General features: G+C 51.5%; 57 protein-coding genes and 1 tRNA gene (1 of these 58 running past the window's edge). 37 read left to right on the forward strand and 21 right to left on the reverse strand.

The features are described from left to right. Positions 1-387 precede the first annotated feature (387 nt). Entirely contained in the window at positions 388-1,047 is a 660-nt protein-coding gene (locus ACT53D_RS08090; protein ID WP_476155629.1) for a hypothetical protein, read from the forward strand. Positions 1,048-1,366: 319 nt separating this feature from the next. On the opposite strand, the gene ACT53D_RS08095 is transcribed toward ACT53D_RS08090, so the two are convergent. Together ACT53D_RS08095 and ffh are read right to left on the reverse strand one after the other, a co-directional pair. Continuing rightward, a tRNA-Lys gene (locus tag ACT53D_RS08095) sits at positions 1,367-1,442 on the reverse strand. A gap of 139 nt (positions 1,443-1,581) precedes the next feature. Then, on the reverse strand, positions 1,582-2,943 hold the full coding sequence (gene ffh / locus ACT53D_RS08100; RefSeq protein WP_194749092.1) for a signal recognition particle protein: 1,362 nt from the start codon (positions 2,941-2,943) through the stop codon (positions 1,582-1,584). 138 nt (positions 2,944-3,081) lie between these two features. Here ffh and ACT53D_RS08105 point away from each other — a divergent pair, with 138 nt between their 5' ends. After that, the gene (locus ACT53D_RS08105; protein ID WP_313985825.1) at positions 3,082-3,915 is read left to right on the forward strand and encodes a cytochrome C assembly family protein; all 834 of its coding nucleotides are present in this window, start codon (positions 3,082-3,084) and stop codon (positions 3,913-3,915) included. Positions 3,916-3,948: 33 nt separating this feature from the next. On the opposite strand, the gene ACT53D_RS08110 is transcribed toward ACT53D_RS08105, so the two are convergent. The 4 genes from ACT53D_RS08110 to pssA all read right to left on the reverse strand — a co-directional run bounded on the left by ACT53D_RS08110 (position 3,949) and on the right by pssA (position 8,069). Then, on the reverse strand, positions 3,949-4,620 hold the full coding sequence (locus ACT53D_RS08110; RefSeq protein WP_476144348.1) for a histidinol-phosphatase: 672 nt from the start codon (positions 4,618-4,620) through the stop codon (positions 3,949-3,951). A gap of 24 nt (positions 4,621-4,644) precedes the next feature. Next, complete coding sequence (gene yedA / locus ACT53D_RS08115) at positions 4,645-5,538, reverse strand: drug/metabolite exporter YedA (protein ID WP_476155631.1); 894 nt, start codon at positions 5,536-5,538, stop codon at positions 4,645-4,647. Positions 5,539-5,622: 84 nt separating this feature from the next. Further along, positions 5,623-7,155: a 2-isopropylmalate synthase gene (locus ACT53D_RS08120; RefSeq protein ID WP_379074820.1), complete on the reverse strand. Its 1,533-nt coding sequence runs from the start codon at positions 7,153-7,155 to the stop codon at positions 5,623-5,625. Positions 7,156-7,280: 125 nt separating this feature from the next. Next, entirely contained in the window at positions 7,281-8,069 is a 789-nt protein-coding gene (gene pssA, locus ACT53D_RS08125) for a CDP-diacylglycerol--serine O-phosphatidyltransferase (protein ID WP_313985745.1), read from the reverse strand. A 156-nt stretch (positions 8,070-8,225) separates the two neighbouring features. On the opposite strand from pssA, the gene ACT53D_RS08130 reads away from it, so the two are divergent. From ACT53D_RS08130 to ACT53D_RS08185, 12 genes are all read left to right on the forward strand, one after another. Further along, complete coding sequence (locus ACT53D_RS08130) at positions 8,226-9,416, forward strand: tRNA guanosine(34) transglycosylase Tgt (RefSeq protein ID WP_338655228.1); 1,191 nt, start codon at positions 8,226-8,228, stop codon at positions 9,414-9,416. A 445-nt stretch (positions 9,417-9,861) separates the two neighbouring features. After that, a complete protein-coding gene (gene yajC, locus ACT53D_RS08135) occupies positions 9,862-10,176 on the forward strand; it encodes a preprotein translocase subunit YajC (RefSeq protein WP_194748613.1) in 315 nt (104 codons plus the stop codon). A gap of 60 nt (positions 10,177-10,236) precedes the next feature. Further along, the gene (gene secD, locus ACT53D_RS08140) at positions 10,237-12,066 is read left to right on the forward strand and encodes a protein translocase subunit SecD (protein WP_476155634.1); all 1,830 of its coding nucleotides are present in this window, start codon (positions 10,237-10,239) and stop codon (positions 12,064-12,066) included. A gap of 44 nt (positions 12,067-12,110) precedes the next feature. Next, entirely contained in the window at positions 12,111-13,055 is a 945-nt protein-coding gene (gene secF / locus ACT53D_RS08145) for a protein translocase subunit SecF (RefSeq protein ID WP_194748615.1), read from the forward strand. 81 nt (positions 13,056-13,136) lie between these two features. After that, positions 13,137-14,408 carry an HlyC/CorC family transporter gene (locus ACT53D_RS08150; RefSeq protein WP_313985737.1) on the forward strand — a complete coding sequence of 424 codons (1,272 nt, stop codon included), beginning with the start codon at positions 13,137-13,139 and terminating at the stop codon, positions 14,406-14,408. 81 nt (positions 14,409-14,489) lie between these two features. Next, positions 14,490-14,801, forward strand: a complete 312-nt coding sequence (gene clpS / locus ACT53D_RS08155) for an ATP-dependent Clp protease adapter ClpS (RefSeq protein WP_194748617.1) — start codon at positions 14,490-14,492, stop codon at positions 14,799-14,801. Between the two features lie 274 nt (positions 14,802-15,075). After that, positions 15,076-17,331, forward strand: a complete 2,256-nt coding sequence (clpA, locus tag ACT53D_RS08160; protein WP_194748618.1) for an ATP-dependent Clp protease ATP-binding subunit ClpA — start codon at positions 15,076-15,078, stop codon at positions 17,329-17,331. A 220-nt stretch (positions 17,332-17,551) separates the two neighbouring features. Next, entirely contained in the window at positions 17,552-17,905 is a 354-nt protein-coding gene (locus tag ACT53D_RS08165) for a hypothetical protein (protein ID WP_194748619.1), read from the forward strand. 93 nt (positions 17,906-17,998) lie between these two features. After that, positions 17,999-19,243 (forward strand): TolC family protein, encoded by a 1,245-nt coding sequence (locus tag ACT53D_RS08170; protein ID WP_194748620.1) that lies wholly within the window; start codon positions 17,999-18,001, stop codon positions 19,241-19,243. A gap of 10 nt (positions 19,244-19,253) precedes the next feature. Further along, positions 19,254-20,405 carry an efflux RND transporter periplasmic adaptor subunit gene (locus ACT53D_RS08175; protein ID WP_194748621.1) on the forward strand — a complete coding sequence of 384 codons (1,152 nt, stop codon included), beginning with the start codon at positions 19,254-19,256 and terminating at the stop codon, positions 20,403-20,405. Positions 20,406-20,408: 3 nt separating this feature from the next. Next, entirely contained in the window at positions 20,409-23,510 is a 3,102-nt protein-coding gene (locus ACT53D_RS08180; RefSeq protein WP_313985728.1) for an efflux RND transporter permease subunit, read from the forward strand. Positions 23,511-23,555: 45 nt separating this feature from the next. Next, the gene (locus ACT53D_RS08185) at positions 23,556-23,888 is read left to right on the forward strand and encodes a P-II family nitrogen regulator (protein WP_476155637.1); all 333 of its coding nucleotides are present in this window, start codon (positions 23,556-23,558) and stop codon (positions 23,886-23,888) included. Between the two features lie 43 nt (positions 23,889-23,931). Here the strand turns inward: ACT53D_RS08185 and ACT53D_RS08190 are convergent, their stop codons facing one another. The 3 genes from ACT53D_RS08190 to dapA are packed head-to-tail and all read right to left on the reverse strand — an operon-like array spanning position 23,932 to position 26,889. Then, positions 23,932-24,699 carry an MBL fold metallo-hydrolase gene (locus tag ACT53D_RS08190; RefSeq protein WP_476144360.1) on the reverse strand — a complete coding sequence of 256 codons (768 nt, stop codon included), beginning with the start codon at positions 24,697-24,699 and terminating at the stop codon, positions 23,932-23,934. A 12-nt stretch (positions 24,700-24,711) separates the two neighbouring features. Continuing rightward, positions 24,712-25,968 (reverse strand): outer membrane protein assembly factor BamC, encoded by a 1,257-nt coding sequence (bamC, locus tag ACT53D_RS08195; protein WP_194748625.1) that lies wholly within the window; start codon positions 25,966-25,968, stop codon positions 24,712-24,714. Positions 25,969-26,007: 39 nt separating this feature from the next. Beyond that, complete coding sequence (gene dapA / locus ACT53D_RS08200) at positions 26,008-26,889, reverse strand: 4-hydroxy-tetrahydrodipicolinate synthase (protein ID WP_476155639.1); 882 nt, start codon at positions 26,887-26,889, stop codon at positions 26,008-26,010. A gap of 200 nt (positions 26,890-27,089) precedes the next feature. Here dapA and rsxB point away from each other — a divergent pair, with 200 nt between their 5' ends. The 10 genes from rsxB (at position 27,090) to ACT53D_RS08250 (ending at position 33,291) form a co-directional block, all read left to right on the forward strand. Further along, complete coding sequence (gene rsxB / locus ACT53D_RS08205) at positions 27,090-27,809, forward strand: electron transport complex subunit RsxB (protein ID WP_476144364.1); 720 nt, start codon at positions 27,090-27,092, stop codon at positions 27,807-27,809. A 27-nt stretch (positions 27,810-27,836) separates the two neighbouring features. Beyond that, positions 27,837-28,496 carry an endonuclease III gene (gene nth, locus ACT53D_RS08210; protein ID WP_476155641.1) on the forward strand — a complete coding sequence of 220 codons (660 nt, stop codon included), beginning with the start codon at positions 27,837-27,839 and terminating at the stop codon, positions 28,494-28,496. A gap of 2 nt (positions 28,497-28,498) precedes the next feature. Beyond that, on the forward strand, positions 28,499-28,948 hold the full coding sequence (locus ACT53D_RS08215) for a DUF1841 family protein (protein ID WP_275356285.1): 450 nt from the start codon (positions 28,499-28,501) through the stop codon (positions 28,946-28,948). Between the two features lie 105 nt (positions 28,949-29,053). Then, positions 29,054-29,701, forward strand: coding sequence for an MOSC domain-containing protein (locus ACT53D_RS08220; protein ID WP_476155643.1), 648 nt, complete (start codon positions 29,054-29,056; stop codon positions 29,699-29,701). A gap of 83 nt (positions 29,702-29,784) precedes the next feature. After that, a complete protein-coding gene (locus ACT53D_RS08225) occupies positions 29,785-30,327 on the forward strand; it encodes a sigma-70 family RNA polymerase sigma factor (RefSeq protein WP_476155645.1) in 543 nt (180 codons plus the stop codon). Positions 30,328-30,349: 22 nt separating this feature from the next. Further along, complete coding sequence (locus tag ACT53D_RS08230; protein ID WP_476144371.1) at positions 30,350-30,598, forward strand: zf-HC2 domain-containing protein; 249 nt, start codon at positions 30,350-30,352, stop codon at positions 30,596-30,598. A 36-nt stretch (positions 30,599-30,634) separates the two neighbouring features. Next, on the forward strand, positions 30,635-30,982 hold the full coding sequence (locus ACT53D_RS08235) for a hypothetical protein (RefSeq protein WP_379074790.1): 348 nt from the start codon (positions 30,635-30,637) through the stop codon (positions 30,980-30,982). A 14-nt stretch (positions 30,983-30,996) separates the two neighbouring features. After that, positions 30,997-31,875 (forward strand): HvfB family MNIO-type RiPP peptide maturase, encoded by an 879-nt coding sequence (locus tag ACT53D_RS08240; RefSeq protein ID WP_476155647.1) that lies wholly within the window; start codon positions 30,997-30,999, stop codon positions 31,873-31,875. Next, a complete protein-coding gene (locus tag ACT53D_RS08245) occupies positions 31,875-32,627 on the forward strand; it encodes an HvfC family RiPP maturation protein (protein ID WP_476155649.1) in 753 nt (250 codons plus the stop codon). The genes ACT53D_RS08240 and ACT53D_RS08245 overlap by 1 nt, the downstream gene beginning before the upstream one ends. A 196-nt stretch (positions 32,628-32,823) precedes the next feature. Next, a complete protein-coding gene (locus ACT53D_RS08250; RefSeq protein WP_275356290.1) occupies positions 32,824-33,291 on the forward strand; it encodes a MarR family winged helix-turn-helix transcriptional regulator in 468 nt (155 codons plus the stop codon). 162 nt (positions 33,292-33,453) lie between these two features. On the opposite strand, the gene ACT53D_RS08255 is transcribed toward ACT53D_RS08250, so the two are convergent. The 3 genes from ACT53D_RS08255 to ACT53D_RS08265 all read right to left on the reverse strand — a co-directional run bounded on the left by ACT53D_RS08255 (position 33,454) and on the right by ACT53D_RS08265 (position 37,399). Further along, on the reverse strand, positions 33,454-33,639 hold the full coding sequence (locus ACT53D_RS08255; RefSeq protein ID WP_194748637.1) for a DUF1289 domain-containing protein: 186 nt from the start codon (positions 33,637-33,639) through the stop codon (positions 33,454-33,456). Between the two features lie 23 nt (positions 33,640-33,662). Next, positions 33,663-36,395: a preprotein translocase subunit SecA gene (gene secA, locus ACT53D_RS08260; protein ID WP_476155651.1), complete on the reverse strand. Its 2,733-nt coding sequence runs from the start codon at positions 36,393-36,395 to the stop codon at positions 33,663-33,665. A gap of 101 nt (positions 36,396-36,496) precedes the next feature. Beyond that, positions 36,497-37,399 carry a M23 family metallopeptidase gene (locus tag ACT53D_RS08265; protein ID WP_476155653.1) on the reverse strand — a complete coding sequence of 301 codons (903 nt, stop codon included), beginning with the start codon at positions 37,397-37,399 and terminating at the stop codon, positions 36,497-36,499. 42 nt (positions 37,400-37,441) lie between these two features. On the opposite strand from ACT53D_RS08265, the gene ACT53D_RS08270 reads away from it, so the two are divergent. Both ACT53D_RS08270 and ACT53D_RS08275 read left to right on the forward strand, forming a co-directional pair. Beyond that, complete coding sequence (locus ACT53D_RS08270) at positions 37,442-37,942, forward strand: DciA family protein (protein WP_228518830.1); 501 nt, start codon at positions 37,442-37,444, stop codon at positions 37,940-37,942. A 196-nt stretch (positions 37,943-38,138) separates the two neighbouring features. Continuing rightward, on the forward strand, positions 38,139-40,169 hold the full coding sequence (locus ACT53D_RS08275) for a sodium-translocating pyrophosphatase (RefSeq protein WP_476155655.1): 2,031 nt from the start codon (positions 38,139-38,141) through the stop codon (positions 40,167-40,169). Between the two features lie 73 nt (positions 40,170-40,242). Here the strand turns inward: ACT53D_RS08275 and ppa are convergent, their stop codons facing one another. The 4 genes from ppa to gap (ACT53D_RS08295) form a co-directional block, all read right to left on the reverse strand. Next, positions 40,243-40,791 carry an inorganic diphosphatase gene (ppa, locus tag ACT53D_RS08280; RefSeq protein ID WP_194748641.1) on the reverse strand — a complete coding sequence of 183 codons (549 nt, stop codon included), beginning with the start codon at positions 40,789-40,791 and terminating at the stop codon, positions 40,243-40,245. Between the two features lie 72 nt (positions 40,792-40,863). Further along, positions 40,864-41,160, reverse strand: coding sequence for a YkvA family protein (locus ACT53D_RS08285; protein WP_194748642.1), 297 nt, complete (start codon positions 41,158-41,160; stop codon positions 40,864-40,866). 21 nt (positions 41,161-41,181) lie between these two features. Further along, a complete protein-coding gene (locus tag ACT53D_RS08290; RefSeq protein ID WP_476155657.1) occupies positions 41,182-42,081 on the reverse strand; it encodes a phosphoribosylaminoimidazolesuccinocarboxamide synthase in 900 nt (299 codons plus the stop codon). Positions 42,082-42,184: 103 nt separating this feature from the next. Continuing rightward, positions 42,185-43,246 (reverse strand): type I glyceraldehyde-3-phosphate dehydrogenase, encoded by a 1,062-nt coding sequence (gap, locus tag ACT53D_RS08295; RefSeq protein WP_476155659.1) that lies wholly within the window; start codon positions 43,244-43,246, stop codon positions 42,185-42,187. Positions 43,247-43,402: 156 nt separating this feature from the next. Between gap (ACT53D_RS08295) and ACT53D_RS08300 the strand changes: the two genes are divergently transcribed. Further along, positions 43,403-44,395: a sensor domain-containing diguanylate cyclase gene (locus tag ACT53D_RS08300; protein WP_379074765.1), complete on the forward strand. Its 993-nt coding sequence runs from the start codon at positions 43,403-43,405 to the stop codon at positions 44,393-44,395. A 48-nt stretch (positions 44,396-44,443) separates the two neighbouring features. On the opposite strand, the gene ACT53D_RS08305 is transcribed toward ACT53D_RS08300, so the two are convergent. Together ACT53D_RS08305 and gap (ACT53D_RS08310) are read right to left on the reverse strand one after the other, a co-directional pair. Further along, positions 44,444-45,637 (reverse strand): phosphoglycerate kinase, encoded by a 1,194-nt coding sequence (locus ACT53D_RS08305; protein WP_476155661.1) that lies wholly within the window; start codon positions 45,635-45,637, stop codon positions 44,444-44,446. A gap of 99 nt (positions 45,638-45,736) precedes the next feature. Further along, the gene (gene gap / locus ACT53D_RS08310; protein WP_313985669.1) at positions 45,737-46,738 is read right to left on the reverse strand and encodes a type I glyceraldehyde-3-phosphate dehydrogenase; all 1,002 of its coding nucleotides are present in this window, start codon (positions 46,736-46,738) and stop codon (positions 45,737-45,739) included. 163 nt (positions 46,739-46,901) lie between these two features. On the opposite strand from gap (ACT53D_RS08310), the gene msrA reads away from it, so the two are divergent. Next, a complete protein-coding gene (msrA, locus tag ACT53D_RS08315) occupies positions 46,902-47,417 on the forward strand; it encodes a peptide-methionine (S)-S-oxide reductase MsrA (protein ID WP_476155663.1) in 516 nt (171 codons plus the stop codon). A gap of 14 nt (positions 47,418-47,431) precedes the next feature. Here msrA and ACT53D_RS08320 read toward each other — a convergent pair whose 3' ends face one another. Beyond that, complete coding sequence (locus ACT53D_RS08320; protein WP_476155665.1) at positions 47,432-47,980, reverse strand: RNA pyrophosphohydrolase; 549 nt, start codon at positions 47,978-47,980, stop codon at positions 47,432-47,434. 177 nt (positions 47,981-48,157) lie between these two features. Here ACT53D_RS08320 and ACT53D_RS08325 point away from each other — a divergent pair, with 177 nt between their 5' ends. The 9 genes from ACT53D_RS08325 (at position 48,158) to folE2 (ending at position 55,833) form a co-directional block, all read left to right on the forward strand. Then, positions 48,158-49,177: a YVTN family beta-propeller repeat protein gene (locus tag ACT53D_RS08325; RefSeq protein ID WP_476155667.1), complete on the forward strand. Its 1,020-nt coding sequence runs from the start codon at positions 48,158-48,160 to the stop codon at positions 49,175-49,177. Positions 49,178-49,375: 198 nt separating this feature from the next. Continuing rightward, the gene (locus ACT53D_RS08330; protein ID WP_379074751.1) at positions 49,376-49,921 is read left to right on the forward strand and encodes an SRPBCC family protein; all 546 of its coding nucleotides are present in this window, start codon (positions 49,376-49,378) and stop codon (positions 49,919-49,921) included. A 448-nt stretch (positions 49,922-50,369) separates the two neighbouring features. Next, positions 50,370-50,717 (forward strand): pilin, encoded by a 348-nt coding sequence (locus ACT53D_RS08335; RefSeq protein WP_379076864.1) that lies wholly within the window; start codon positions 50,370-50,372, stop codon positions 50,715-50,717. Between the two features lie 67 nt (positions 50,718-50,784). Continuing rightward, positions 50,785-51,144, forward strand: a complete 360-nt coding sequence (locus ACT53D_RS08340; protein ID WP_379074748.1) for a pilin — start codon at positions 50,785-50,787, stop codon at positions 51,142-51,144. Between the two features lie 95 nt (positions 51,145-51,239). Continuing rightward, positions 51,240-51,893, forward strand: coding sequence for an alpha/beta hydrolase (locus tag ACT53D_RS08345; RefSeq protein ID WP_476155669.1), 654 nt, complete (start codon positions 51,240-51,242; stop codon positions 51,891-51,893). Positions 51,894-51,967: 74 nt separating this feature from the next. Then, positions 51,968-52,213 carry an exodeoxyribonuclease VII small subunit gene (locus tag ACT53D_RS08350; RefSeq protein ID WP_194748651.1) on the forward strand — a complete coding sequence of 82 codons (246 nt, stop codon included), beginning with the start codon at positions 51,968-51,970 and terminating at the stop codon, positions 52,211-52,213. A gap of 26 nt (positions 52,214-52,239) precedes the next feature. Beyond that, entirely contained in the window at positions 52,240-53,130 is an 891-nt protein-coding gene (locus ACT53D_RS08355) for a polyprenyl synthetase family protein (protein WP_379074742.1), read from the forward strand. A gap of 2 nt (positions 53,131-53,132) precedes the next feature. Further along, positions 53,133-54,977, forward strand: a complete 1,845-nt coding sequence (gene dxs / locus ACT53D_RS08360) for a 1-deoxy-D-xylulose-5-phosphate synthase (protein WP_476155672.1) — start codon at positions 53,133-53,135, stop codon at positions 54,975-54,977. A gap of 49 nt (positions 54,978-55,026) precedes the next feature. Next, on the forward strand, positions 55,027-55,833 hold the full coding sequence (folE2, locus tag ACT53D_RS08365; RefSeq protein WP_476155674.1) for a GTP cyclohydrolase FolE2: 807 nt from the start codon (positions 55,027-55,029) through the stop codon (positions 55,831-55,833). A 199-nt stretch (positions 55,834-56,032) separates the two neighbouring features. On the opposite strand, the gene ACT53D_RS08370 is transcribed toward folE2, so the two are convergent. Both ACT53D_RS08370 and aroC read right to left on the reverse strand, forming a co-directional pair. Continuing rightward, on the reverse strand, positions 56,033-57,205 hold the full coding sequence (locus ACT53D_RS08370; protein WP_476155676.1) for an MFS transporter: 1,173 nt from the start codon (positions 57,203-57,205) through the stop codon (positions 56,033-56,035). A gap of 55 nt (positions 57,206-57,260) precedes the next feature. Continuing rightward, on the reverse strand, positions 57,261-57,671 hold the 3' end of the coding sequence (gene aroC, locus ACT53D_RS08375; protein WP_476155678.1) for a chorismate synthase. The gene runs 681 nt beyond the window's last position; only the last 411 of its 1,092 coding nucleotides appear in the window; its start codon lies beyond the right edge, outside the window — the gene reads right to left on this strand; it ends in the stop codon at positions 57,261-57,263.

Below are 57,671 nucleotides of genomic sequence, written 5' to 3' on the forward strand. Positions count from 1 at the left end.
TTTACCACTCATACTGCACCTTTCTTTTATTGCCATTATTACGGCTTAAAGGTGTCTAGTAAATTGGTGGCGATTCACAATACACCCAAGTTCATTACTAAACTCAGTATGAAACGCAGACTAACATAATAGGAAAGAAATCAACAAAGAGTAGACATCCATAAACTGGACAAATCTCAACCATCACACCAAGCCAACATAACGGCCATCGATTGCCGCCGGGATTACCGTCGTATCAGCCAGCCCCTGATTGCTTGGCTATGGCTCAACACCAGCGATTATGGGCAGGGGTGGAAGTTGCGGGTAAGTTCTTTTTTGGACGTGGGGGAAGTCAGACTTTAATTCTGCATTCATAATTCGATAACATACCATTTTTAAATTATTGAAATGGTAAAAATATCAAAACATCAAATTCCTAAATCACTGCTTAAACTTGAAGCAATCATGGATTGGTTTGGAGAACCAAGCAAAAGAAAACATCTTGATATTGCCTGCGTTTTAACACTCATCGGCCTACTGCTGTGGGGTGTATTTATGGTACCAAGTACTATTTTGCAAGACTCTCCTGAAGCAAAGCAACTAGTCAGTAGGACAGTGAGCGCTTTCCCTTGGATTGACAATCTTCACAGCCTATTTGGCTTTCATGTTGAAAAATTCATCTATTTACAGTGCCTATACAGTTGGATACTTCCCATTCCTTGGCTGCTAATGACATTCTCATTGTTTACTTTAAGAGTAGGACAACAGGGTATCAACATAGATATGCTATATCGCGTGATATTCAAAACGGTATTGCTACCAATAGCCGGTATTTTGTTTAGCGTATTGTCGAACAATTTGGGGCCAACTCTAGGTAGGCCATCAAGATCAGATAATTTTTACTTATTGAATGAATACACATCGGCTATCGGGGCCCTTATTAATGCAAACCTTTTGGTAATTTCTTTGTTAATTCTGCTGTTTGGATTATTTTATCTTTTTGTTATTTTTCGAAATATCGATGTAATCATTAAGGAATATCTTCAAAATCTTAATCGCAAACTTTAAGCCCATTCTGTCCTGAGGACTGGTCAACATAATTGCCACCTATCTCCACTGAGATTACCGTCGTATCAGTCAGCCACTGTTTGCTTGTCTGCCTATAGCTCAAGACATACGACTATATGTAGTTTTTAGGAAAGCAATTGGATGAGCTTCGGGTAAAGCTGAACAGGACCACCGACTAAAATTACTGAAACGGCGGAATTCTGAGAACCTTGAACTCCACTACTTTTTTTGAAATTTGCGAAATGCTGAAAACTGAACCGCTGTTTAGTATCGAGAAAAGAAAAACGGCTCACATTTCTGCGAGCCGTCTTTTGTATTTTGGTAGGGTGTGCGGGGATCGAACCCACGACAAACGGATTAAAAGTCCGCTGCTCTACCAGCTGAGCTAACACCCCATCTGTTTCTTGTCTGCCGCTTTGTTTTGCGTCAAATTTGAAAGAACGCGATTATGGGGGATGAATTAAATTTGGTCAATGCTGTTTTGGCTTTTTTTGTATAAAAAGTTTATTTTTTTATTCATCCCGATTTTTTGCTTTACATTCCGGGGAATTTTCCGCCCATCATGCCGCCCATGCCCCGCATCAGCTTGGCCATGCCACCTTTGCTGAACATCTTCATCATCTTTTGCGTTTCTTCAAATTGATTGAGCAGGCGGTTGACGTCTTGCACTTGCACACCGCTCCCGGCGGCGATCCGTTTTTTGCGCGTGGCTTTAATCAGCTCGGGTTTGCGGCGCTCTTCTGCCGTCATGCTATTAATGATGCCTTCGATGCGGCGCATGGATTTATCCACGTCGTCGGTGTTGATCTTTTGCGCCATGCCGGAAATCTGGCTGGGCATTTTGTCCATGAGTGAGGCCATGCCGCCCATTTTGCGCATTTGCAGCATTTGCGCTTTAAAGTCTTCGAGGTCAAACTTGGCGCCAGACTTGATTTTGTCGGCGACTTTTTGCGCCTCGGCCATGTCGACCTTTTTATGCGCTTCTTCAATCAGGCTTAAGACGTCGCCCATGCCCAAGATACGGCCCGCCATGCGGTCTGGGTGGAATGGCTCCAGGCCATCCACTTTTTCACTCACACCGATAAACTTGATCGGCTTGCCGGTGACGTGACGCACCGAGAGCGCAGCACCGCCGCGTGCATCGCCGTCCAGCTTGGTGACGATGACGCCTGTCAGTGGCAGTGTTTCGCCAAACGCTTTGGCGGTGTTGACGGCATCCTGGCCTTGCATGGCGTCGACCACAAACAAGGTCTCAGTGGGCTTGAGGTAGGCATGCAGGTCTTTGATTTCGGCCATCATGGCTTCATCAATGGCTAAACGACCGGCCGTATCAAAAATCACCACATCGTAGTAATTCTTTTTGGCTTGATCCATGACCTGCGCAGCAATGTCCAACGGCTTTTGCTGCGGGTTGGAATCAAAGCAGTCGATCTCGAGCTGTTTGGCCAGCGTTTGCAGCTGGGTAATCGCCGCAGGACGGTAGACGTCGGCACTGGCCAGCAGGACTTTTTTCTTTTGCTCTTTGAGCAGCTTGGCCAGCTTGCCTGAGGTGGTGGTTTTACCTGCCCCCTGCAAACCTGCCATCAAAATCACCACAGGCGGCACAGCGGCCAGGTTAAGGCCGACGTTGGCTTTACCCATGAGCTCGGTGAGTTCATCATTCACCACCTCAATCACGGCCTGGCCGGGGGTGAGGCTTTGCAATACGTCGCGGCCATTAGCACGCTCTTTCACGCGTGCAATAAAGTCTTTAACTACTGGCAGAGCCACGTCGGCCTCCAGCAGGGCCATGCGGACTTCGCGCATGGCATCGGCAATATTGTCTTCAGTCAAACGGGCTTGGCCGCGCAGGTTTTTAATCACGCCCTGCAAACGGCCGGTCAGGTTTTCCAGCATGGAAGGCCTTTCTTTCATCATTCATGAAATTTGTATAAAGTGATTTTACATCATGGTGGGGCAACCCTTGCAATAAAGCGCATGCATCCGGCGTTTGCGCGGCAGTAACCCTAGGCGAATGCAATGAGTTTTGCCATAATGCCAAGCATGACTCAACACCTGCTCCCTTACCTGATTGTCGCGTTTGTCTATATGGCGGTGGCGCTCGATTACTGGCGCATTGCCAAACAGGGCAAACCGGTCGATGAAAATGCTTTTCCGTTTCAACTGCACGGCGCGATGGTGGCGCTGGGGCTGGTCATGCATGGCGGCTTACTCTATCGGGATATGTTTGCTATCGGCTCAGTCAATTTGGGGGTGTATTACGCGCTGTCGGCGATTTTATGGCTGACGGTGTTGATTTACTGGGTGGCCGATTTAAAACATTCATTACACAGCTTGCAGGCCTTCGTCTTGCCGCCTGCCGCGCTTTGCGTGCTGATGCCAGGCTTTGCGGTGACAGACTATTATGTGGATACCCACGGCTTCACCCTGTTTAACCTGCATATCCTGATCGCCATACTGGCTTACAGCCTGTTTACCTTTGCGGCGCTGCATGCGTGTCTGATGCGCATGGCCGAGCGCGCTTTGCACCAAAAAAACAGCTGGCTGGCGCTGCAAGGCTTTCCACCCTTACTGGTGCTGGATGCGCTGCTGTTTAAAGTGTTGCACGTGGGCTTTGTCTTGCTGACGATTACCTTGATCAGCGGCATGCTGTTCAGCGAAGAGATTTTTGGCAAACCCTTGCAGTTCAACCACAAAACCGTGTTCTCGATTGCCTCATGGATGATCTACGCCTGGCTGCTGTTTGGGCGCTTTAAATATGGCTGGCGGGGCAAAGTCGCCACGCGCTGGACGCTGGTGGGGTTTGTGTTACTGCTGCTGGCGTATATAGGTAGCCGTTTTGTGTTACACGTGGTGCTGGGGCGCTAACTATTAAGCGCCTGCCAGCATACACGGCTTTTATTAGTTTCGCAGACTGATGATAGGCCAGCCTTGGTCTTGCGCGTAGGCGGTCAGCGTAGGGTCCGCATCCACAGCCACCGGATTGGTCACCAGTTTCATGAGTGGCAAATCGTTGTGTGAATCACTGTAAAAATAGCTTTTCTCAAAATCGGCCAAGCGCTGACCACGTGCAGCCAGCCACTCGTTCAGACGCGTCACCTTGCCTTGCTGAAAGCTGGGCGTGCCACTGACGCCACCAGTATATTGCCCATCCACCATTTCAGGATCGGTGCCAATGAGATGCTCGATGCCGTATGCGGTGGCAATTGGCTTGGTGACAAAGCTGTTAGTCGCGGTAATGATCATGCACAAATCACCGTTGGCTTTGTGCTGGTTGACCAGGTCTTGTGCTTTTTGCGTCATCATCGGGCGGATAACGTTGGTCATATATTTTTTATGCAGCTCATCCAGAAACGCTTTGGGATGTTGCGACAAAGGCTGCAACTGGAACTTGAGAAAAGCATAAATATCCAGACAGCCGTTTTTATAGTCTTCGTAAAACTGCTCGTTGCGCGCCTTGTGTTGTGCGCCATCCAGCAGGCCTTCACTAATCAAAAACACGCTCCAGTTATAGTCGCTATCCCCTGCCAGCAGGGTGTTGTCCAAGTCAAATAAGGCCAGGTTTTGTTTCATCACGCTTCATTTCTTTAATCAACATTAAACAATCTGTTCATCGGGCACGGCTTCTTTGGTTGCCGTCAGCACTAAAAAGACGCCGACCAGAATCACGGCCAGCGAAATATATTCCATGAGGTATAACTGTTCGTCGGCAAACCAGACGCCGACGACAAAGGCGACCACCGGATTGACAAAGGTGTTGCTACTGGCGACCAGGGGACGCACATGATGCAATAACCAATGGTAGGCAGAAAAAGCAATGATAGACCCAGGCACTATCATAAAGCCCAGGGCCACCCATGCCCGGGGCGACACCTGCGCAGGCATATGCTCGCCAAAGGCGATACTGAATAAAAACGCAATGAGCCCGCCACACAACATCTGGCTAGCGGCACCCATGAGCCCGGAAGGCATAGACAAATGTTTGCCCCAGACCGATCCCAATGACCAGCATGCGGCTGCAAACATCAGCAAGCAGGCACTGACCCAGTCGCCTTGCAGGCTGCCACGGGTATTCAGCAATAAAATCCCGATCAGGCCAATCGCAATGCCCAACCATTCGCGGCGGCTGATTTTGTGCCCCCACAGGCTGGAGAAAATCGCCATCCAGATGGGCGCAGTCGCAATCGCAAGCGCAGCCACGCTGGAGGATACATGCAGTTGCACATGTGACACCGTCCCATTGCCCAGCACGGGCAACAGCAGGCCAACCAAGGCCGCTCCACGCCACTGCAAGCGTGTCGGCGGCGCATGCCCGAGCAAGCGCAAACTGACATATAACAGGCTACCGGCTATGGTAAAACGCAGCCCCACCATCACAAAAGGCGGAAAGCTCTCAATCGCATACTTAATCGCGAGATAAGTTGAGCCCCAGATAAAGTAGGTACAAGCCAGCGCAATGGTCACCAACAACCAATGATTTCTTTGCGTCATTGCGGCTTGCCTTTCCAGGGTGTCATGGTTGAAAAAAGAAAACGCTTGTTACCCGCAGGCAACAAGCGTTGGTTCAGAGCCTGCTTACACTTGCGGGTTCAATTTTTCTGCTTTTGCATACAGCTTGTTGAGGCCATTCAGATAGGCTTTAGCGGAGGCGACGACAATATCGGTATCGGCGCCCTGACCGTTCACGATGCGCCCACCCTTGGATAAACGCACGGTCACCTCCCCTTGCGCATCGGTACCACTGGTGATGTTGTTGACGGAATACAGCAGCAACTCGGAATCACTTTGCACCACGTTTTCAATCGCCTTGAAAGTCGCATCGACCGGACCACCGCCATTGGCTTCGGTACGCTGCTCGCTACCATCCACACTCAGGGTCAAAATCGCGTGCGGGATCTCGCCGGTTTGCGAGGCCACTTGCAAGTAGCTCAGCTTGAACATTTCACGGCTTTCCTGCACCACTTCATCACTGACCAATGCATGCAAATCCTCGTCAAAGATTTCCGATTTTTTGTCAGCCAGCTCTTTAAAGCGCGCAAACGCCGCATTGAGCGCGTCCTCACTTTCGAGCTCGATGCCCAACTCTTTCAACCGGGTTCTAAATGCATTGCGGCCAGACAGTTTGCCTAAGGTCAATTTATTGGCGCCCCAACCCACATCTTCGGCGCGCATGATTTCATAGGTCTCACGATGCTTGAGCACGCCATCCTGATGGATGCCAGACTCATGCGCAAACGCGTTGGCACCGACAATGGCTTTATTCGGTTGCACAGGGTAACCAGTGATGGTAGAAACCAATTTGGACGACGGCACGATTTGCGTGGTATCAATGCGCGTGTTCAGGTTAAAAATATCGCTACGGGTTTTAATTGCCATGACAACTTCTTCTAGACTGGCATTCCCGGCGCGTTCGCCCAGGCCGTTGATTGTGCACTCGACCTGACGTGCACCATTCATGACCGCTGACAGCGAGTTGGCGACCGCCATGCCGAGGTCGTTATGGCAATGGGTAGACCAGACCACTTTTTCCGCGCCCTTGACGCGCTGGATCAAGGTGGCAAAGCGCTCGCCCCACACCGCAGGCAGGCTGTAACCCACCGTATCCGGGACGTTAATGGTTTTGGCGCCCGCTTCAATCACGGCCTCAAACACGCGCACCAGAAAATCAATCTCTGAGCGTACCGCATCTTCCGCAGAAAACTCGACATCCTCAGTATACTCACGCGCCCATTTGACGGCTTGCACAGCACGCTCAACCACCTGGTCTTCCGTCATGCGCAGCTTGTTTTCCATATGGATTTTGCTGGTGGCAATAAAGGTATGGATACGGCCACGGACGGCATGCTTGATCGCCTCGCCGGCACGGCGCACATCGTTTTCACTGGCTCGTGCCAGCGAGCAAACGGTAGAGGTTTTAATCACCTTGGCGATCTCGGAAATCGCGTCAAAATCACCGGGGCTGGCGGCAGCAAACCCGGCTTCAATCACATCCACACCCAATTTCTCCAACTGGCGGGCAATGCGGATTTTTTCTTCTTTAGTCATCGCTGCGCCGGGGCTTTGTTCTCCGTCACGCAACGTGGTATCAAAAATAATAATTTGTTCCATGAATATTCCTAATCTGACAGCCGGATTTTACCCGCTTGTCCTTTAAATGACTATAACCGCGCCCACACCGCAGGCGTCAAATAAAAAACGCGCTTAGCCAAGCGCGTTTTAGAGAAGACTCTGCACTAGGCAGTATTTTTGGATTGCAGCCGCTCGCGTGCCCACATGTAATAGCCAGACAAGGCATACACAAACACCACGCTAAACAACACTTCTGGCGGGCTGTATGAAATCAGCACAAAGGCCATCACCACCGCCAAAATGGCTACGAACGGCACCGAATGTCTGAGGTTGATATCCTTGCCGCTGTAGAACTTGAGGTCAGAGACCATAGAGCCTGCGGCAAAAATAGTGATAAACCAGGCAATCCATTTCACCTGCAAGGCGCCAAAGAAAATCTCGCGGCCATCGATATTGTATTCATAAGACACCCAGACAAAGCCGGCAATCAAGGCTGCTGCGGCCGGGCTAGGCAAGCCCTGAAAGTAGCGCTTGTCCTGAAAGGGATCATCCAGCTTGGTATTGAAGCGGGCCAGGCGCAAGGCGGCACAGGCGGCATAAATAAACGCTGCAATCCAGCCCAGCTTGTTCATGGGCTGCAAGGCCCACACATACATGATGAGCGCCGGGGCGACCCCGAATGACACCATGTCCGCCAGGCTGTCATATTCAGCGCCAAACGCACTTTGGGTATTGGTCATGCGTGCCACACGGCCATCCAGGCCATCCATCACCATGGCAATAAAAATCGCAATCGCTGACTGCTCAAAGTGCTGGTTCATCGCCTGCACAATCGCGTAAAAACCGCCAAATAGCGAAGCTGAGGTAAACAGGTTGGGTAGCAGGTAAATCCCGCGCTGCCGCAGGCTGGTGTGTTGTTCGCGTCTAGACTGGCGGTTTTGTGATTCAACCATAAGGAACTTTTCAGAATTGCAGAATACCTGCATTGTTGCGGGCAATCACAAAAAATGCAAGCGTGCCCCCTGCATGCAAGCGGGTTTTCTCCGCAAGAAGCAAGTATCCCGGCTGTGCTAAAATAGCGCTTTATTTAAGCCAGTTATCGCGCGTTCATGCAGTTTTCCTTACACAATACCGACGGCCTAGCTCGCCGCGGCACCGTCAGCCTGCCCCATGGTGAAGTACAAACCCCGGCCTTTATGCCGGTGGGCACGTATGGCACGGTCAAAGCCATGTCTCCACAGGAGCTCAATGAGATTCAAGCCCACATTGTGCTCGGCAATACTTTTCATTTGTGGTTACGGCCGGGCCTGGAAGTGATTGCAGCGCATGATGGCCTGCATAAATTCATGGGCTGGGATAAGCCTATTCTGACCGACTCAGGCGGTTTTCAGGTGTGGAGCCTGGGCGACTTGCGCAAAATTACCGAAGAAGGTGTCAAGTTTCAGTCCCCCATCAACGGCGACCGCTGCTTTCTGACACCTGAAGAGTCCATGCGCATCCAGCGTGTACTCAACAGTGACATCGTCATGATTTTTGACGAGTGCACACCCTACCCGGCCAGCCATGATCAGGCGCGCAAGTCGATGGAACTCAGCCTGCGCTGGGCACAACGCAGTCGCGATGCATTTAATGTCTACCAGACACACACCATCGCGCATACCCTGACCCTGCAGGGTGGCCAGGAACAGGTCGCACAACTGCGTGCCGAGCATCTGCCCACCAACGGCAATGCACTTTTCGGCATTATTCAGGGCGGCATGTACGAAGACCTGCGCGATATTTCGCGCCAGGGCCTGGAAGCCATTGGCTTCGATGGCTATGCCATTGGCGGCCTCTCGGTCGGCGAACCCAAAGAAGACATGTTACGCATCCTGGCACATACTGCGCCACAAATGCCTAAAGACAAACCTCGCTACCTGATGGGCGTCGGCACCCCTGAAGACCTAGTGGATGCCGTCAGCTATGGCATTGATATGTTTGACTGTGTGATGCCCACCCGTAACGCCCGTAATGGCTGGCTGTTCACGCAATACGGCGATGTGAAGATCAAGAACGCTAGTTACAAAACGGATACACGCCCACTGGATGATGAGTGTGAGTGCTATACCTGTCAGCACTTTAGCCGTGCCTATTTGCATCATCTGCACCGCATCGGCGAGATTCTTGGCGCGCGTTTGAACACCATCCATAACCTGCATTATTACCAGGTGTTGATGCAAGGCATGCGGGCGGCGATCGAAGAAAACCGCTTTGAGGCGTTTAAGGCGGAATTTGCCCGGAAACGGGCAGAGAAGCGTTAAGAACAACTCCATGCTTGTAGAGGTGAATGAAACACTGAGGCATAAGCTGAATCGATGATCGATTTACTTCGCCTTTAGGCGACTGCTCTTTCTTATGCTTGTCCATCAAAAAGAAGGCAAAGAAAACGACACCCTAGCTTCCGCTTATCCCCTCCGTTGCTCGCCAAAACAAGCAGTCACGAAACTCGACCTCGCAGCTCACAAAATGCGTGAGCCGCTGCGTGACTCGAACAGTCGCTCCCTTTACTAACGCTCATGCTTCAATCATAACCAAGCTAATATTACCCTCGTCTAGATTCCGGCCTCCGCCAGAACGACAACGCTCATAAAACGCATTTCAGCAAATAACGCCCTTTCATCCTCGAATCACACCCCGCCATTTATTCTTCTCTTGCCTGTGCTAGAATCGCGAGTTACTTATTAGATTCATTCAGGAACAAGTATTATGTTTATCAGCAATGCCTATGCCGCTGGCGCGCCAGCCACCGACTTTATGAGCTTTTTGCCTATGGTGGTCATTTTTGTGTTGTTTTATTTCATGCTGATCCGCCCACAAGTCAAGCAGGCCAAGCAGCATAAATCCATGCTCGAAACACTGAAGGCAGGCGATGAAGTGGCGACCAACGGCGGGATTGTCGGCAAAGTGACTAAAGTCAGTGAAAATTTTGTCAGCATCGAAATCGCGGCCAATACCGTGGTGCATGTACAGAAACACACTGTGCAGACCTTGCTGCCTGCTGGCACTTTAAAATCGATTTAACTGTTATCCATTTAGTGCAAGCGCAAAGCGCTTGCCTTTCATTCTGAACAAGAGTTTGTTATGAACCGTTATCCGTTATGGAAATTCGTGCTGATTGGCACCGTGATTGTGATTGGGCTGCTGTACACGATCCCCAACTTTTTTGGGGAGTCGCCTGCGGTACAAATCAGTCCGGCCAAAACTTCGCTCAAGCTGGATGAGGGCTTGCTGCGCAAAGTGGAGGATACGCTCAAGCTCGCGGATATTCCGTTTGATGGCGTGTTTATGGATGCGAGCGGCGTGAAGGTACGTTTTGCCAATACCGATACGCAACTGCTGGCAAAAGACAAATTGGTCGCCAACCTGGGTAAAGACTATACCGTCGCGCTCAATCTGGTGCCACAAACACCAAACTGGCTGCAAAGCATAGGCGCCAAGCCGATGTATCTGGGTCTGGACTTGCGTGGCGGCGTGCACTTTCTGCTGCAAGTAGACATGAAAGCCGCGCTGGATAAAGCCGCAGAAAGCACCATGGGCGATTTCCGCATGGCCTTGCGTAAAGAGAAAGTCAATTATTTCGGCATTGAGCGCCAGGGCCAAGTGGTGGTGGTGAAATTTGAATCCGAAGCAGAAGCCACCAAGGCTCGCAACCTGCTGGCCAAGGACTATTCTGACCTGACTTATAAAATTACGGGCAGCGACAAGGACTTCAACCTGACAGCCAGCATGAGCTTGATGGCGCAAAAACGCATTCAGGAATTCGCCCTCAAGCAAAACCTGCAAACGCTGCACAACCGGATTAACGAGCTGGGTGTGGCTGAGCCTATCGTGCAACAGCAAGGCATGGACCGCATTGTGGTGCAATTGCCTGGTGTGCAAGATACCGCCAAGGCGAAGGAAATCCTGGGCCGGACCGCGACCCTGGAAATCCGCATGGTAGACGAAGAGAAGTCTGACATGGCGACCTTGCAAAAAGCGCAAAGCGGACAGGTGCCGTTTGGCGATGAGATGTTCACTGACCGTGAAGGTCGCCCCGTACTGGTGAAAAAGAATGTGGTGCTGACCGGTGACCGGATTACCGATGCAGGGCCTGGCGTGAATGGCCAAAATGGCGCTTCAGTCGTGAATGTTACGCTGGATGGCCGTGGTGCCGGAATCTTTAAAAATGTCACCCGTGAAAACGTTGGCAAACGCATGGCGATTTTGCTGATTGAAAAAGGTAGCACCGAAGTCATTACGGCGCCGGTGATCAATGAAGAAATTGGCGGTGGCCGCGTACAGATTTCCGGCATGGCCAACGCACAGGAAGCCACAGACATTTCATTGCTGTTACGTGCCGGGGCATTGGCCGCACCGATGGAAATCATTGAAGAGCGTACCGTGGGCCCAAGCATGGGTGAAGAAAACATCAAACGTGGCGTGCACTCTACCCTGTGGGGCTTTGCCGCAATTGCGGTCATGATGATTGTGTACTACATGGTGTTTGGCGGCGTCTCGGTCATGGCTTTGGGCGTGAACCTGCTATTGCTGGTTGCCATCCTATCCATGTTGCAAGCCACACTTACTCTGCCAGGTTTGGCCGCGATTGCACTGGCTCTGGGGATGGCAATTGACGCCAACGTACTGATCAACGAGCGTATCCGTGAAGAGTTGCGTAACGGCAATACGCCGCAAGCCAGTATCCATGCCGGTTACGATCGCGCGTTTGATACGATTCTGGACTCCAACGTGACGACCTTGATTGCAGGTCTGGCACTGTTCATGTTCGGAACCGGCCCGATCAAAGGCTTTGCTGTGGTTCACGTGCTGGGCATTATGACCTCTATGTTTAGTGCCGTGCTGGTTTCTCGTGCACTGGTGAATCTCTTGTATGGCTATCGCCGCAAGATTGAGCACCTGCGGATCGGCTAATCCGTGACCTGCCACGACTAGAAACGCATTTAAGAGAACACATTATGGAATTATTCAGAATTAAAAAAGACATCCCGTTCATGAGTTACGGGCGTCTGACCACTTCAATCTCGCTGATCACGTTTGTGCTGGCAATTTTCTTCCTGTTTCACCGCGGCCTCAATTATGGGGTGGACTTTACCGGCGGGACCGTGATGGAAGTACATTACCCGGCCGCTGCCAATATCGAGCAAATTCGCCAGGTCATGGATGCGGTTGGCTTGAAAGATGTCACGGTGCAGAACTTTGGTTCTAGCCAGGATGTGCTGATCCGCCTGCCCGTCAAAAAAGAATTATCGATTGCCCAGCTCTCTGAAAAAATCTCGACGGCCCTGAAAGGCGCGGATGCAGGTGCTGAAATCCGTCGTGTGGAGTCTGTCGGCTCACAAGTGGGTGAAGAGTTGTATGAAAATGGGGCGCTGGCCTTGCTGCTGGTCTGCGCAGGCATCATGGGTTACCTGGCCTTGCGTTTTGAATGGCGTTTTGCGGTAGCTGCCATCATCGCCAACATGCACGACGTGATTATTATCTTGGGCTTCTTTGCGTTCTTCCAGTGGGAATTCAACCTGACGGTGCTCGCCGCGATTCTTGCCGTGCTGGGTTATTCGGTGAACGAATCTGTGGTGGTCTTTGACCGTGTGCGTGAAAACTTCAAGAAAATGCGTAAAGCCAGCGCAGTGCAAGTGATTGACAATGCGATTACGCGCACCATGTCACGCACCATCATCACCCATATCATGACGCAGACCATGGTCTGTTCCATGCTGTTTTTTGGTGGCGAAACCTTGCACAACTTCTCACTGGCCTTGACCATTGGCATTCTGTTCGGCATTTACTCATCCGTATTGGTTGCCTGCCCGATTGCCATGTGGCTGGGCGTCAACCGTGCCAACCTGATTGGTGACAGCGAGAAAAAACCGAAAGAAGACGAAGCCGCCCTCGCCCCCTAAGCCGCGACCTAGTCCCGGTTTCCCTTGATTTTTAGCCACTGGTGAGTACACTAGTGGCTTCTTGTTTTTATCGTCGCCCCCTTGGACAATATCCCCTTAAGCTGGCAGATTTGCCTGCTACTGCTGTTGCTGGCTTTTACGGCCTTTTTCTCTATTGCCGAAACCAGTTTGATGTCGCTGAACCGTTACCGCATGCGACATCTGGCCAAAGAAGGTCACCGCGGGGCTAAACTGGCAAGCCGCTTGATTGCGCAAACCGACAAAACTCTGGGTGCCATCCTGCTGGGCAACACGTTTTGTATTGTGGGATCCTCGACGCTGGAAGTGATTATTTCGGAGCGTCTGTTTGGTGAGGGCGACTATGTGTTGATGTTTGGCTCGCTGGCCATCACTTTTGCCATTCTGGTGTTCAGTGAGATTTCGCCAAAAGTGATTGCCGCTGCCCATGCCGAAAAACTGGGCTTTGCCAGCAGTTACCTGCTCTACCCGCTATTATGGTTATTCACGCCCGTGGTCTGGTTTGTCAATCTGTTTGTCAAAGCCTTCCTGAAAATACTCAGGGTACGCGTTAACTTTGACGAGCAGGCCCAAGCGGTAACCTCTGAAGAACTACGCAGCATTGTCAGCGATGCCGGACAATATATCCCGTCACAAAGCCGGACCATTTTGCTCAACTTGCTTGATCTGGAAGACATTATTGTCGACGATGCAATGACGGCGCACACCATGGTGGAATTCATCGACCTCGATGATCCGATTGAGCAAATCATGGAACAACTGGTGCGTAGCCACCACTCTCGGCTGCCAGTACGCCAGGGCGATCATGAAGACATTGTTGGCATTTTACATGTGCGCAAAGTACTGCCGCTCCTGCGCGACTTCCATACCGGCCAGGCGCCCACCAAAGCGTTGCTGCAGGCAGCCATGAGTCTGCCCTACTACATCCCTTCTGGCACGCCACTGTATACCCAGTTACAGCAGTTCCAGAAGCACCATGAACGCATTGCGCTGGTGGTAGATGAATATGGCGAATTCAAAGGCCTGCTGACATTGGAGGACATTCTGGAAGAAGTGGTCGGTGAGTTCACCACTCAAACGCCAGAACATGAACGCCAGTTTCATCAACATGAAGATGGCAGCTGGCTGGTGGATGGCAGCAGTCTGTTGCGCGATCTCAACCGCAAATTGAAACTCTCGTTGCCTACCGATGGTCCACGTACATTGAATGGACTGATTCTGGAGCACTTTGAGGATATTCCCGAGCAGAATACCAGCTTCAAGATCGGTGATCACCGGCTCGAAATCCTGGAAGCGCAGGATCGTATCGTCAAGCGCGTCAAAATTTATCTTTAAAACACGGCTAACTTCCGTATCCAGCACTTGAATTTTTTAATACAAGGCGCAAAATAAGTCCTAAGACAGGTATACGAAACTATGGCAAGACCCAAGCGTGATAGTGATTTGGCGGTAGCCCCTCAAGTTGCCAAACCCAAACCTCCCGAACTGTTTAAGGTGTTGTTACTCAATGATGACTACACCCCGATGGAGTTTGTGGTGGCAGTGATTGAGCGTTTTTTTAGCAAGACCCGCGAACAAGCGACGCAAATCATGCTCAAAGTACATACCGAGGGTGTGGGCGTATGCGGTGTATACCCACAAGACATAGCCGAAACCAAAATGCACCAGGTGCTGGAGTCGGCCAGAGAAGCGCAACATCCCTTGCAATGCGTCATTGAAGCGGCGTAACACAGGGTTGAAGCAGGGAATAGGCATCGCAAGAATATCGGGCAAATACGCTGACATTCTTGCGCTTCAAAGTATCAGCAGCAGTGGTAGCATGTGAATACATGGTTTCATTCAGTTTGACTCATTTAAACTTGAGCAAATAGTACGATTGGGGCATTGAATTTTTTTGAAAAAAGCACGATAACAAGAAAACAAATCGTTTTTGCCAGTTAGCGAAGGGTTGCTGTTGTGAATCCGGCGTTTTTTGTAGTGTAGTGTATTAAGGAAAGTCATCATGATTGCTCAAGAACTTGAAGTTAGCCTGCACATGGCTTTTATGGACGCGAGACAAAAGCGTCACGAATTGATTACGGTTGAGCATCTGTTATTGGCTATGTTAGATAACCCGACAGCCGCAGAAGTCCTGCGTGCTTGCGGTGCCAAATTTGATACCCTGCGTAGCGAACTCAGCCAATATATTGAAGAACACACGCCGACAGTGGCTGGCAGCGATGAGGTTGACACGCAGCCGACGCTTGGCTTTCAACGCGTCATCCAGCGCGCCATGCTGCATGTGCAGTCCTCCGGCAAAAAAGAAGTGACGGGCGCCAATGTGCTGGTCGCAATCTATGGCGAAAAAGATTCGCATGCCGTGTTCTTCCTGCATCAGCAAGGCGTGACTCGCTTGGATGTGGTCAACTTCATTTCACATGGCGTGGCCAAAATCCAGGAAAACGAGCAAAAATCCAGCAGCAGCGAACAGGAAACTGAAGGTGAAAGTGTCAGCACCGGCGCACTCGAAAACTTCACCCTGAACCTCAATGCGCAAGTTGTTGCGGGCAAAATTGACCCGCTGATTGGGCGTGGCCTGGAACTTGAGCGCGTGATCCAGACATTGTGCCGTCGCCGCAAAAACAACCCGCTGCTGGTGGGTGAGGCAGGCGTAGGTAAAACTGCGATTGCAGAAGGCCTGGCTTCACGCATCGTCAACAAAGAAATTCCAGAAGTGCTGGAAAATGCCACCGTGTACTCGCTCGACATGGGCGCGCTGTTGGCAGGCACCAAATACCGTGGTGATTTCGAGCAACGCTTGAAAGCCGTCATGAAACAATTGTCCGAGAAACCGGATGCGATTTTGTTTATTGATGAAATCCACACGCTGATTGGCGCCGGCTCTGCCAGTGGCGGCACGCTGGATGCCAGCAACCTGCTCAAGCCAGCGCTCTCCAACGGCTCACTCAAATGCATAGGTGCGACCACTTATCAGGAATACCGTGGCATCTTCGAGAAAGACCACGCCTTGTCTCGTCGCTTCCAGAAAATCGACGTGCAAGAGCCTAGCGTGGCTGAGACCATTGAAATTCTCAAAGGCCTTAAGACCCGCTTTGAAGAGCATCACAGCGTGAAATATAGTGCCAGCGCCTTGACCGTGGCCGCTGAATTGTCTGCCAAATACATCAATGACCGTCATTTGCCAGACAAGGCGATTGACGTGATTGACGAAGCAGGAGCAGCCCAGCGCATTCTGCCCAAGAGCAAGCAGAAAAAAATTATTGGCAATAAAGAGATTGAAGAGATTATTGCCAAGATTGCGCGCATTCCGCCGAAAAATATTTCCAGTGATGACCGCAATGCGCTCAAAACGCTGGAACGCGATCTTAAAGCCGTGGTGTTTGGTCAGGACAAGGCAATCGAAGTATTGTCTTCTGCCGTCAAAATGGCTCGCAGCGGTTTGGGCAATGGCAACAAGCCGATTGGCAGCTTCCTGTTTGCGGGTCCCACCGGAGTCGGTAAAACCGAGGTGGCCAAACAATTGGCTTACATCCTGGGCATTGAGTTGCTGCGCTTTGATATGTCCGAGTATATGGAGCGTCACGCCGTCTCCCGCCTGATTGGTGCGCCTCCGGGCTATGTCGGCTTTGATCAGGGTGGTTTGTTGACTGAGGCGGTCACCAAGCAACCATACTGCGTATTGCTGCTAGATGAAATTGAAAAAGCCCATCCTGACATCTTCAACATTCTGTTGCAGGTGATGGATCATGGCACACTGACAGATAACAATGGCCGCAAGGCGGATTTCCGCAATGTCACCATTATCATGACGACTAACGCGGGTGCAGAAAGCATGTCCAAAGCCAGCATAGGCTTTACCAACAGCAAGGACAGCACCGATGAAGCTGCTGACCTCAAGCGCTTGTTCAGCCCTGAGTTCCGTAACCGTCTTGATGCGACCGTGTCGTTCAGTGCCTTGAACCAGGAAGTCATACTGCGCGTGGTAGACAAGTTCTTGATGCAGCTTGAAGATCAGTTGCATGAGAAAAAAGTGGATGTCACCTTCAGTGATGAGCTTAAGGCTTATCTGGGCAGAAAAGGCTTCGATCCACTCATGGGTGCGCGTCCGATGGCACGCCTCATCCAGGATACGATCCGCAAAGCGCTGGCCGATGAATTGCTGTTTGGTAAGCTAAATGATGGTGGTCAGGTCCATATTGATATTGATGAACATGACCAGATTCAGTTGAATTTTAAAGAGGAAACTGTTTCAGCCTGATTTGGATTGAACTTTCATCGCACAAAGGCCACTCTAAACGGTGGCTTTTGTGTTTCTTGCACTGCTTTAGTGCAAAAAAACCATGGACACGAGTCATGCGATTGCTGCCTGGCCCCCGTGTTTTGTTTCAGCCAGGCTTAAAATCAATACGTTAGGGATATGCAAATTGCTGGTATAGTTATTGCTATCAATGAATTGCCTGACAGAACTGATTTTGTACATGCAAAAGATTTTTTATTTTCTACATGTGTTGTGTTTGCTGTTTGCACTGCAAACAACGGCCGCCGAACCGGCGGCCACCACTACCCTGCTCGAGACCGGCTTGCTTGACAACGCCGTCACTACAGTCGCGAGCCTGGCTAATGCATCCGATGACGCGTTGTCTGCGGACTTTGGAGAGGTGAGCAACTCGGTAGACATGCTTGAGATTGCCGAAATCGACATTGATAAAATCCTGCTCCCCGGATTCAGTTACCCATTACATAAAACCCAGTTCCATCCTCCCGAACATCAATCCTCTTCCTATCACTTGCTCTTATCCTTCTGGCTAGACCGGCCTCCGCAATCCGTTTAAAGACGTCGTGCCTGCGCGCATCCTCAGGATGTGACGCAGGTGTCATATGTATTCACAGAGTGCTGTCAACAGCACGCTGTCATGAGGATCATTATGTTGTCTTGTATTCGTTGGCGAACCTTATACTGGCTGGGATGGCTGTGTAGCCTGCCCGCCCTCGCACTGGCCGAAGGCCAAACTTTTGACTTGCAAATGCTGCTGGACAAAGCCGTGGCTGAGAATCCCACCATTGCAGTGAGTAAAGCTCAAACGGCAGCTGCTGCCGCTGGCGTCACCGTGTCGCGTTCTTACTATAATCCAGACCTGGAAATCATGGCGGGACCTGCCAGATATCGTAATGCCCCAGGTACGACCAACCAGAACTATGGCGTGACCATTTCCCAGCCACTGGACTTTCTTAGCACACGCGCCTCCCGTCGTGAATATGCTGAGCAGCAGTTTAATTACGCCGAGAAAGGTATCCACACTACCAGCTTTGACTTGCGTAACCAGATTAAAGCGGCTTATTTGAATGTGTTACTTCGCCAGCAGATTATGGAAATGCTGGGCGCAAACCTGGCGTTACTGCAGCAAGTACAAAGCCGCGTCAAACGCAAAGTTGAAATAGGCGAAGCGGCCAGATATGAATTGATCAAGGCGGATACTGAATTACTGGCCACTGAACGTGACTATGCCAGTGCACAAACCAGAATTGACGAAGCCAAAGCCATGTTGCATGGCATGATCGGCAATATGCCTGACGCGTTTGAGATCAAGCGGCAGTTACCTACCATCTCGAACCTACCCGACATCACCGAATTGAGACGTTCGGCGGAGAACAATCCTTACCTGCAACAGCTGCAGAGTGCCAGGGACAGTGCTGAAGCCAAACTCAAACTGGAGCAGGCGCTACGTTTCCCCGGGGTGACCGTGAAGTCAGATTTCACGCAAGACCCGGACCTGAATACCTTAAGAGTAGGCGTGGTGGTGCCTTTACCGGTCTGGAACCGGCGCGAAGGCCAGATAGCACAAGCAGTGGCGGGGATTGAGGAAGCCAATGCCAACATCAAGCAGCAGCAACTATTGCTGCGTAAAGAGATAGACAGCGCCTATCAACGGACCGTGATTGCCAGCAACCAGCTAAAAGCGTTTGAAAACGGCTTGTTGCAACAATCGCAGGCAACCTTGAGTCGCGCTGAAGCGGCTTATAAATTCGGAGAACGCGGCATTCTGGAGTATCTGGATGCACAACGCGTCAATCGTGAAGTCAAACGGGACTACCTGATTGCCAAATTCGATTATTTTTTCAGTGTCTTGCAAATCGAACGTTTCATCGGTTCCGATTTGGTACAACCTTAAGGGGATGGTCATGTCTCGTGTGTTATTTTCAACTTTACTGGTCGCCGCGCTGGCTGTGATGTCTACCGCGTGCTCAGAAAAACCTGCCCCGGTTGCAGAAAAAAAAGAAGTCGTCGACCCTAGCCTGGTCACCTTGACCAAAGAATTACAAGCCAACGTCAAGGCCGGTCCGGTCACCGAAGTACAGTTCGTCGATACTTTGCGCATCCCTGGCCGTATCCAGGTGGATGAACAATATGAATCGCGTGCAGGGGCGTCGATTACCGGTCGTATCAGTACACTCGATGTCAATCTGGGCGACGAAGTTAAAGCAGGCCAGCGCCTGGCCACCATCAAAAGTACAGAGCTGGCGCAGTATCAACTAAGTTATATTAAAGCCAGCCAGCAGATGCAATTGCATAGAAAGGCCGTTGACCGCGCCAAGCAATTGCTTGAAGCCGACGTAATCAGCCCGGCCGAATTGCAGCGCCGTGAAGGTGAGCTCAATGCCGCCAATGCAGAGGTCAATGCTGCCCGCGACCAGTTACTGGTCCTTGGCATGGCGCCTAATGCCATCGCACAGCTGGGTCTGGCCAATAGCGGCATGTCTACCAGCCAGGTCAATTCAAAAATCACCGGCACGGTCATCGCGCGTAATGCCAGACTGGGGCAAGTCGTCGCCCCTGCCGAAGAACTGTTTGTGATTGCAGACTTATCGCATGTCTGGGCGGTTGCCGAGATTCCTGAACAGCAAATTGCACATATCAGCGAAGGCCAAACCATCAATATTGAGGTACCGGCTCTGGGCGATGCCGAATTGACCGGCAAGCTGGCGTTTGTGGGCGATATTGTTAATCCGGCCACACGGACCGTGATGGCGCGTGCCAATATCGATAATAGCAAAATGCTGTTAAAGCCAGACATGCTGATCACCATCCTGCTCGAGGCTAAACCGGAAAAAGTTGTGGCTGTACCCGCGACGGCTGTGGTGCGTGAAAACAATGCAGACCATGTTTTTGTGCAAACCATGAAACCAACGCAATACAAACTGATGCCTGTCACCCTCGGTAGAACCTATCAGGGTTACCGGGAAGTATTACAGGGCTTGCAAGCTGGTGACCAAATCGTGCTGGATGGCGCTTTTCACGTCAATAACGAGCGTAAGCGCAAAGAAATGGAGTAAGGCATGATTGAGTCTTTAATTCGCAGCGCGCTCAAGCAGCGCCTGATTGTGTTGGTGCTTGCCATCGCCCTGATTGGCGCCGGTTTATTTGCCGTTAAAAAACTGTCTGTCGACGCATTTCCTGATGTGACCAACGTTCAGGTCATGATTGCGACACAGGCCACCGGAAAATCTCCGGAAGAAGTTGAGCGGTTTATCACCGTACCGCTGGAAATCGCCATGACCGGCCTGCCCGGCCTCACTGAAATGCGATCGGTGAACAAAAACGCCCTGTCGCTGATTACGCTGGTTTTCACTGACAGCACCGATGTGTATTTCGCCCGACAATTGGTGATGGAACGCCTGATGGAAGTCATGGAGCGTATGCCTCAAGGCGTGACGCCTATTCTTGGGCCGGTCTCCACTGGCTTGGGGGAGGTGTATCAATTCACGCTGGACAAACCCAGTGATGGCAAAAAAGAACTGACGCGTGAAGACCTGACCGAAAGACGCGCCATCCAGGATTGGGTCGTGCGCCCATTGCTGCGCGGTATCCCCGGCGTGGCCGAGATTAACTCTCAAGGCGGTTACGTTAAACAATATCAGGTCTTGGTCAATCCTGACCGCATGACGCATTTTTCGATCAAGCTCAAAGATGTGTATGAAGCGTTAGCGCGTAATAACGCCAACAGTGGCGGCGGCATTCTGCCCCACTATGCCGAGCAATACCTGATCCGCGGTGTGGGCCTGGTGCAAAACCTGGACGATATCCGCAATATGGTGCTCAAGGAAGAAAACGGCATCCCGGTCTATATCCGCGATGTCGCAGAAGTCACCATAGGCCATGAAGTGCGCGTCGGCGTGGTGCTGAAAAATGGTGATACCGAATCCGTGGGTGGCATTGTCATCATGATGCGTGGCGGCAACGCCAAGGAAGTGGTCAGCCGCATCAAGGCGCGAGTAGAAGAAATCAACAGCAAAGGCATGCTGCCGCATGGCTTGCAGATCGTGCCTTATTATGATCGTAGCGAACTGGTGGATGCGGCACTACACACTGTTACCAAAGTGCTGATTGAAGGCATTGTTCTGGTGATTGTGATTCTGTTCCTGTTCCTGGGCGACGTGCGTTCCAGCCTGATTGTGGTCGGCACGCTGGTGCTGACGCCACTAATTACCTTTATGGTGATGAACCATTACGGGATTTCTGCCAACCTGATGTCATTGGGCGGACTGGCGATTGCCATTGGCTTGATGGTCGATGGATCAGTCGTGGTGGTTGAAAATACGTTTCACCACCTGGGGCACCGTAAAGACGAAAGCCGGATTCGCGTGGCACTGGAAGCTGCCACGGAAGTGGCGACACCCGTCTTGTTTGGCGTAGGCATTATTATCCTGGTGTTCTTGCCATTGATGACACTGGAAGGCATGGAAGGCAAAATGTTCGCGCCTCTGGCCTACACCATTGCCATTGCCCTGTTTGTGTCGCTGATCTTGTCGCTGACCCTGACGCCAGCGCTGTGCTCCTATGTGTTAAAAGGCGGGAGCGGTGAAGATACCAAGCTGATACAGACGATCAAGCAACCCTATTTGTCCGCTCTGAACTGGGTACTCAATAACGAGAAAAAAACCATTACTTTCTCGGCGCTTTTATTTATTGGCACCATTGCGCTGTTCCCGTTTTTGGGGACTTCTTTTATCCCAGAAATGAAAGAAGGCTCGATTGTGCCGGGCATTAACCGTGTCCCTAATATTTCGCTCGAAGAATCCATGAAAATGGAAAACAAGGCGATGAAGCTGATCATGGAGCAAGTGCCGGGCGTCAAGTCTGCCATCTCCGGCCTCGGCCGTGGTGAAAGTCCGGCCGACGCGCAGGCACAAAACGAGTCCACCCCCATTATCAGCCTGAAACCGCGTGATGAATGGCCGGAAGGCTGGACACAGGATGATATTGCGGAAAAAATGCGTCAAGTGCTTGAGAAGTACATCCCGGGCGTGCAAATCATCATGGCGCAGCCTATTTCTGACCGCGTGGATGAGTTGCTGACTGGGGTGCGGGCCGATGTCGCCGTCAAGATCTTCGGTGAAGATCTGGATATGCTGAAACAAAAAGCGGACGAAATTGCCAAGATTGCCGGCACGGTCAAAGGCGCGACAGAAATCAAGGTAGAAAAAGTCTCCGGGCAACAATACCTGAATATTACGATTGACCGTCAGGCGATTGCCCGTCATGGCATCAACACTGCGGATGTGCATGACATCGTTGAAACAGCCATAGGCGGCAAAATCGCCACCGAGATTTTTGAGGGACAACGCAGATTTTCAGCCGCAGTACGCTATCCAGAATCTTTCCGTAATAATGAAGAAGCCATCCGCAACATTATGTTGACCTCCCCTAACGGCTCGCGCGTGGCGCTGGACGATGTGGCCGATATTGAAGTGAAAGATGGCCCGGCGCAGATCAGCCGCGAGCTGGCCAAACGCCGCATTGTCATCGGTGTTAACGTGAAAGACCGCGACTTGGGTGGTTTTGTAGCCGAGCTGCAACAAGTGCTGGATCAGCGCCTGCAATTGCCCGATGGTTACTATCTTGAATATGGTGGCCAGTTCCAGAACATGGAGCGGGCCATGGGTCACCTGATGATTATTATCCCAGTCACCATTGCGGCGATTTTCTTCTTGCTGTTCTTGCTGTTCCAGTCGATACGCTTTGCCACCATGATTATTCTGGTGCTGCCATTTGCTTCGATTGGCGGCGTGATTGCCTTGTTTGTCACCGGCGAATATTTATCAGTCCCGGCCTCTGTCGGCTTTATTGCCCTGTGGGGGATTGCAGTGCTCAATGCCGTGGTGCTGGTGTCTTATATCCGTACCTTGCGTGATGAAGGCCTGAGTCAACTGGAGGCGATTCGCAAGGGCTGCGCGCAGCGGTTCCGACCAGTCATGATGACAGCCACGGTAGCCATGCTCGGTCTGGTGCCGTTTCTGTTTGCCACCGGCCCAGGCTCAGAGGTACAGCGGCCATTGGCGATCGTGGTGATTGGTGGCTTGATCACTTCAACCTTGTTGACACTGATTGTGGTGCCAACCTTGTACCGTAAGTTTGAAGAAAGCAAAATAGAGGCATAATCCATGCCTAAACAAGCGACGTAAAAATATTCAGGGTGACTGTTTATGAAAGAAATCAAAGCGGTTGTACAACCAGCGAGATTACCTAAAATCCGCTCGGCCTTGCGCAACATCAAAGGCTTCCCCGGCATGTCCGTCCACAAGATGGAAGGCTGCGGTCCACACCTGCAAAAACCAAGTGCAGGGGTACGTGAGGAGCTCACCGATTACAGCCCTAAAGTCTATCTGTACATGGTGGTGCCGGATGACCTGGTAGAGGGTATCTTGCAAACCATTGTCGAGGTGGCCCATACCGGCAATATGGGAGATGGCATTGTCTGGGTGACGCCCGTGGAACGCATGATCAGGCTGTCAGAGCAAATCATGGTGCTAGAATAGCGATCATGTGGCACTAAGTTAGGCGGAGGCATACTGGCGTGCCTTACAAGTCTCGCCAGTCCAGTCCCTCAGCCTGATGGGCAATGCCTATCCAGTCACTGGCACAATGCAAGACCTCACTCAACGCCTGCCTGGCCAAGGCAGGCGTATTATTTTTCTCGCTTAAATGCGCAGCAACCAGATGCTTGAGGCGGCGGTTATCCAGCTGACTCAGCAGCTGGGCACTGGATTGATTGTCCAGATGCCCCAACCAGCCGCCTACCCGCTTTTTTAGCGAGTGTGCATAAGGCCCGGTGCGCAACATCTCCAGATCATGATTGCACTCAAGCAGCAAGCCATCACACGCCTGTAGCATGGCCACGATGTGCGGGGTCACACTGCCAACATCTGTAAGCACACCCAGCTTGTGCGCGCCATCCGTAAACACAAATTGTGCGGGTTCGCGGGCATCATGTGGCACAGGATAGGGATGGACCTCTATGTCTTGCAGGGCAAATGACGTATGGGCATCAATCAGCTTTACCGTCACCGCCTGGCTAGGCAAATAGCGCTCGCACATGCGGTAGGTGCCATGCGTGAGCCAGACTGGGATCTGGTAGCGTGCAGCCAGTTTAAACGCGCCTCGCGCATGATCGTCGTGCTCATGCGTCACTAGGATGCCTGTCAGTTGCTCAGGGGCCAACTGCAAGCGCGCCAGACGCTGCACGGTATCCTTGACACTAAAGCCGCAGTCAAGCAAAAGCCGGGTTTCCCCGGCTTCTACCAGCGTGGCATTGCCTGCGCTGCCACTGCCTAATGATGCAAATCGCACACGCGGACCCGATTATTTCAATTGATCATACAACAGCGAAATAATGCGGTTTGCCGTAGTGGAGGTATTGCGTTTGTTGTCAGGCGTCAGCACATACACATCAGTGGTGTCATCGGCATTTTCCAGCACCTGGATATGGTATTGCTTGCTCGACTTGTCACCATCGGACGTGCCTTTCCAGAATTTGCTTTTATCGCCGGATTTAACCTCGGCCGGTGCATTACTCTTCTCATCATCGTCACTGCTCCAGAATTTCAAGCGCTCCAGCAAGCCTTTTTTCTGCTTGATCGGGTCCTCAGCATCCGTATCCGCATAACGCACATAGAAAATACCTTCAGAGCGGTTTTTATCCTCGGTCACAAAACCAATACGGTCCAGCGCCAGGCCCACACGGCGCCATGCACGGTCAAACGGCTCATTAAGTTTGAGCGTCACGCTCTGGTCCGGCTCTTTTACCACATCGGCGCGCTTGTCCGAAACCGCCTGCGTCATGACCTGATCGGCTTTCTGCTCATCCAGACCAAGCTTGACCATCATCCGGCGCAACAACTCCGCATCCAGATCAGCATCAAACTCTTTCCCTGCATTATTTTTGTTATCCGCCGCATTCGGACGATAGCCGGTATCAATCACCCCTAACTGAGTGGTGACGTAGTTTTTGCCATCATCTGGCGCACCGGCAACGGTACGGTGCGTCATATAAATTTCAGTGGTACCCTCTTTTTCGCCGCGCTCCAAACGGGTACGGAACTTACGTCTGTCAGCAAAGCCGGAGAGCTTATCCAGCCAGGCATCAAACTTTTCGCCATACCCACGGTTGTCTTCTTTGGGCTTGATGGCATCCGACTGCAACCACTCTGTCTCGATCACCCCAAGCTCAGGATTCTCGACACGGACGGCAAAGCCTTGATCCAGCCAGAAATCACGCACCAGCGGCCAGATTTTTTCCGGTGGCGCATTCACCACCAGCCAGCGCTGGGAACCCGCTTTGACCATACGCACATTTTTCATGTCAGCCAGCACGGGCTGCGGACCATTCTGCTCTTGCGCTTCCTGGTTTTGGCTATAAGCCGAATAGCTGGTGGCGCCTGGCACATTGTAGGTACTGCTGGTGCGGACCGACGTCAGGTCAGGCGGCACTTCAAGTGGCTTGGAACGACTGGCCCCCTTGTAGTCCGAACTGTTGTTCATAAACGGGATAGAATCGCAGGCGGCCAACACAGTCACCAGACTGAACAGCACTGCGCGTTGTAACCATACATGACTCATGTGTTTCACTAGCCTTATCCTAAATTAGTCTTTGCACGCTCAAACAGCGGCGATTTCTGCCTGCTGCATGGCGTGACGCAATACTTCATGATACTGGCCCGACAAATTGACCAGCGGCAGACGGATCCCGGTACCGATCAAGCCCATTTGTTGCAATACCCATTTCACGGGGATGGGGTTGGCCTCAACAAACAGTTTCTGGTGCAGGGCAAACAGTTTGGCATTGGCCGCCTTGGCGGCAACCAGGTTGCCACTCAAGGCCTGCACGCACATTTCGTGCATCAGTTTCGGTGCCACATTCGCCGTCACGGAAATAACCCCTTTGCCACCCAGCAACATCAGCGCAAGTGCTGAGGCATCATCGCCACTGTAGACCGCAAAATCTGATGGCGCGCGCAGCAGCAAATCGGTGCCCCGCTCAATGCCTCCTGTCGCATCTTTGATGCCGACGATGTTGCGGAGCTGCGCCAGGCGCAACACCGTGTCATTGCTCAGGTCGCACCCGGTGCGGCCAGGCACATTGTATAAAATTTGCGGGATATCGACGGCTTCAGCCACTGCTTCAAAGTGCTGATACAAGCCCTCTTGTGAAGGTTTGTTGTAATAAGGCGCGACCAGCAGGCAGGCATCCGCACCCAAACTTTTGGCTTTAGCAGTTAAAGCAATGGCTTCAGCGGTAGAGTTAGCACCAGTACCGGCAATCACCGGCACCCGCTTGGCGACATAATCCACCGTGGTTTTAATCAGCAGGCAATGCTCGTCTACATCTACGGTGGGCGACTCACCGGTCGTCCCGACAATCACAATGCCGTCCGTACCGGCATCGACATGAAAGTCGATCAGCTTTTTGAGTGCGTCCAGATCCAAACGACCATCTTCAAACATCGGGGTCACAATTGCGACCAAACTGCCCGTCAACATACCTAACGCCATTCAATAATAAAGCCAATATTTTAACTGATTATACGCATGAACGCCAAAGAACCACTTGCAAGGCCTGTGTAACTCCATAATCCTGCCAGCAGCATAGATTTAAACAGTGGGGATACGGCATAAAGTCCTGAGTAACGCACCCTTTCAGTTATAATTAATCCATTCGGATTAACGCTCGTCCAAGCTCCATGCCGCCTTCCGCACAGCCCCCAGCAGACCTCACGCAGACAGGCGTAACCGCGCCAGAGAACCCTGCCAGACTAGAGCCATTGATCAGTCAAATTGACGCCCTGCTGCCACAAACCCAGTGCGGGCAATGTGGATATAACGGCTGCCGACCCTATGCTGGCGCCATTGCTCGCGGCGAGGCAAACATCAACCAGTGCCCGCCTGGCGGCGACGCTGGCATACATGCACTGGCCGCCTTGCTCAACCAACCCTACCAAGCGCTCAATCCCGCACATGGCGTGACCAAAGGCAAACTGGTGGCCGTGATTGATGAAGACGCCTGCATTGGCTGTACGCTGTGTATCAAGGCCTGCCCGGTTGATGCCATCGTCGGCGCCTCCAAGCAAATGCATACGGTGATCGCGCAGGAATGCACCGGCTGTGAATTATGCCTGCCGCCCTGCCCGGTCGATTGCATCAGCCTGCAAGCCGTGCCGGGGCGGCAGATGGCAATGTCTCCTGCAGAATCCGACCTGGCAAGACGCCGCCATCAACAGCGGCAAAAACGCTTGGCGCTTGAAAATCACGCAACAGCCCACACCTATGCCAAAGACCAGCCCCGGATGGAGACGAGACCGGCCAGCGACACCGCGCAGCCAACCCCGACCGCTACCGAGGCGCTCAAACAGGCGGCAATTGCAGCCGCGCTGGCGCGTATTAAAGCCAGGCAGGCAGGCTAAGCCACCCCAATAGATTGAAATCTTGTGATGAATGCTCAAAAAAGACAGGCCATTTTTGAAAGACTGGCGCAGGCCATTCCCAACCCCACCACAGAACTCGAGCATAGTTCTACCTTCGAGTTGCTCATTGCGGTGATTTTGTCTGCACAAGCGACAGACAAAGGCGTGAACATCGCCACGCGCAAGCTGTTCAAGGTCGCCAATACGCCGGCAGCAATCTTGGCACTTGGGGTCGAAGGCCTGGAAAGTTATATCAAAACCATAGGCTTGTATCACGCCAAAGCCCAAAACGTGCTCAAATGTTGCGAGCAATTGCTGACCTTGCATGAGGGTGAAGTTCCAGATACCCGAGAAGCGCTCGAAGCCCTGGCCGGTGTTGGCCGAAAAACCGCTAATGTGATCCTGAATACCGCCTTTGGCCAACCCACCATTGCGGTCGATACCCATTTATTCCGCGTCGGCAACCGCACCAAACTGGCCCAGGGTAAGAATGTACTCGAGGTCGAACAGCGTTTTTTGAGCACGACACCTAAAGCCTTTTTAAAAGATGCGCATCATTTGCTGATTCTGCATGGCCGCTATACCTGCACAGCCCGCAACCCTAAATGTGGTGAATGTTGCATCGCCGATTTATGTGAATTTCACGACAAACAGATACAGCCGGTTGCCCCACCGGCAGGAGTTTAGCCATGGCCTTGTTTAATCCCAGCCGCGATGAAGTGAGGCAGTTTTTCTTTGATGCCTGGGCAAAATTCAAACAGCAACAAGCCTTGACCGAGCTGGAGAAAATGGCCGTGGGCATCATGCATATGCATCCCGAATACCACGACATCCTGGACCAGCCAGCGCATTACCTGCAACAGGCTTACTACCCTGAAATGGGAGAAACCAATCCGTTTTTGCATATGAGTTTGCACCTGTCCATCCAGGAACAAATCAGCATCAACCAGCCGATCGGCATTACGCAAGCCTACGGCAAACTGTGTACACGCTTTCAGGAAGAGCACGCCGCCCAACATGCCTTGCTCGAATGCCTGGCAGAAACCATCTGGCTGGCGCAGCGCAATCAAACCGGTCTCGATGCCGCGCATTATTTGCAATTGATCGAACAACGCGCAGACATGCCCCCCAGTCAATAAGGCCTGGCATGTGCGTATGCTGGAAGATAAGTTGAATCACTTATTAAAGCACAAGGCGATTTATGCGAGCATGACAAGATCACCGACTCCCCTCTCTAGCTTGCTATGAAACTACTTTCAGTCAATGCGGCCTTGCCGCAAACCGTTCACATCAACGGCAAACCCGTCCTCACTGGCATTTATAAAACACCCCTGACAGGCCAGGTTGCCTTGCAAGCGCTGGGCCTGGAGGGCGATGGTCAGGCCGATTTGACCGTGCATGGCGGCGAACACCAGGCCTTGTATGCCTACCCGGTTGAGCATTATGCGCATTGGCAAAACCGCTGGCAAAAAAGTACACTCGCGTATGGCACTTTTGGCGAAAACCTCACCGTACAAGGATTGCTCGAAAGTGACGTCTGTATCGGCGATATCCTGCAAATCGGCGATGTGGTGCAGGTACAAGTGACCATGCCGCGCATTCCGTGCTTTAAATTCGGCCACAAAGTGGGCAAGCCCGACATGCTCGATGAGTTCTTGCGTAGCGGCTACAGCGGTTTTTACTTGCGTGTGCTGCAAGTCGGCCTCATTCAAGCCGGTGACGACATCCAGATTTTGCAGCGTGACGCGCACGGCATCAGCATACGCACCGCATTGGGACTGCAAAAACTCGGGGAAGGGGACCAGACGCTGCTGCAAAAAGCATTGCAGGTGAGCTCACTGGCGCCATTGCTACGCAAAGTCTATTCTGAACGACTGTCGCAACTGGGATAGTTTGTGTCACACCCATGGGAGCTTACGTCACTCTCCTGCAAACGCTATTCCACCGCCCTTGAATCTATGATTCAATAGCCGCCATGAAACCAAATCCGCATGACTGGCTCAATGAACATGGCGACTATCTTTACCGTTTTGCCCTCGCCCGCTTGCGCGACAGTCATCAAGCTGAAGACGTCGTGCAGGAAACCTTGCTTGCAGCCATCAAGAATCCAAACTTTGCCGAACACTCCAGCCCACGCACCTGGCTGACCGGCATCCTCAAGCATAAAATCATAGACTGTCTGCGCAAACAACTGCGTGAAGTGCCCGCCTCGGAACTCATGAGCGAAGAAGATGCCAATATGGATGAGTTTTTTGATGAAACCGGGCACTGGGCAGAAAAACCGCAGGCGTGGGATAAGCCACAGCAAGCCTTGCAACAAAGCCAGTTCCTGACCATCTTGCAACAATGCATGGAGCGGCTGCCACAAAAACTGGCGGCGATTTTCACCATGCGCGAAGTCGATGACATGGAGAATGAAGAAATTTGTAAGGTACTCGAGATCAGTGCGACCAATGCTTGGGTCATGCTATACCGCGCCCGCATGGGTCTGCGAAAATGTCTTGAGATGAACTGGTAACCATAGGTAGCACAGAAAATAAATGTTGAGTTGCAAACAAACCAGCCTGCTGGTCTCGCAATCACTGGACCGTCCACTCAACTGGCGTGAGCGGTGGGCGGTGAGAGTGCATTTGCTCATTTGCGTCTATTGCAGGCGCTTTAAACAGCAACTGCTGTGGATTCGCCGTCACCTCGCCAGTTGGCAGCAACAGGCGGCGGACGATCAGTCACTGACGCTCTCTGCACCAGCCAAGGAACGAATCACACAACAACTGGACAAGTTTTACTGATGTCCGCTTTTCAATCTGAGCAAGAAGGAAAAAATCATGAAAAAGCAAAATGTGGCATTAATGACAGGTGCAGTGGCCTTGTCAATTGCAGCGGTCAGCGCGCATGCCGCCAGCAATCCGTTTGAAATCAAAGCGCTCGCGCAAGGATACCAGGTGGCAGAAGCCACAGACAGCAAAGCCAAGGAAGGCAAATGTGCGAGCGGCCAATGTGGGGCACACAAGAAAAAGATGAAAGAAGGCAGCTGCTCTGCCGAGAAAATGAAAGAGGGTTCTTGCCACCACCATAAAAGCAAAGAGGGCAGCTGTTCAGCAGAAAAAATGAAGGAGGGTGGCTGCTCTGCCGAGAAAATGAAAGAAGGTGCCTGTCACGCCAGCAAATCCTGAGGGACCCTAGCGCCATGGCGTTACGCTCAGAGATTCAGGGTGCGGGCTTGGGGCTCAAGCGTGAGCTGATTCCCCAACTGATGCGTCAACATGGGGAGCCACAGCTCAGCGCGCTGCAGTTTTTGGAGATTGCCCCGGAAAACTGGTTACAGGCTGGCGGCAAATACGCGGCTGAGCTGGACTGGTTTGTTCAACGCTATCCCATGGTGTGTCACGGCTTGTGTTTATCGTTGGGCGGTCCAGACCCGCTCAACATCGCTTTTCTCAAACAGCTTAAGCAGTTTCTGAAAGACTTCGAGATTCCACTCTATACCGAGCACCTGAGTTATTGCAGCGACCTGAGCAATGGTTATATTTATGATTTACTGCCTATCCCCTTCACGCATGAAGCGGTGAAATATGTGGCGCAACGCATCCGGCAAACGCAGGATATTCTGGAGCAGCGCATCGCCGTTGAAAATACCTCGTTTTACGTGGCGGCACCAATGTCAGACATGGATGAAATCAGCTTTATCAATGCCGTATTGACCGAGGCGAATTGCGACCTGCATCTGGATATCAACAATCTGTATGTCAACAGCGTCAACTTTCAGTTTGATCCTTATGACTTTTTGGACCAGATCCCAGCCGAGCGTGTGGTGTACGGGCACTTGGCCGGCCATTGGCAAGCGCAACCTGACTTACTGGTAGACACCCATGGCGAAGCGGTCATTGAACCGGTGTGGCAATTACTCACCCATGCCTATCGCAACTTGAAGATCTTCCCAACGCTGCTGGAGCGAGATAGCAATATTCCGGCACTCAACGAAGTCATGCTTGAAGTGAAGCGGATTGCGCAATCACAGCAATCGCAATTGCTGACTGAGGCAAGCATGCTGCCTGAGGTGGCCTGATGCCTGCCTTTCAGGATTACCAGGCCGATTTTACCGCCCATTTGCGTCAGCCAGCGCAACATGCCCCTCCGCGTGGGGTAGACCGCAAACGCATGCGCATTTACACGGAGATCGTCTTTAACCAGTTTTTGACTAGCCTGCAAGCCTGTTTTCCTGTGCTCAGGTCCATCCTGGGCAAGCGCATTTTTCAACAGCTGGCGCGGCAGTGCTTCTCCGGGCAAACATTTGCCAATCCCTTGTTTCAGGATATTCCCGCCAGATTTGTCGATTTTTTAAGCACCCATCAAGCCACTGACCTGCCCCCATACACGACTGAATTGGCCCATTATGAATGGATAGAACTGGCGCTCAGCCGCGAGCTGGAAGAAGCACCATTGCCAGCGGCCGCGCAAACAGCGTTGGTACCTGGACTCACCCATCGCGTTAGCCTGACCGCCGTGCATCGCCTGCTGCATTATGCTTTTCCGGTGCATCAACTGTCGCGCAAGCAACGACATCTCCCTGCCGCTGACACTTACCTGCTCGTGTATCGTACGCCAGATTTTCAGATACGCTTTATCCAACTCAACGTGATCACCTACCAATTGTTACAACAGATACATCTGCATCCAGCCACTGCAGAACAACATTTGCTAGAATTGTCCCAACATCTGCCAGATCTGCCGCGCGAGACTTTGCTTCAATTTGGAATAGAGACCTTGCAGACCCTGGCCGCGGCGCAAGCGATCGACGTTACCCCAGCGCAGGACTAATACGCACCGGGCTCATTAATCCACGTAAACAATTACCCTTAAAGTATAAATATCATTAATATTTATCGCGAAAAGGACTTTTTTGTCTAAAATAAACCCAGTTCGGGATTTTTTCCCGACATTCGCCACCTCATAACAGGTGGACATTCAGGGAAGCTGATACAATAAAAAAATAAATATTTACATTAAATTAACCATGCAAAATACTCTTGCCAAAGAAGCTTTAAAACAATTTCGAATTATTTTTGGAACCGTGAGGCAACACTTCAGGGAGATTGAAGTGTCATGTGGCATTTCAGGCTCGCAATTGTGGTTATTACACGAAATCGCCACGCACCCAGAATTAGGTGTTTCTCGTCTGGCTGAAAATCTGGCCATCCATCAATCCACCTGTAGCTTGCTGGTCGAAAAACTGGTCAAAAAACAATTGGTGCAAAAACAGCGTCAAAGCGAAGACCAACGCAAAGTCGGCCTGATTGTGACTGATGCTGGGCACGCGGTGCTCGCCAAGGCACCGAAACCAGTAGATGGCATTCTGCCGCAAGTCTTGCACACACTGGATATCGAAGCTTTAAAAGAGTTAAATGCCTCGTTGAACATGGTCATTACCAAGTTGGACGCACAATCCAAAGCGCTCGCAGATCAGCCACTGGGTGATATGTAAAATAATCACTTTATTTGAGATTGAGAATGACTGTTTGCGTCACAAATCATTCACCAGGCTTCAGCTAAATCAGCCCTCAATCAGCTCAAAACAACGCACACAAATAAAAAAGTCGGCAACTGCCGACTTTTTTATTTGTGTCTTGAATCCTGCAAAAGTGAGTTATTCGCCAAATACTGCCGCCTCACGTGCCGCTGCCGTTTTGATGACTTCGGCTTTGGCCGCATTATCCAGATCCCACCATTGGCGGATTTCCTCTAGCGTTCTAAAGCAGCCCTGGCAAAAACCACTCACTTCGTCCATGCTGCACACCCCGACACATGGTGAGGCAATTTCCTGTTCTGACATGCTGATTTCCTTTCAAACTTACCCTAGCTCAAAGCACCGTGGCAATTTTTATATTTTTTACCAGAGCCACATGGGCAAGGGTCATTACGCCCGACACGTACGCCTTCAGGCACATTCAAAGATTCTGCGGCGCTTGCATCTGTAGTCGCTAATGCAGAGTCGTAATCCGTGTGTTGATACTGCACATTTGCAACCTCGGCGGCACGCATGGCTTCTTCTGCGCGGCGCTCTTCGGCTTCAAGCTCTTCGCGGGAACGAATCTGCACCTGCATGGTGATCTTGGTAACTTCACTTTTCACCGTATTCAACAGCGACTCAAACAGCTCAAACGCTTCACGCTTGTATTCCTGTTTGGGGTTCTTTTGCGCATAAGAACGCAAATGAATGCCTTGGCGCAGATGATCCAGTGCCGCCAAATGCTCGCGCCAGTGGTTATCCAGGCTTTGCAACATGACTGATCGCTCGAAATTACGCATGTTGTCATTGCCTGCGAGTGCCTCCTTGGCACCATACAGTTCGTTGGCAGCATTGAGGATACGCTCACGCAAGGTTTCCTCATGCAGGTCAGGGTTGGTTTCCAGCCATTCCGCCACTGGCAAGGTCAAGCCAAGCTCAGCCTGCAAAGCCTGCTCGAGCGCTGGGACTTCCCATTGCTCTTCCACGCTGCCTGGAGGAACGTAAGTATTAAACAAGCTGTTGATGACGTCTTCGCGCATGGCATGAATCGTTTGACCGACATCAATAGACTCTAGCAACTCATTGCGCTGTTCGTATATCACCTTGCGCTGGTCATTGGAGACATCATCGTATTCCAGCAATTGCTTGCGGATGTCAAAGTTACGACCTTCAACCTTGCGTTGCGCGTTTTCAATGGCGCGCGTCACCATGGCATGTTCAATCGCTTCACCTTCCGGCATGTTGAGGCGGGTCATAATCGCCGCCACGCGCTCACCGGAGAAAATACGCAACAATGGATCTTCAAGCGACAGATAGAAGCGGCTGGAGCCTGGATCGCCCTGACGGCCTGCTCGTCCACGCAGCTGGTTATCTACACGGCGAGATTCGTGACGCTCGGTACCGATGATATGCAAACCACCCGCTGCCAGCACGGCATCATGGCGCTGCTGCCACTCGGCTTTGAGCTGGGCAGTTTTGCCGGCTTTTTCTGCCTCAGACAGTTTTTCATCCTGCTGGATAGCATGAATTTCATTTTCGGAATTACCGCCGAGCACAATATCGGTACCGCGGCCAGCCATGTTAGTGGCAATGGTAATCACGCCTGGACGACCGGCCTCTGCCACGATGCTTGCTTCGCGCTCATGCTGTTTGGCATTCAATACCTGATGTTCAAGCTTGGCCTGAGTCAGGAGCTTGGAAATCAGTTCGGAGTTTTCAATCGAAGTGGTCCCGACCAGCACAGGCTGACCTTTGGCCTGACACTGTTTGATATCCTCAATGACGGCTTTGTATTTTTCCATCGCCGTGCGGTAGACCTTATCCATCGCGTCCAGGCGCTGTACCGGTCTGTGGGTTGGAATCACCACGGTTTCCAAGCCATAAATCTGGTTAAACTCATAGGCCTCGGTATCAGCCGTCCCGGTCATGCCGCTCAGCTTTTGATACATGCGGAAATAGTTCTGGAACGTGATCGAAGCCAGGGTCTGGTTTTCTTTCTGGATGGTCACGCCTTCTTTGGCTTCGACTGCCTGATGCAGGCCATCAGACCAGCGGCGGCCCGGCATCATGCGGCCAGAAAACTCATCGACGATGACGATCTCGCCGTTACGCACGACATAATGCTGATCCCGATGATAGAGATTTTGTGCACGCAAAGAGGCATACAAATGATGCACCAGCGTAATATTCGCCGGTTCATACAGGCTTGAACCCGCCGTCAGCAAGCCGGTTTGTTCCAGCAATTGCTCGGCATGCTCATGCCCGGCTTCACTCATGGTCACACTCTGGGCTTTTTCATCTACCCAGAAGTCGCCTTCACCCTCTTCGGCTTGCTGACGCACCAATTGCTTGGCCACTTCATTGATGGCACCATACAAATCCACGCTGTGTTCCGCCTGGCCGGAAATAATCAATGGCGTACGCGCTTCATCAATCAGGATAGAGTCCACCTCATCCACCAGCGCATAATGCAAAGGACGCTGTACGCGCTCCTCTTTGCTGAACACCATGTTGTCGCGCAGGTAATCAAAGCCGAACTCGTTATTGGTCCCGTAGGTAATGTCTGCCGCATAGGCCAGCTGCTTGGCATCATGCGTCATTTGAGACAGGTTAATACCTACGCTCAGACCCAGGAAGTTATACAGCTTGCCCATCCATTCGGCGTCACGCTTGGCCAGATAGTCGTTGACCGTCACCACATGTACGCCTTTACCGGTCAAGGCATTCAAATAAGTCGGCAAAGTCGCCACCAGGGTTTTACCTTCACCGGTACGCATTTCGGCAATTTTGCCTGCGTTGAGCACCATGCCACCGATCAGCTGTACGTCGAAGTGACGCATCCCCAACACGCGCTTGCCGCCCTCACGCACAACCGCAAAAGCTTCTGGCAACAGCTTTTCCAGGCTCTCGCCGCCAGCATAACGCTGCTTGAACTCCTCAGTTTTGGCCCGCAACTGCTCATCCGAGAGTGCGGCGATTTCTGACTCTAATGCATTGATTTGTTTGACGATTTGCTGGTACTGCTTGACGAGCCGATCATTGCGGCTACCAAATACTTTTTTAAACAACGAGGCTAACATGAGTCACACCGATTTCCGCTGACGCGGTGTTAATTGAAATAAACAGAGATTGTATAAGATATAGAGGGCGATTGTCTCAATTATTGTATTGCCTGACTGGGTCAGGAATGATTTTTGAGATACTCACGCGGGTCCAGCGGGTTGCCATTGAGACGAATTTCATAATGCAAATGCGGCCCGGTTGAGCGTCCGGTACTGCCAATTAAGGCAATCTTTTGACCTTTGGTAACACGGTCTCCCGGGTTCACCAATAGCTTTGAATTGTGGGCATAACGTGTCTCTAGACCCGCGCCATGGTCAATCTTGAGCAAATTGCCATAGTCTGCGGTTTGTACCGCGGTGGTCACAATACCGTCTGCAGCTGCATAAACCGGCGTCCCCACCGAGGCTGGGAAATCCAGGCCTTCGTGGAAAGCGCGATGGCCACTCATGGGATCAATCCGCCAGCCATAACTGGACGAACTATACGCGGCTTCCACCGGACTACTATTAGGCAGCATTTCGCGCAATACGCTCTTTTGCAACAACTTGGCCTCAAGCTTGCCCTGATACTCATCACGCAAATCGAGGTCTGCAGACATGTGCTCGATGGTTGCTTTCAGGTCTTCCTCACTCAGCGGAGAATCTTTTACCAGCGGCCCCCCGCGGCCCATCATGTCGTTGACCGGCGTTCTTTCATTAATCGGCTCTGCAGTCGATTTGACGCCTGCCAATTTGGACAAGCGCTGATTTTGCGCATCCAGCCGCAAAATACGCGCCTGCAATTCGCCAATTTGCTTGGCATAAGCATCGAGGTGATTTTGGGTAGACAACATGGCACCACGCAAGTGAGGCGGCAGCATAGCTTTAACGCCTTGTGATTTAATGACCTGCTGCGGTGTGATAAACAACAGCGTCAATACGATAGGCACCAAAATCAGCGCCAGCACCAAGCCGACACTTTCAAACACGCCCAATGTTTTGGGCTTGGCCATTTTTTCTGAAACAATAATGATATTAATCATGCTACGAACTCTCGCGATGCACCCGCCGCATGCCGACTAAACATGCATGACAGCGATGTGGTGTACAATATTCAAGCATTCTGTGGACAACCGGCCATGTTCAAAATCAACCAGATTTTCAAACATCATCAAGCGCTCAAACCGCTACTACAAGAAGCGGATGACCGTCAGCAATTACAACAATGCTGGTCTGCAGTTGCCCCGGAATTTTCCAGGCTTTCGCATGTGCTAGCCCTACAAGAGGGGGCGCTAACGATTGCAGTGCAATCAGGCGCTGTGGCCAGCAGAATCAGGCTAATGGAAGCCCAATTACTGCGAAAAATCCAGGAATTTAGTCAAAACTCCCGGAAAATCAAGGCTTTAAACCTTAACGCAATTAAGGTCAAAGTGCAAGTAAAATCTCGCCCGCCTAGCAAAACCAAACGCATCAAATCCCCGTCCAAGCACGCCTTAACGGCACTCGAACGTTGCGCCAAACAAATCGACAATCCTGCGCTGGAAGCGGCCCTGCTTGAGTTTGTCGATCACCAGCGTCAAGACTGAGCCAACCTCACCTGTTAGCCGGGAACCCGGCCATCTCTGCAATCAGAGTACGTATGCTCCGCTATTACACGCTATTGTGGGTGCACACTAATAGTGCAATAATGCCCCAACCTGTTACATTCCATTAACAAATCTGGCAACAGGGTGGTGAGCAGTCATTATCTTCAACGCAGTTTCATCAGGAACAGGAGAAGTCATGTCAGTTGCACTAATGTTAGCGCTTGGTGCCGCCGTTCTGGCGGTAGTGTATGGCGTCGTAATGAGTCAATGGATTTCAGGGTTGCCCGCGGGGAACGCCCGCATGCAAGAAATTGCCGGCGCCATTCAACAAGGGGCGGCTGCCTATCTCTCCCGACAATACAAAACGATTGCCCTGGTTGGGATCGTTTTGACGATCTTGATCGGTATTTTTCTAAACCCGCAAACTGCCATCGGTTTTGTGATTGGCGCGGTTCTCTCCGGTGCCTGCGGATTTATAGGCATGAACGTCTCGGTGAAAGCAAACGTACGGACCGCCCAAGCCGCGACGCATGGCATAGGGGCGGCTCTGGATGTCGCATTTAAAGGCGGCGCAATCACTGGCATGCTCGTCGTTGGCCTGGGGCTGTTAGGGGTGGCAGGGTTTTATATCTACCTGGGTGCTGAGCAGGCGACTGATCTGAACCCACTGATTGGCCTGGCTTTTGGTTCCTCGTTGATCTCTATCTTTGCGCGCTTGGGCGGTGGCATTTTCACCAAGGGCGCCGATGTCGGGGCCGACCTGGTAGGTAAGGTAGAAGCGGGTATTCCTGAAGATGACCCCCGCAACCCGGCTGTGATTGCGGACAATGTCGGCGACAATGTGGGTGACTGCGCAGGCATGGCGGCTGACCTGTTTGAAACTTATGCGGTGACCCTGATTGCCACCATGGTACTGGGGGGACTGATGGCAACAGAAGCAGGTGCCAATGGCATCATTTACCCCTTGTTGCTAGGGGCGGTTTCCATCGTCGCCTCAATTATTGGCTGTTTTTTTGTCAAAGCCTCGCCCGGTATGAAGAATGTGATGCCCGCGCTATATAAAGGCCTGGCGGTCGCTGGCGTCCTGTCGCTAATTGCGTTTTACTTTGTCACGCAATATGTATTTCCGCAAGGCTATACCCATGGTGAAGTCACGGTGTCCAGCCTGGCCCTGTTTGGCGCCTGTGCGGTAGGGCTGGGACTGACCGCGGCACTGGTATGGATTACCGAATACTACACTGGGACCGATTACGCGCCGGTCAAACACGTGGCGCAAGCCTCTACCACCGGCCATGCCACCAATATTATTGCCGGGATAGGCGTCTCGATGAAGTCCACCGCCCTGCCTGTACTCTCGGTGTGTCTTGCGATTTATGTCGCTTTTCACCTGGCAGGACTGTATGGGGTAGCCATTGCCGCCATGGCCATGCTCAGTATGGCAGGCATTGTCGTGGCTTTGGATGCTTACGGCCCGATCACCGATAACGCAGGCGGGATTGCCGAAATGGCTGAATTACCTAGCAGTGTCCGCGATGTAACTGACCCGCTGGATGCTGTAGGCAACACCACCAAAGCGGTCACCAAAGGCTATGCTATTGGCTCCGCAGGCCTGGCAGCGTTAGTCCTGTTTGCAGACTACACACACAAGCTTGAAAGCGCCGGCATCACTGCCAGCTTTGATTTGAGCGACCCCAAAGTCATCATAGGCTTGTTTATCGGCGGCTTGATTCCATATCTGTTTGCCGCCATGGCCATGGAAGCGGTAGGTCGTGCCGCAGGCAGTGTGGTTGAAGAAGTCCGCCGCCAGTTTCGCGAAATCAAAGGGATTATGGAGGGCACAGCCAAGCCTGAATACGGCAAAGCCGTGGATATGCTGACCAGCGCAGCCATCAAGGAAATGATGTTGCCCTCTCTGCTGCCGGTGGCCGCACCGATTGTGGTCGGACTGGTTCTGGGGCCGGTCGCACTGGGCGGTTTGTTGATGGGCACCATCGTGACCGGCTTATTTGTCGCCATCTCGATGTGTACTGGTGGTGGCGCCTGGGATAACGCCAAGAAATACATTGAGGATGGCCATTATGGCGGCAAAGGATCTGATGCGCACAAGGCGGCCGTGACAGGCGATACCGTTGGTGACCCTTACAAGGATACGGCGGGCCCAGCTGTGAACCCACTGATCAAGATCATCAATATTGTGGCGCTGCTGATCGTACCCTTATTACATTGACCTTGGATTTTAAGCGTTCATAAAACAAAAAGCCGGGCGAACGACCCGGCTTTGTTGTACGCGTTGCAACAAATTAAAACGCTGGTTTCACTTCGGCCTTGTTGTAACGGGCAACCCCATCCACGATTTCCTTGTGGGCATCTTCAATCCCCACCCAGCCTTCAATTTTCACCCACTTACCCTTGTCCAGATCTTTGTAGTGTTCAAAGAAGTGCGCAATCATATCCAGGCGCCAAGGCGATACATCGGTCAATGTTTTTTGATAAGCATAGAGGCCGCAGACTTTCTCAACCGGCACCGCCAGCACTTTGGCATCACCACCCGCTTCGTCCGTCATTTTCAGCATGCCCAATGCACGGCAACGCACGACCACACCTGGCAACAAAGGCACTGGCGTAATCACCAGCACATCCACCGGGTCTCCATCATCGCCCAGGGTATGTGGAATGTAACCATAGTTACATGGATACTGCATGGAGGTGCCCATAAAGCGATCGACGAACAGTGCGCCGCTTTCTTTATCTACTTCATATTTCACTGGATCACCATTGGCTGGGATTTCGATAATGACGTTAAAGTCGTGGGGCAAATCTTTGCCGCTAGGCACCAAATTCAAAGACATGTTTTTAAACCTATCCCTATAAAAAAATCGCCATTATAGGCGATTAATATGAACATTTGCTGGCAAACAACACTATTTTTGATCCTGCTCAGCCGCGACCGCATCGCGGCATGCCTGCCTGATCGTCACAGGAATCAGCTTGAGCGCGAGATACAGCAACAGCGGAATAATCACCAATTCATCAAGCTGGCCAATCAGCGGAATAAAGTCGGGAATCAGATCAAATGGCAACACCAGATACGCCAAGGCTAGCCATAATAACGCTTTGGCTAACCAGGGCGTTTGCGGATGCGCGAGCAATGCGCGATAAAACAAGACCTCTTGTTTAAAGCGTTGGCCCAGCGTCACCAGTTGTGCACGAAACCCCATCGCCCTTGACCGATTCAGCAGTCAATCCACCTGCAACGTGCGACCGGTGAGTTTGGCAAATGCCTCCATGTACTTGTCCGAGGTGCGTTGAGCCACGTCAGCTGGTAGTTCCGGGCCGGGCGGCGTCTTGTCCCAACCGCAACTTTCCAGCCAGTCACGCACATACTGTTTATCGTAGCTGGGCGGGTTGCTGCCCACCTGATACTGGTCTGCAGGCCAGAAGCGTGAAGAATCAGGCGTCAATACCTCGTCCATCACATGCAATACCCCTTGCGCATCCACACCAAATTCAAACTTAGTGTCGGCAATGATGATGCCTTTGGTACGCGCATACTCGGCCGCACGCGTATATAGCGCAATTGCCGCCTGCTCGACCTGGGCGGTGAGCGCTTTACCAATCAGGGCTTCCACCCGGGCAATGCTGATATTTTCATCATGCTCGCCTACCGCCGCCTTGCTCGAAGGGGTAAACAAAGGTTGTGGCAACTGCTGCGCCAGTTGCAGGCCTGCTGGCAGGGGAATATCACATACCGTGCCCTTGGCCTGATACTCTTTCCAGCCGCTGCCTACCAAATACCCGCGCACAATCGCTTCCAATGGCAAGGCTTTGAGTTTTTTGACCACCACGGCACGGCCTTTGACCTGAGCCACTTCATCCGGCGCGACTACAGATTCCGGCGCGATCCCGGTCAAGTGGTTAGGCACCACATTCTGCAATTGCTCAAACCAGAAGTTAGCCATTTGCGTCAGCATCGCGCCCTTGTGTTGAATCCCCGTGGGCAAAATCACATCAAAAGCACTCAAGCGATCTGTACTGACCAGCAGCATGGTCTGCGCGTCGATATCGTAGATATCACGCACCTTCCCCTGGTGCAGTTTTTTCAGACTCTTGATAGAAGTTTCGAGCAATGGCGCTGACATAATCGTGATCACAAAAGTAAAAACCGCATTATAAATGCGCCACGCCCTTGCAGGCGAATAAATTGTCCGGTAAAGACTCAGCCCGCAAATGGAGGCCGTCTCGCTAAGCAGCCACCTCTTCAATCTCGACCGGATCAGGCAAATTGGTCATGCACAGCTTGGCATAGCCCACATAGCGCGTCAGACGCAGCAAATTGCAGGTATAACCATACTCATTGTCGTACCAGGCTACCAGCTTCACAAAAGAGGGGTCCAGCATAATGCCAGCCGATGCATCAAACACGCTGGCAGCTGGGTAGCCTCTGAAATCACTGGAAACCACGGCCTCATCGGTATACCCCAGCACCCCCTTCAAATCTCGCTCTGCGGCGTACTTCATCACGGCGCAGATGTCTTCGTAAGTGATTTTTTGCTGCAACTCGACCGTCAGGTCAACCACCGACACATCTGCCGACGGAATACGCATGGCCATGCCGGTTAACTTTTTGTTGAGGGCCGGAATCACTTTACCGACGGCCTTGGCCGCCCCGGTACTTGAAGGAATAATGTTATCAAAGACGCCGCGACCTCCCCGCCAATCTTTGTTCGACGTCCCATCCACCGTTTTTTGAGTCGCCGTGGCCGCATGAATAGTGGTCATCAATCCACGTTTGATGCCAAAATGGTCATGCAACACCTTGGCCATGGGCGCCAGGCCATTGGTGGTGCAAGAGGCGGCAGAAACAATTTCTTCACCGCGATAATGGTAATGATTGACGCCATAGACATACATAGGCGTGTCGTCCTTCCCTGGCGCTGATTGGACGACAATGCGCGCGCCCCCATTGATGTGTGCAGCACAGGTTTCCTTGGTCAGAAAGACACCAGTACACTCCACCACCACATCCACGTTTGCACTGGCCCAGTCAATCTGCGCCGGATCACGATGTGCCGTCAACCGGATGGGCTTGCCATTCACCACCAGCGATTCGCCCTCTAACTGTGCATCGTATGCGAGACGACCGTGCACCGAATCGTACTTGAGCATATACAACATCTGCTCGGGCGCCTCGATGCCGTTGATCGCCACCACCTCCACATCTTTGAACTCTGCCTGATTTAATGCGGCTCTGAGCACCATACGCCCAATTCTGCCAAACCCGTTTATGCCGATCCGAACAGTCATTTTTTGGACTCCTTTTGTCGTGGATATCCTAAAACAAGCAATTTTGATGCTTATTTTGAGCAGTTAGCGTTAGACAGTCATCGTGGCCTTGAATAGAATAGAGTTAAAACTTAAAAACTTTAAATCATTCAAGCCCCCCCGCCCATCGGATATTTTGTGAACGTTGCAGAGCAATTACTGAGTGGTATTCTGGATACATTATCATTGCAAGTGGCAGTGATTGATGAAGCAAGCAGCATTCTCTATGTGAATCAGGCTTGGCGTAGCTTTGGCCTGTTTTACGGCCTGCAACTTGACACAGACTGGTTTGGCATCGCCTATCTCGATATTTGCAAGGCCAATGAAGACACCAACCAGCCAGCCTTGCTGGAGGGCGTTCAACAGGTATTAAGTGGGGCACGTGACCATTTCAGTATTGATTACCTCTGCCACACTCCAACCCAGGAGCCGACCTGGCTGACCTTGAATTTGCAGCCGATGCAAAGCAGCCTCGCAGAGCAGGGCCCGTGCTTTTTGCTGACCCTCACCAATATCACGCATCACAAGCAGGTCGAAGACCGGATTTCTGCCCTCACACTGACAGACCCGCTCACCGGCCTCGCCAACCGCCGTCGACTGGAGCAATTCATGCGGGATGAGTGGTCACGCGCGATCCGCCATCAATCCAGCCTGAGTGTGATGATGGTCGATGCGGATCACTTCAAGCAACTCAATGACAGCATGGGGCATGCCGCTGGCGATGACTGTTTGCGCCAAGTCGCCACCATTCTGCAAGGCTTTAGTAACCGGCCAGGAGATCTGGCTGCACGCTACGGTGGAGAAGAGTTTGTGTTGGTACTGGGCCAGACCACGCAGGCGGAAGCCGTCAAAATTGCCGAGCGCATCCGGCAAAAAATCATGGCGCTGGATATCCGTTTTGCCGGACACCGCTTGATGACAGTGAGTATAGGCATTGCCTCACTGGGCGCCCATCATGCGCAATCCACAAAGGAGCAACCCGCACGCACCCAGTGGCTCAATTTTAGTGAAGACGGTAATTTATTGCTGGAACAAGCGGACAAGGCCCTGTATGTGGCAAAAAAACAGGGCCGTAATCGCGTTGAAGTGTACGACAAACACCACAGACTGACGGTGCCGCTCTCGGTGTAGACCAAATGCGGGCTAAGTCCGCGAGCAGCTCACCGCGGTGAACAAAAACTAGGCAGCACGCGCTTCCAGCATGGCCACCGCAGGCAAGGTCTTGCCTTCCAGAAACTCCAAAAACGCGCCGCCGGCCGTTGAGATGTAAGACACTTTGTCATAGATGTCGTATTTTTGAATGGCGGCAATGGTGTCACCGCCCCCAGCCAGCGTAAACGCCTTGGTTTCGGCAATCGCCTTGGCAATGGTTTTGGTGCCTTCGCCAAACTGGTCAAACTCAAACACACCAACCGGGCCATTCCAGACCACGGTACCGGCTTTCATGATGATATCGACCAACTCAGCCGCGGATTGCGCGCCGATATCAAAAATCATGTCATCGGCAGCGACCTCAGTTGCGGCTTTTTTCACGGCAGGCTCATTCGCATCAAACTGCTTACCCACCACCACATCTTTGGCAATCGGCACACAAGCGCCACGGGCAGCCATTTTCCCCATCAGGCCTTTGGCCGTTTCCACCAGGTCGTCTTCGCACAGAGATTTGCCTATTTCATGACCCGTCGCCTTGAGGAAGGTATTGGCAATGCCGCCGCCTACCACCAGTTGATCCACTTTGTCAGACAAACTTTCCAGCACGGTGAGCTTGGTAGAGACTTTAGACCCGCCCACAATCGCCACCAGCGGACGTGCCGGGGCCAGCAAGGCCTGGCTCAAGGCATCAAGCTCTTCGGTCAGCAAAATACCGGCACAGGCGACAGGCGCAAATTTGGCAATGCCGTGGGTGGAGGCTTCGGCGCGGTGTGCGGTGCCAAAGGCATCCATGACAAATACATCGCAGAGCGCGGCGTACTTTTTGGCCAATTCATCATTGTTTTTTTTCTCACCCACATTAAAGCGGCAGTTTTCGAGCAAAATCAACTGACCGTCCTCGGTGGTCAAACTGTCTTCAGGCGCATTCGGTGCCAGCCAGTTTTTCACCAGGCGGACCGGCTGACCCAATAGCTTGCTCATGACATCGGCCACGGGCTTCAGGGAGTTTTCTTCGGTATACCCCCCCTCTTCAGGACGGCCCAGGTGTGAGGTCACCATCACTTTGGCACCGGCTTTCAATGCATATTCTATGGTGGGCATGCTGGCCACAATTCTGGCATCACTGGTCACTACGCCATCTTTTACCGGCACATTGAGATCCGCACGGATGAAAACGCGCTTGCCACGTAAATCGAGGTCGGTCATTTTGATGAATTTCATGAAGGTCTCCCTTGAGCGGTCGGCGCCGCTTGAATATAAACTGGTAAGGATAAAAAGCTGTTTGGCAAAAGCAAACGGGGCATAAAGCCCCGTGCATGATTAAGCAATGTGTTGAACCAGACGCAGCAGGTTACAGGTATATCCGTATTCATTGTCATACCAGCCGACCACTTTAACAAAGGTCGGATCCAGCATAATGCCGGCATCGGCATCAAACACACTGGCGGCTGGGCTGCTACGGAAGTCACTGGAAACCACCTTCTCGTTAGTGTATTCCAGTACGCCTTTCAGCGCGCCGTCAGCAGCTTGTTGCATGGCTGCACAAATGGCCTCATAAGTCGTTTCGCTATTGAGCTCCACGGTCAGGTCAACGACAGACACATCGGCAGAAGGCACGCGCATGGACATGCCGGTGAGTTTTTTGTTGAGGGAAGGAATCACCTTGCCCACCGCCTTGGCCGCGCCTGTACTCGAAGGAATAATGTTTTCAAACACACTGCGACCGCCGCGCCAGTCTTTTTTGGAGGTACCATCAACCGTGAGTTGTGATGCAGTGGCGGCATGAATGGTGGTCATCAGGCCACGCTTGATACCAAAGCTATCGTGCAAGACTTTGGCTAAAGGCGCCAAGCCGTTGGTGGTACACGAAGCCGCTGAAATAATGGCCTGACCAGTATACTCATGGTGATTCACGCCAAATACAAACATGGGAGTATCATCTTTACCCGGCGCAGATTGCACTACTTTTTTGGCACCGCCTTGAATATGCGGCTGGCAGGTTTCCTGAGTCAAAAAGGCGCCGGTGGACTCCACCACAATCTCTGCACCGCCTTTGCGCCAGTCAATATTGTTCGGGTCACGCTCAGCCGTCAAATGGATACGCTTACCATTCACGACCAACGCGCCATTGTCAGCTTCTACTTTGGCATTAAACCGGCCATGGACTGAGTCATACTTGAGCAAATACATCATGTATTCAACATCATATGAGCTGTTAATCGCCACCACTTCAATATTGCTGAACTCTGGCTGCTCAATTGCCGCACGCAACGCCATGCGACCTATCCGTCCAAACCCGTTAATGCCTACCTTGACTGACATATGCTCCCCAACATTGTTAGAACTAAAATGAAGTATTTTAACCTAAACACACTATACTGGACAGACAGTAAGTGTTTGATTTGATACACGACTCAAGCATTCCCATATTTAAAACCCGGTCATTTTGACCACGCAGGGCTGCTTGTGATCAAAGAGGAAGGTTATGCAAGACAACATTATTCTGGCGGGTGGCTGCTTTTGGGGCATGCAAGATTTAATCAGAAGACTGCCTGGCATCGTTAGCACACGGGTAGGCTATACCGGCGGAGAGGTGCCCCATGCCACTTACAAAAATCATGGCAACCATGCCGAGGCGATTGAGATTGTATTTGATCCCGCACAGATCAGCCTGCGGCAATTACTGGTCTTTTTCTTTCAGATTCACGACCCGACCACGCCTAACCGCCAGGGAAACGATTTGGGGCCCTCTTACAGATCGGCCATTTTTTATGCGTCAGGAGCACAGAAAGCCGTTGCCGAACAATTGATTGCTGAAATGAACGCCTCAGGCATCTGGCCCGGCAAAGTTGTCACCGAACTCACACCGGCGACAGACTTCTGGCTGGCAGAACCGGAGCATCAGGATTATCTGCTGCGTTACCCCAACGGCTACACCTGCCACGGCCTGAGACCGCAGTGGATATTACCGCAAGATCGCGCAACAGCAAGCTGGTCATAAACCAGGCATGAACATTACTCTGGCGTTACGGTGGGCGGCTGCTTGGTCACGGCCGAGGATTTGCGCGCTTTAGGATAGTGGCGTCTGGCAGGATGATGCAGAAAAGTCGCCAATTCATTCAAGGCCAATTGATAGACCTCGCGCTTGAATTCGATCACATCCTCCAGCGGCACCCAGTACTCACTCCAGCGCCAGGCATCAAACTCGGGATGCTCGGTCGCGCGCAATGACACATCACTGTCACGCCCGATCAGGCGCAACAAAAACCAGATCTGTTTTTGTCCTTTGTAGCTTCCGCGCCACTCGCGCTTGACCCAGCTGGTAGGCACGTCATAGCGTAGCCAGTCACGTGTACGGCCCAGAATTTTAACGTGCTCAGGCTTGAGGCCAACCTCTTCCATCAATTCACGATACATGGCTTGCTCAGGCGTTTCACCATATTTGATGCCGCCTTGCGGAAACTGCCATGCATGTTCCCTGATACGCTTGCCCCAAAACACCTGATTGTGCGTATTGCAAAGCACAATTCCGACGTTTGGACGGTATCCATCACGATCTAACATAAAAAACTGCCTTCAATATTTCATGCAATTTTTTCACACTTTAGCCTTTAATGAAAGGACAACCGTCAAAAGCATGCGCAAGCCCGGCAAGGTGTATAAAATTCAAAAGCAGACTCGCCAATTTATTTAAAATCCATCATGCGCCCCACGAAAACACTGTCAACCAGAGACAAGACCATGCGTTGTTTGCCCATGCTCAAGCGATTTTCAACCAGATTTACGACCGGGCTCTCGATCCGTCTCCCGTTGGCAAGTATGAAGTTTTTTGCCCCCCTCTTGCTTGGTGTGCCCATTTTCGCGTTAGCGGGCAACCTCGCTTACATCACCAATCAAGGCAGTGACAGCGTATCCGTGCTGGACATCGCCAGCAAGCAAGTCACGCGTACCATTGCGGTGGGCAAAGCCCCAGTCGGGGTGGCTATCGCACCTAAAAAGCAGCGCGTGTATATCAGCAACGCTAATAGCCAAACCGTGTCAGTGATCAATAGCGCCACCCAACAAACGGTGCAAGAAATTCCGGTCAACGCCCAAGCCGTTGGCATTGCTTTAAGCCGCGACGAGAAAACCTTGTACGTGGCCGATTGGGGCGGCGAGCAAGTGATTGCAGTGGATACTGCGCATCCTGAAAAACAGCAAACCTTCAAAGCGGGCAAAACCCCTTCCGGCTTGCTGGTCAGTGCGGATAACAAAAAGCTGTTTATCGCCAACCGCGACAGTAACGATGTCACCGTGGTCGATACCAAAACCTTGAGAACCATTGCACAAGTGCCCGTTGGCCTGCATCCCTTTGCACTAAGCTTGAGCCCGGATGGTAAAACCGTGTTTGTCGTTAATGTGGTCAGCAACACGCTCACCTTGCTGAATGTAGAGACCTATCAGGCCAGCACCGTCAAAACCGGGCAGCACCCTTATGGCGTGGCGATCAGCCCAGATGGCCGTCGTGCTTACGTGAGCAACAATCACGCCGAAAGCGTGTCGGTAATTGATTTGACCAATGGCAACACCATCAAAACCATCGCTGTGGGCGAATATCCCGAGGGCATTGAATACGACAAGGCCAGCAATCAGGTACTGGTCGTCAACTGGGGTACTGACAATGTCTCCATCATTGATGCACTCACCAATACCGTGACGCAAACGATCAGCAGTCCCAAGTTATGCCGCTCTTTCGGGCAATTTATTCTCGAAGCGAAATAGCAAGAAAACGGCTCTGCAGAGCCAAAGCAACCTATTTTTTGATTTTTTCACAGGATGACCAATGAATTAGTCGCAAAGAAGTTTATTTTTGGGTAAAGTCTCGGATTGTTTTTTAAAACACTTTGACCGCTTACCGATCCACGCCGAGCTTTAGTTTTAAAAGCGTTTTAAAAGTCTGTAAATTTCAGGAGATATGTAATGAAAAAATTTCTAGGCATGATTGCAGTTTCTTTATTGCCCTTGATCCCCCTCACCGCTGGTGCACACGGTGCAGCGGCCTTGCGCTTTGAAAAAAGCGTCACCATCAAAGCGCCAGCTGCAAAAGTATGGGCATTGGTCAAAGACTTTGGTAACGAACAAGCCTGGCACGCGGGTGTTGTGTCTACCACCGTAGAGCAGAAAAAAGATGAAAACGGTGACGACGCCACCTACCGCACCGTCAAACTGAAAAACGGCGGCGTCATGTACGAAAAACTGCGTTTCATTGATGACGCTGGCATGCGCGTTAAATACGAATATGTCTACGAAAAAAGTACATTACAGTTTTCTAACTTTTACCCAATGATCACAGTGACTGCCAACGGCAATGACACCGTCGTTTCAGTCAAAGGCAGCTACACTCGCGCCGATTCCTCCAACATTCCAAAGCCTGAGCAAAACGATGATGCCGCGACCAAGGCGCTCGACGACTTTTTTGATCCAGGTCTCGAAAGCCTGAAAAAGGTTGCCGAATCGGGAAAGTAATTAGCCAGGGTTCTGGAAAAAAATCGCAAGGCAACAGTAAACCCTGGTGGAAATTCTGGTAAGTCTTACGTTGTAAACAACACTGTTTTTGCAAATCAGTCACTGCCAAAAGCAAGCGACTGGCACCAAGTAAAGGGATTGTGTACCACACAATCCCTTTTTTGCATTTAGCCAAACCACCTGCCCAAAACCATCACCTATCCTGTCAAAGATGGGCAAAGCCTGTCACTTTCTGTCAGCTTGGCTAACCACAACCACGCTCGCACTTTTTAAATTCAATTCGAAGAAATGAAGCATAAAAACCCTTTAATTCATATTTTTCAATCAGTTACATTCAGTAAAAGCAGACTGGCACGCCTGTTGCTTTATGGTTAGCCAACACTGTTGAAAAAGCAGTGACTTAAACAAAGAAGTAACTGACTTTAAACTTGACTTGAAGGAAAACATGATGAAAAAACACGCACAACAAGGTTTTACCCTGATTGAATTAATGATCGTAGTGGCCATTATTGGTATTTTGGCTTCTGTGGCGATTCCTGCATATTCAGACTACACAAAAGAGGCTTCTGATGGCGCTTGTTTGGCAGAAGCTAGTGCATACTCAACAATAGTCTACTCAGCAATTGCATTATCCAAAGATATTCCAGATCACAATGCTAAAGCTTGCAAGGCAATCACTAAACCACTAGCGACAGATAAATCCTTCTCAGCAGAGCCGGCAAAAGAGGGCACTGGCGCAACCATTTCTTGTGATTTGGTGAAGGGCGGAACTTGCACCAAGACCCCTAAAGCTTAATATCTAATCTACTTGAGCAAATAAGAAAAAGCCCTGTTCAAACAGGGCTTTTTACTAAGGCTTAATGATGAAAATACATAATACGGGCTTCTCACTGATTGAACTAATGATCGTGATCTCTATTATAGGCATTTTATCGGCCGTGGCCGTGCCCGCTTTTCAAGCTTACAGAATAGAGGCTGCAAATGGTGCATGTCTGAAAGAAGCTAACATTTATGCAAGAAGAGTTTACGCAGACATACAACTGAACAAATCCATAGCGAATATCCCAGCTCCGGTTGCAAAAGCCTGTAGCGACATTAACAATGGTGTTAAAGTAGTTACAATAACAACGTTCACATCTAGAACTCACTCACCTGGCAACGCCATTATTTCTTGTAATTTAAGCGCTGGTACTCCTTGTCTTATTACAACAAACTCTCCTTGAGAATTTATAACTTAACAGACTTGAATAAATGCATTTTAAGCAAATCTTAAACAAGATAGCAGCGCTTCAACGGAACTGATTTGAATTTAAAAACAATGTTAGAACAGCTTGCTGTAAATAAAAATTGTAGCTCAACCGTACTCTGGTTACACGGCCTAGGTGCCGACGGCCACGACTTTGAGCCTGTGGTACAAATGCTCAACCTGCCACACATCAAATTTATCCTACCTCATGCCCCTTACCGTCCCGTCACTCTCAACAATGGCTACGAAATGCGTGCCTGGTATGACATTTTTGGGCTACAGCCGGGTAGCCCGCAAGATGAAGTCGGGATTAAAAGCATGCAAGCGACATTAAATGCGATGATAGAAGCCGAAATTGCGCAGGGGATTCCGGCGCACCGCATTTTACTGGCAGGATTCTCGCAAGGCGGCGCGATGGCTTTGCATACGGCAACGCGTTTTCCACAAACTTTGGCAGGCGTACTGGCGCTTTCCACATACTTACCCTTAAAGAGTCAACTCTCCCAAGAAAAACACCCAGCCAACCAGCAGTGCCCGATCTGGATGGCGCATGGCCGTTTTGATAGCGTAATTACCATGGCAACCGCGCAAGCTTCGCGGCAAACACTGGAGGCCACAGGCTATGCGGTGGAATGGCATGAATACGATATGCCGCATAGTGTTTGCGACGAAGAGATCAACGATATCCGCCAATTTTTGCTCAAGGTGCTTCCGCCAGCGCAATAACCCTATCTTGAGAATAATCCCGCAAGCAGGGGGAGTTTTGTTAAAATAGCCAGCGTTTTCATAGGCCTATTTTCATGAGTGCTCCCAAAAAAACACCGTCTGCGGTGAGTGATCAACCAAGTTTTGCCGAACGCCTAGCGGCGCTAGAAACCATCGTCAAGCGCATGGAGTCAGGCGAACTGCCGCTAGAGGCCTCACTGGCAGCCTATACTGAGGGCGTGCAATTGTTACAAGCTTGCCAGACCTCTTTAGAGCAAGCAGAACAAACCGTGATGCTGCTTAACCAACAACAGCAACTGACGCCCTTCGAAGCGAATTAACCCGCCAGCCACTTTCCTGTTTATTCATGACCACTTCTGCTTTTGTCTTTGATCATTGGGCACGCGCACATCAACAACATGTGGAGCAGGTGCTGGCTCGCCTTTTGCCTGGTGAGCAAATATTGCCTGAACGCCTGCACGAAGCCATGCGTTACGCGGTGCTCGGTGGAGGTAAACGGGTGCGTGCGTTATTGAGTTATGCCGCAGCAGAACTGGCAGGCACCTCCAGAATGACGGCTGATGCCAGTGCGGCAGCTGTCGAGTTGATTCACGCATTTTCATTGGTGCATGACGATATGCCATGCATGGATGACGACGATTTGCGTCGTGGCAAGCCGAGTTGCCATAAGCAATATGATGATGCCACCGCACTGCTGGTCGGTGATGCCTTGCAAAGTCTGGCATTTGAATGCATCGCCGAGACTCAGGCACCACAAGCGCTCAAGCAAGTGCAGGTATTGGCACAAGCGACCGGCTCACGTGGCATGTGTGGCGGCCAAAGCATCGATTTGCAGAGTACGGGCAAACGGTTGACGCGTGCTGAGTTAGAGACCATGCATCAATATAAAACTGGCGCGCTGATCCGAGCCGCGACATTGCTTGGCGCTTATGCGGCGCCAGACACCGCACCGGCATTAATTCAGTGTTTGGAGCAATACAGCCAAAAGATGGGGCTAGCATTTCAGGTTGTCGATGACATTCTCGATGCAACAGCAGATACGCAAACCCTGGGCAAAACGGCTGGCAAAGATGCGCTGCAAGACAAGTCTACCTACGTCAGCCTGCTGGGGCTGGAGGAGGCAAAAACGCTGGTAGAAGCACTTTATGCTGAAGCGCTGCAATTATTGGCAGGCTATGGTGCCCAGGCGGATCCGCTGCGCGGGATTGCCAAATTTATTTGTGAGCGTCCTTTTTAATCATGACTTCACTATTGTCCCGTATTCAATCCCCCACTGAGTTACGCGCACTCGAGCGCACACAACTCAAAGTGCTGGCTGCAGAGCTGCGAGCATTTCTGATTCAAAGCGTCTCGCAAACAGGGGGGCATCTGGCCTCTAACCTTGGCGTCGTCGAACTGACCATTGCGCTGCATTACATTTACAACACGCCGGATGACCGCTTAGTGTGGGACGTGGGCCATCAAACCTATCCGCACAAAATTCTGACCGGCAGACGCGAAGCCATGGCAAGCCTGCGCAAGGCGGGCGGGATTGCCGGTTTTCCCAAGCGTGATGAGAGTGAGTACGACACCTTTGGCACCGGCCACTCCAGCACCTCGATTTCTGCAGCGCTAGGCATGGCAGTAGCGGCCAAAGCGCAAGGACTCGATCGCCGCAGTGTTGCCATTATCGGTGATGGTGCCATGACCGCAGGCATGGCGTTTGAGGCGCTCAATAATGCGGGCGACATGGATACCAATATCCTGGTGATCCTCAATGACAACGACATGAGCATTTCCAACAATGTGGGGGCGCTCAACAATTACCTGGCTCGCCTCATGTCGGGCAAGTTGTATGACAGCGTACGCCGTAGCGGTAAAAAAGTGCTGGATATCATGCCGCCCGTCAAAGAATTTGCCAAACGCGCGGAAGAACATGCCAAAGGCATGGTCACGCCCGGCACCCTGTTTGAAGAGTTCGGGTTTAATTACATCGGCCCGATTGATGGCCACGACATAGACACACTGGTGGATACGCTGGGCAATATCCGTCAATTGCAAGGGCCGCAGTTTTTGCATGTGGTGACGCAAAAGGGCAAAGGCTACAGCCCGGCCGAAGATAACCCAAACAAATACCACGGTGTGAGCAAGTTTGACCCGGAAAATGGTCACAGCCTGAGCCACAGCGACCGTCCGACCTATACGCAAGTGTTTGGTGATTGGCTGGTAGACATGGCCGCGGCAGATGACAAACTGATAGGCATCACGCCTGCCATGTGTGACGGTTCCGGACTCAATCGTTTTGCAGAGACGTATCCGGCACGCTATTTTGATGTCGGCATTGCTGAACAACACGCATTGACCTTTGCTGCTGGCATGGCGTGCGATGGCCTTAAGCCCGTAGTGGCGATCTACTCGACCTTTTTACAGCGCGCTTACGACCAATTGATCCACGATATTGCGCTGCAAAAACTGGATGTGTTACTGGCGATTGACCGTGCCGGGCTGGTCGGTGCCGATGGCCCCACCCATGCGGGCAGCTTTGATTTAAGCTTTTTGCGCTGCATCCCGGAGATCGTCATCATGGCACCCAGCGATGAAAACGAGTGCCGGCTGATGTTGTCTACCGGCTACCACTACCCTGGGACTGCGGCTGTCCGTTATCCGCGCGGCAGTGGCATCGGTGCCACCGTGTCGCCCACGTTAGCGACGCTAGCAATTGGCAAAGCCAGCCAAGTCAGACAGGGCGTAAAAGTGGCAATTCTGGCGTTTGGCAGCATGCTGGAGCCTGCATTACAAGCTGCAGAAGCTTTGAATGCCAGCGTGGTGAATATGCGCTTTATCAAGCCGCTGGATGAAGCGATGGTGTTGCACATGGCGCAAACCCACGACTACCTGGTCACGGTGGAAGAAAACGCTGTTCAGGGTGGAGCTGGCGCTGCCGTCATGGAGTGCTTGCAGTCGCATGGCGTGGTGAAAGCCATCCGCTGTCTGGGACTTCCTGACCGTTTTATTGATCACGGCAAACATGAAACTATGCTTGCGGATTGTGGTCTAGACGAGACCGGTATACGCTTGGCTATTGAGAAATTAATTTCCGAGTAGTAAACTCAACTATTAACTAACAGGCGGGCATCCCCGCTATGGAACCCTAATGAATCAACCCGTGCTCCCCACAACGATTGAAGACGTACAAAATACGCCTGACGTGCGTCGTCTGGACATCAACAAAGTCGGCATCAAATCTATCCGTCACCCTGTCATTGTCAAAGACAAAACGGGCGGCGAACAACATACCGTAGCGATGTTTGATATGTTTGTGCACTTGCCGCACAATTTTAAAGGCACGCATATGTCTCGCTTTGTCGAGATATTGAACATGAACGAGCGTGCCATCTCGATTGATTCATTTGAAACCATCTTGCGCCAAATGGTGGAGCGCCTGGAGGCTGAATCAGGCTATGTGGAAATGCGCTTCCCTTACTTCATCAACAAAGCGGCGCCAGTATCTGGTGTGAAAAGCCTGCTTGATTATGAAGTAACGTTTATCGGTGAAATCAAAAATGGCCAGTTCGAGATTACCGTCAAGGTTATGGTACCAGTGACCAGCCTGTGCCCATGCAGCAAGAAAATTTCAGACTACGGCGCACATAATCAGCGCTCACATGTGACTGTCACTGCATTATTGAGCGAGTTTATGTGGCTGGAAGACTTGGTAACCCTGGTTGAAGAACAAGCCTCTTGCCAGTTGTATGGCCTGCTCAAGCGTCCAGATGAAAAATTCGTCACCGAGCGCGCCTATGACAATCCAAAATTTGTCGAGGATATGGTGCGTGACGTCGCAGCACAACTCAATGATGAAAAACGTATCATCAAATACGTTGTTGAATCTGAAAACTTTGAGAGTATTCACAACCATAGTGCATATGCCTTGATCGAGAGAGACAAACGCGTTCAGTAATCTGTTTTGACAAAGTTTCAGTGTAGGCTAACATCGATTTCGATGTTAAGCGAAGCGGCCAAAACTAAAATTTCGAGTCTATCCACAATCACTCGGCTTATGCATTAATTGAGAAAGACAAACGTCTTTCATAACCGCACATGCAAATAAAAACGGCCATCAGGCCGTTTTTTTATACCTGCTGATGTGCCCTCCTTCACTAATGACTAAACATGCCATTGCGCGCATAAGGTTGATTCAGATGCAGGCCGACCGCCACGATGATCGCCCCCAGGAGCGGAAACAGCGCCGCCAGCGTAAAGGTCAATTGGCCGCCTAAATACTGCAAGGCAAAACCGCCGAGTAAGCCACCCAGCGCGCCACCTACCCCGTACGCCACACTGTTATATATGGCCTGCCCTTTGGCCTGGTGACGGCCATTAAAATATTGCGTCACCACCTCGACCGAGGCCGCATGAAAACTGCCAAAGGTAAACGCATGCAGGGTTTGCGCCAGTAATAACAACCACAGTTGATCTGGCACCAGACCCATCATGGTAAAGCGCACCACGCCAATCAGCAGGCTCACCAGCAAAATGGTTTTGAGTTTAAAGCGTGCCATGATCCAGGGCATTTTCATGAAAATGCCAATTTCGCAAATCACGCCTAGCGACCATAACCAGCCGATCATGCCTTTGCTATAGCCATGCTCGGCCAGATAAATCGAATAAAAGTTATACATGAGCCCATGCGCGGTCACCATCATGGCGCAGCCAATCAGCAGCGACATCACGGCAGGCTGCTTCAGAATTTGCCACACTGAAAAATCATCCTGCGCATGCGGTGGAACATGCGCCTCAGGTAATAACCAGGTCAGGCCAAACAAGCTGCATTGCACCAGCAGAATAAACCAGAGCAGGCTGCCTATGCCAAACCAGTCCGTCAGGTAACCGAGTAAGACTGAGGCCACAATAAAGCCCCAGGAGCCCCACAAACGGATTTTGCTGTAGTGACCGTTGGTGCTAGCCAAATGCGCCAGTACCAGCGACTCCGACAGCGGCAAGGTGGAGCTGGTAAATAAACTTAAGGCGACCATGACAATAAACATGGTCTTGAAATCATGGGCCCAAAAGATGGCGACAAAGCCCAGCAAGCCGAGAAACGCGGTCACGCGTATCCAGCGTACACGTTGCCGGGTATGGTCAGCCAGCCAGCCCCAAAGATTGGGCGCGACGATCCGGCTCAACTGAAACAGCGACATGAGGATGCCGATATCGGCAGGACTGAAGGATTCGGCCGTCAGATAAAGCCCCCAGTAGGGAACGAACGCACCGACGAAAAAGTAGTAGATGAAATAAAAGCGCGACAGATTAAAGTGTAAGGCGTGGCTCATGACAGGTGTGCGCTTTAAAGGTCACCGCCCAGGCGCAGGCCATGGGCGGGTGAAATTACAGACGAGGCGTGTTTGAATGCACGTCCGCATTCTGGCCACGATGACGCAGGGCATGATCCATCAGCACCAATGCCAGCATCGCCTCTACGATAGGCGTGGCCCGGATGCCGACACATGGGTCATGACGACCCGTGGTTTGCATCATGATCGCCTCGCCAGCCTGATTAATTGAACGACGCGCTTGCGGGATGCTGGACGTGGGCTTGAACGCGACATTGACCACAATGTCCTGACCGCTGGAAATGCCGCCCAAAATACCCCCGGCATGGTTGGTGGCAAACCCTTCTGGCGTCAACTCATCACAATGCTCGCTGCCGCGCTGGGCAATCGAATCAAACCCGGCACCGATTTCCACGCCTTTAACGGCATTAATGCCCATCATCGCATGCGCAATATCGGCATCCAG

Source organism: Methylophilus sp. DMC16 (genome assembly GCF_056314045.1).

Coding starts and splice junctions, on each gene's coding strand:
- ACT53D_RS08090 (WP_476155629.1), top strand. CDS start 388: ATGGTAAAAATATCAAAACATCAAATTCCTAAATCACTGCTTAAACTT.
- ffh (WP_194749092.1), bottom strand. CDS start 2,943: ATGCTGGAAAACCTGACCGGCCGTTTGCAGGGCGTGATTAAAAACCTG.
- ACT53D_RS08105 (WP_313985825.1), top strand. CDS start 3,082: ATGCCAAGCATGACTCAACACCTGCTCCCTTACCTGATTGTCGCGTTT.
- ACT53D_RS08110 (WP_476144348.1), bottom strand. CDS start 4,620: ATGAAACAAAACCTGGCCTTATTTGACTTGGACAACACCCTGCTGGCA.
- yedA (WP_476155631.1), bottom strand. CDS start 5,538: ATGACGCAAAGAAATCATTGGTTGTTGGTGACCATTGCGCTGGCTTGT.
- ACT53D_RS08120 (WP_379074820.1), bottom strand. CDS start 7,155: ATGGAACAAATTATTATTTTTGATACCACGTTGCGTGACGGAGAACAA.
- pssA (WP_313985745.1), bottom strand. CDS start 8,069: ATGGTTGAATCACAAAACCGCCAGTCTAGACGCGAACAACACACCAGC.
- ACT53D_RS08130 (WP_338655228.1), top strand. CDS start 8,226: ATGCAGTTTTCCTTACACAATACCGACGGCCTAGCTCGCCGCGGCACC.
- yajC (WP_194748613.1), top strand. CDS start 9,862: ATGTTTATCAGCAATGCCTATGCCGCTGGCGCGCCAGCCACCGACTTT.
- secD (WP_476155634.1), top strand. CDS start 10,237: ATGAACCGTTATCCGTTATGGAAATTCGTGCTGATTGGCACCGTGATT.
- secF (WP_194748615.1), top strand. CDS start 12,111: ATGGAATTATTCAGAATTAAAAAAGACATCCCGTTCATGAGTTACGGG.
- clpS (WP_194748617.1), top strand. CDS start 14,490: ATGGCAAGACCCAAGCGTGATAGTGATTTGGCGGTAGCCCCTCAAGTT.
- clpA (WP_194748618.1), top strand. CDS start 15,076: ATGATTGCTCAAGAACTTGAAGTTAGCCTGCACATGGCTTTTATGGAC.
- ACT53D_RS08165 (WP_194748619.1), top strand. CDS start 17,552: ATGCAAAAGATTTTTTATTTTCTACATGTGTTGTGTTTGCTGTTTGCA.
- ACT53D_RS08170 (WP_194748620.1), top strand. CDS start 17,999: ATGTTGTCTTGTATTCGTTGGCGAACCTTATACTGGCTGGGATGGCTG.
- ACT53D_RS08175 (WP_194748621.1), top strand. CDS start 19,254: ATGTCTCGTGTGTTATTTTCAACTTTACTGGTCGCCGCGCTGGCTGTG.
- ACT53D_RS08180 (WP_313985728.1), top strand. CDS start 20,409: ATGATTGAGTCTTTAATTCGCAGCGCGCTCAAGCAGCGCCTGATTGTG.
- ACT53D_RS08185 (WP_476155637.1), top strand. CDS start 23,556: ATGAAAGAAATCAAAGCGGTTGTACAACCAGCGAGATTACCTAAAATC.
- bamC (WP_194748625.1), bottom strand. CDS start 25,968: ATGAGTCATGTATGGTTACAACGCGCAGTGCTGTTCAGTCTGGTGACT.
- dapA (WP_476155639.1), bottom strand. CDS start 26,889: ATGTTGACGGGCAGTTTGGTCGCAATTGTGACCCCGATGTTTGAAGAT.
- rsxB (WP_476144364.1), top strand. CDS start 27,090: ATGCCGCCTTCCGCACAGCCCCCAGCAGACCTCACGCAGACAGGCGTA.
- nth (WP_476155641.1), top strand. CDS start 27,837: ATGAATGCTCAAAAAAGACAGGCCATTTTTGAAAGACTGGCGCAGGCC.
- ACT53D_RS08215 (WP_275356285.1), top strand. CDS start 28,499: ATGGCCTTGTTTAATCCCAGCCGCGATGAAGTGAGGCAGTTTTTCTTT.
- ACT53D_RS08220 (WP_476155643.1), top strand. CDS start 29,054: ATGAAACTACTTTCAGTCAATGCGGCCTTGCCGCAAACCGTTCACATC.
- ACT53D_RS08225 (WP_476155645.1), top strand. CDS start 29,785: ATGAAACCAAATCCGCATGACTGGCTCAATGAACATGGCGACTATCTT.
- ACT53D_RS08230 (WP_476144371.1), top strand. CDS start 30,350: ATGTTGAGTTGCAAACAAACCAGCCTGCTGGTCTCGCAATCACTGGAC.
- ACT53D_RS08235 (WP_379074790.1), top strand. CDS start 30,635: ATGAAAAAGCAAAATGTGGCATTAATGACAGGTGCAGTGGCCTTGTCA.
- ACT53D_RS08240 (WP_476155647.1), top strand. CDS start 30,997: ATGGCGTTACGCTCAGAGATTCAGGGTGCGGGCTTGGGGCTCAAGCGT.
- ACT53D_RS08245 (WP_476155649.1), top strand. CDS start 31,875: ATGCCTGCCTTTCAGGATTACCAGGCCGATTTTACCGCCCATTTGCGT.
- ACT53D_RS08250 (WP_275356290.1), top strand. CDS start 32,824: ATGCAAAATACTCTTGCCAAAGAAGCTTTAAAACAATTTCGAATTATT.
- ACT53D_RS08255 (WP_194748637.1), bottom strand. CDS start 33,639: ATGTCAGAACAGGAAATTGCCTCACCATGTGTCGGGGTGTGCAGCATG.
- secA (WP_476155651.1), bottom strand. CDS start 36,395: ATGTTAGCCTCGTTGTTTAAAAAAGTATTTGGTAGCCGCAATGATCGG.
- ACT53D_RS08265 (WP_476155653.1), bottom strand. CDS start 37,399: ATGATTAATATCATTATTGTTTCAGAAAAAATGGCCAAGCCCAAAACA.
- ACT53D_RS08270 (WP_228518830.1), top strand. CDS start 37,442: ATGCATGACAGCGATGTGGTGTACAATATTCAAGCATTCTGTGGACAA.
- ACT53D_RS08275 (WP_476155655.1), top strand. CDS start 38,139: ATGTCAGTTGCACTAATGTTAGCGCTTGGTGCCGCCGTTCTGGCGGTA.
- ppa (WP_194748641.1), bottom strand. CDS start 40,791: ATGTCTTTGAATTTGGTGCCTAGCGGCAAAGATTTGCCCCACGACTTT.
- ACT53D_RS08285 (WP_194748642.1), bottom strand. CDS start 41,160: ATGGGGTTTCGTGCACAACTGGTGACGCTGGGCCAACGCTTTAAACAA.
- ACT53D_RS08290 (WP_476155657.1), bottom strand. CDS start 42,081: ATGTCAGCGCCATTGCTCGAAACTTCTATCAAGAGTCTGAAAAAACTG.
- gap (WP_476155659.1), bottom strand. CDS start 43,246: ATGACTGTTCGGATCGGCATAAACGGGTTTGGCAGAATTGGGCGTATG.
- ACT53D_RS08305 (WP_476155661.1), bottom strand. CDS start 45,637: ATGAAATTCATCAAAATGACCGACCTCGATTTACGTGGCAAGCGCGTT.
- gap (WP_313985669.1), bottom strand. CDS start 46,738: ATGTCAGTCAAGGTAGGCATTAACGGGTTTGGACGGATAGGTCGCATG.
- msrA (WP_476155663.1), top strand. CDS start 46,902: ATGCAAGACAACATTATTCTGGCGGGTGGCTGCTTTTGGGGCATGCAA.
- ACT53D_RS08320 (WP_476155665.1), bottom strand. CDS start 47,980: ATGTTAGATCGTGATGGATACCGTCCAAACGTCGGAATTGTGCTTTGC.
- ACT53D_RS08325 (WP_476155667.1), top strand. CDS start 48,158: ATGCGTTGTTTGCCCATGCTCAAGCGATTTTCAACCAGATTTACGACC.
- ACT53D_RS08330 (WP_379074751.1), top strand. CDS start 49,376: ATGAAAAAATTTCTAGGCATGATTGCAGTTTCTTTATTGCCCTTGATC.
- ACT53D_RS08335 (WP_379076864.1), top strand. CDS start 50,370: ATGAAAAAACACGCACAACAAGGTTTTACCCTGATTGAATTAATGATC.
- ACT53D_RS08340 (WP_379074748.1), top strand. CDS start 50,785: ATGAAAATACATAATACGGGCTTCTCACTGATTGAACTAATGATCGTG.
- ACT53D_RS08345 (WP_476155669.1), top strand. CDS start 51,240: ATGTTAGAACAGCTTGCTGTAAATAAAAATTGTAGCTCAACCGTACTC.
- ACT53D_RS08350 (WP_194748651.1), top strand. CDS start 51,968: ATGAGTGCTCCCAAAAAAACACCGTCTGCGGTGAGTGATCAACCAAGT.
- ACT53D_RS08355 (WP_379074742.1), top strand. CDS start 52,240: ATGACCACTTCTGCTTTTGTCTTTGATCATTGGGCACGCGCACATCAA.
- dxs (WP_476155672.1), top strand. CDS start 53,133: ATGACTTCACTATTGTCCCGTATTCAATCCCCCACTGAGTTACGCGCA.
- folE2 (WP_476155674.1), top strand. CDS start 55,027: ATGAATCAACCCGTGCTCCCCACAACGATTGAAGACGTACAAAATACG.
- ACT53D_RS08370 (WP_476155676.1), bottom strand. CDS start 57,205: ATGAGCCACGCCTTACACTTTAATCTGTCGCGCTTTTATTTCATCTAC.